Below are 57,671 nucleotides of genomic sequence, written 5' to 3'. Positions count from 1 at the left end.
TTCAAAAAGAGCGTATCACAGCACATGCCGGTAATGTACTTGCTGTTGTATCTCTTGTATTCGCAGCAGGCGTATTCACAGGCATTTTATCAGGTACAAAAATGGTAGATGCAATGGGTAATAGTTTAGTAGGATTAATTCCAGATGCGTTAGGGCCTTACATGTCTGTGATTACAGCCATCACAAGTATGCCATTTACGTTCTTTATGTCAAATGATGCTTACTACTATGGAATTTTACCAATTATTGCTCAAGCAGCTTCAGCATACGGTATTGATGCTGCAGAAATTGGCCGTGCTTCATTGATTGGTCAACCTGTTCACTTACTAAGTCCTTTAGTTGCTTCTACGTATCTATTGGTCGGTATGGCAAAAGTCGAGCTTGGTGAATTCCAGCGCTTTACTTTAAAGTGGACGATTGGAACAGCGATGGTGATGCTTTTAGTAGCTATTATTACAGGAGTTATTACGCTGTAAAGATCATGAACCTAAAAACTTATCAATTCCGCTTTTGGGATTGATAAGTTTTTTTGTCTAAAAAGCTTTTGGAATAAGGAGCGGATATACAAAAAATTTTGATAAAATAAAAGAGGAATAGAACTATAAGGTAAAGGCTAAAGGTGCGATGAAATGAAAAAATGGTTTCAAGTATCGCTGCAAACAAAAATCGTAGGTTTATCCGCAGCATTAATCATAACTGTTATTGTTCTTTTAGCGAGTATTTTCTCTTACATGCAGTTTGTAGAATCTAAAAGGCAAGCCGAGCAGCTGGCTCTTCAAGCAGCCAAATCAATATCATTTATGCCGGAAGTCAAAGCTGCTTTTCAAAAAAAACAGCCGAGTCGCTATATTCAGCCGCTTGCCGAGCAAGTGAGGGAACAAATCGGAGCAGCAAGTATTGTGGTTCAAAACCGTGAGCAACTCATCTATTCTCATTCTAATCAAAAATGGATAGGAAAGAAAAACAAAGAGGCGGTTAACGATAGAGCACTGCTGTTTGGCGGATATTATACGCTTGACGGAGAGGGAACCACAGGTCCTGCAATTATGGGGAAAGCGCCTATTGTTATCAGTCACGGAAAGTATACGGAGGTCGTGGGAGTAGTGACGGTTGAGTTTTTAAAGTCTCATGTTCATGCTCAGCTCATTACGCGCATTCAGCAAATTATCCTATTTTCACTAGCTGTTTTATTGCTTGGTATGATCGGGGGTATTTTTTTAGCTAAAAGTATCAAAAAAGATACTCTCGGTCTTGAGCCCCATGAAATCGCTTCTTTATACCGTGAACGAAATGCGATTTTACTGTCGATAAAAGAAGGAATTATTGCTATTGATCATCAGGGCTTTATTACGATGATGAATACATCAGCTAAAAATATGCTAGGACTACAGACGGAATATTTACATCATCATATCATTGAAGTATTTCCTTATACGAATATGATTGAAGTGCTAGATACGGGAATAGCCCGAAGCGACCAAGAGATTTTTTTGAATGAAAAAACGTTTATCTTAAACTTAACACCTATTATTGAACATCAGCGAATTGTAGGAGTGGTCGCTAGTTTTCGTGATAAGACAGAATTAAAAAGCTTAATCAATACGATTTCAGAAGTACGAAAGTATTCAGAGGATTTACGAGCTCAAACCCATGAGTTTACGAATAAGCTGTATGTTTTGTCGGGTTTGCTGCAGTTAGGGCAGTACAAAGATGCATTTGAGTTTATTCAAAAAGAATCAGCCGTACACCAAACACAAAATCGTATTCTATTTGATCAGATACTAGATTCTAAAGTCCAAGCAATATTGCTTGGGAAGATTGGAAAAGCATCTGAAAAGAAAATTCACTTTTCGGTTGATTCGGAGAGTACACTCGATACGCTCCCAGAACATATTGAAATTTCTCATCTCATTATCATTATTGGGAATTTAATTGATAATGCATTTGAAGCAGTGAGTCAGCAGTCTGAAAAAGAAGTGTCGTTTTTTATTACCGATATTGGTCATGATTTAATTATTGAAGTGATGGATAACGGACCTGGTATATCAGAAGAAGTACTAAATCAAATTTTCACAAAAGGTTTTTCAACCAAAGGTACAGACAGAGGATACGGACTGGCAAATATAAAGAAAATGGTAGATGAGCTTGGAGGATCTATTGAAGTATATAATCAGCCAGAAGGAGGAGCCATTTTTTCAGTTTACCTTCCAAAAAACTGAATCATGAGAAGTAAGGGGAGAGTCGAAATGTTAAGAGTCGCAATTGCAGAAGACGATTTTCGAATTGCTCAAGTTCAAGAGCGATTTTTATTAGAAGTAGATGGTGTGGAAGTTGTAGGTAAAGCGTTGAATGCAAAAGAGACGCTTGAAATGCTAAAGGAGAAGAAAGTTGATTTACTTCTTTTAGACATCTATATGCCAGATGAAATGGGAACAGATTTACTGCCAAAAATCAGAGCGCAGTTTCCACACGTTGACGTTATCGTGGTAACGGCTGCCACCGAAAAAAACATTGTAGAAATCTGTTTGAGAAACGGCGTCGTTAATTATTTGATTAAGCCGGTTATGATGGAATCCTTCATTAATGCTATTAAACAGTATCAAGAGAAAAAGGAACTGTTTAGTACGCGTGAAGAAGTTGATCAATCATTTATTGATGCGTACTTTGGACATGTCAGAACAAAGCCAAAAGCGGATAAATCTCTTCCTTCAGGTATTGATGGTATCACGTTACAAAAGTCAAAAGACATTTTAAAAAGCATCAAAGGAATTACGATCGAAGAGATGGGGCAACACATGGGAGTATCTAGAACGACAGCTAGACGATATTTAGAGTATCTAGTATCAACTGGTGAATGTCACGTTGAGTATGATTATGGGATTATTGGACGGCCGGAGCGCAAGTACTATTTAGCGTAGCATTAGCCTTGAAGGATGGTATATATGATCAAAAAGCTCATGATAGTGTTTATAAGTGTATTGCTTGTTAGCTGTTCTTCTCCCTCTAAAAAAGACCGTATTGATATGGGGGAAATTGAAATTGTGGCAGCCGGTGCAAAAGGCGGAGGAGCAGATGCAACAGTAAGAGCCATTCAACAAGTGCTAACGGAAAAGAAGATTGTGAAGGTACCCGTTTCTGTTAGTAATAAAATAGGCGGGCAAGGTGAAGAAGGATGGAAATATATTAAACAGAGAAAAGAAGGGAATATTGTTTCCGGAAATTCCAGTTTGCTGATTACAAATAATTTGCTAGGGCAAAGTCAATTAACCTATAAAGACTTTACTCCGCTCGCTATTTTAACATCTGAATGGGAGGTCATCGTAGTTCCTGCTAACTCTCCTATATATAATTTAAAACAGCTCATACGCACGTTAAATCAAAGTGAATCCAGCATGAAAGTAGGAATATCACCTCGCTTAGGAAACGACGATCATTTATCGTTCATGCAGCTGAATAAAAAAGCAGGCGTAGACTCTTCCAAGCTTGAGTTCTTCGTTTACAACAGCAGTCATAAAGTGATCGATGCGCTCGTTCATCATCAGCTAGATGTAGCACCTATGTCATTATCAGAAGTAAAAAAGCAGTATGAACAAGGGCAGGTAAGAATACTCGCCGTTTCTTCTCCCAGCAGGCTAGAAGAGTTAAAAGAGATCCCAACGTGGAAAGAAGCGGGAATTGACGTAACATTTAGCCATTGGAGAGGTCTAATGGGACCGCCTAATATGACCAAAGAGCAGGTAGCATATTGGAATAAGACAGTGTATGAAATGGTTCATACAAAAGAATGGGAACAGCTGCTTAAAGATAACGATTTAACCTCTTTTTATAAAAATAGCAGCGGTGCTAAAGTCTTTCTTGAACAGCAAAGCAAGCTGTATTCTGACTTAATGGGCGGAACAAATGACGAGTAGACATGATAAAGAAAAGGTTGAGGCATGACGAAATGAATCTAATCTAAAGATGAACAAATGGGATATATGAGCTGAACTGCTTTAGACACCGCAGTTGATTTCCGTGCAAGACTTCGCTTTCCGCGGGCGGGCGATGAGCCTCCTCGTCGCTTACGCTCCTGCGTGGTCTCACCTGTCCCGCTTTTCCCGCAGGAGTCTTCGTCTTGCCCTACAATCAACTGCTAGAAGGAACGAAACAGATGAAACCTATGTTTACTACAACAAAAAATGAACCACTAATCAAACATTTTGATTAATGGTTCATTTTTTCATTTCGGCTAAACTACGTTTGTTTCAACCTCTTTCTATCAGTGTACATCTTTTAAATCCAAGTTTTGAATGAACTCAATAAAAGCTTTTACGATGTTAATTTTTAATGAATCCTCATGATAAAACATCCATGTACTGCGCGTTAAAGGCTGCTGGTCTTTTGTTTTTAACGTGTATCTGTAAATCTCTGCTGCGTCATCAAGCAGCATACTCGGCAAAATCGCATAACCGAGTCCGTTTACAACCATCTTTTTGCATGTTTCTGCTTTATCCACTTCAATACTGACAAGGGGAGGCTGAGAGTAATTTTCAGCCCACCAGTTATCAACAGATGTTTTTAAAAAACGATCTTGGTGATAGTCAATTCGAGGTATATTGGGAAGGTTGTTTATGTCAACAGGCTGTGCAGACGCAATGCAAATCGTTTCTTTAAAAAGCAGCTCTTTCTGATCCTGCCAGTTATAATCACCTTTTACAAACGCAATATGAACATCGTGCTTATAAAGTAAGTGAGCCATGTCACTGCTCCATCCGGTGGTGACTTTGAATTCAACGTCAGGAAATCGCTCTTTAAATAACCGTAATAGTCCAGGTAGCTTGTAGTCAGTGAAAAAGTTAGACACTCCTAGACGTAAAGTACCGGTTAATTGATCATCCATGTTTAACACATTTTCTTTTATTTTTTGAAGCGTGAGCAGCATTTCTTCTGCGCACTTCACTAAATATTCCCCCTGCGGTGTAAATTGAACGCCGCGGCGTCCTCTGTTCACAATCTGAACATGAAATTCCTTCTCCATCTGCTGCAGTCTATGCGTAAGCGCAGGCTGAGAGATAAACAGCTCCTTGGCTGCTTTTGTAATGTTTTTTTCTCGATACAACACTTGTAGAATAAGCCAATCTCGATCGTCCATACTACCCCTCCAGGAATAAAAAAAATGAATGGTTTATAATAAAATTTCGATATTTTAATTATCTCTAAAATTATACTATAGTTAAGAAGAAGAATGTTCGGTGTAAGAAAGAAAAGCCTTGTAGAAGGAAGGAAGTAGATATGAACGCAAGAATTATTTTTTTACAATCTATATTTTTTATTTTATTAACAAGCGTCGGAGGATTTCTTTTATCGTTAACAGGTTTATCCATTGGCTGGATGCTTGGGACCCTCATTTTAGCTGCTATTCTAGCTTTCCGAAAGCCGCGTTTTTTATCTCAAACAAGCAAAAAAGGTATTCCAAAATATTGGCTGTACGCAGGACAGTGTATTTTAGGGATTGAATTAGGTCAAAAGATTAACTTGTCTGTATTAACTACGTTTCAATCTCACTGGTCCACCATTACGATCATGCTTTTGCTGTCCGTTGTTTTTTCTCTTTTATCCGGTTATTTGCTATGGAAGTTCAGTTCCACAGACTTATTAACAAGCTTTTTCGGCACGACTCCTGGAGGAATGAGCGCAATGCCAGGCATGGCTGAAGAGGTAGGGGCTAATACGGCAGTTGTAAGCATCATTCAAACAATGCGCGTGTTTTTAGTTGTGCTTGCTGTTCCTTTATTTGTGGTCTATTGGGGAAGTAATACAGGTCGGCATGCAGTGGCAGCTACTCTAAGTATTTTTGGGTGGGAATCACTGCTATGGACAGGCGTTTTAATCGTTACAGCAGTAGTAGGCTATTATATAGGAAAAAAACTAAAATTTCCTGCTCCTTGGTTAGTAGGGGGAATGCTTACTGTTGCGATTGTTCAAACAGCTGCTTCATCGTACGCGGGCTATAATCTTCAAGCATACTGGCCTCATTCTGTGATGATTTTATCGCAAATTTTTATCGCGTCAAGCATTGGTTCTCGCTTTCATAAAGAAATGTTTATCGGCGTAAAAAAAATTATAGTTGTTGCGCTTATTAATACAATCGGCTTAATTGCTGCTATGTTTGTTTGTGCACTACTCGTCTCCAAAATAACTGGAATCGGGCTTATTACGTCTATTTTAGCGTTTGCTCCTGGAGGCATTGCAGAAATGGCGACTACATCAATTGTACTGCAAGCTGATTCGACGTTGGTAGTAGCCGTCCAAGTACTTCGAATTTTAACCATTTGGCTGCTTCTTCCTCCGCTGTTTCGCATGTTTCATCAATGGGGAGAAAGAAAAAGAATACATTCACACGTTTCCTAATAAATATGTGAATGCACTAGGCAAAGTAACAGAGAGTTTTAAAGAGGAAAATGGGGGGAGAATAGATGAGTAATAAAGAAATGGTGGTCAGTCAGTTCGGGGGGAATGCTGGAAAGTACGTCAAAAGTAAAGGTCATGCGAAAGGCAAAGATTTAGCTGTTTTAGCGGAAATTGCTGAAGAAAATAGAGGAGGAAAGCTGCTTGATGTAGCAACAGGAGGAGGACACGTGGCAAATAAGCTAGCACCTGTTTTTCAAGAAGTAACGGCTTTTGACTTAACTCCTCAAATGCTGCAAAGTGCTGAAGGCTTTATTAAAGAAAATGGTCATGAAAATGTATCGTTTGTTCAAGGAGATGCTGAAGATATGCCATTTCAAGATGACGAGTTTGATACGGTAACGTGCAGAATTGCACCTCACCATTTTCCTAATATTAAACAGTTCATCAAAGAGGTATACCGAGTGTTAAAGCCAGGCGGACAGTTCTTGCTCATTGATAATGTAGCACCGGAAGTGAATGCTTATGACGAGTTTTATAATCGAGTTGAAAAGACAAGAGATCCAAGCCATTATCGTGCTTATAAAAAAACAGAGTGGCTTTCTATGCTTGAAATGCAAGGGTTCCGTACAGAAGTGCTGACAACTTTTCCAAAGCGCTTTTTATTTGATGACTGGTGCGGGATGATGAATGTTCCGGAAGAGACAAAGCATGAGCTTACTCAATATATGCTGAATATACCAAGGGGATTTAAGCAGTTTTTTGACATCAAAACGAATCAACAAAGAATTGAATCGTTTCAAGGGGAAGCAATCTTTGTAGCGTGTTACAAAAATAAATAAAAAGAAGCCAACTCACCGGAGTTGGCTTCTTTTTTTACTTATGCTCGTTGGTTTGAACGATTTCCAAAATATTGCGTAATACGATCTAAAATAATCGCTAAAATAACGATTGAAATTCCAGCTTCAAAGCCCGTGCCGACTTCAAGTCGAGAAACTGCACGGTATACTTCCGCACCAAGTCCCGGAGCACCTACAAGAGAGGCAATAACAACCATTGAAAGAGATAGCATGATGCTTTGGTTAATTCCGGCCATGATGGTTTTTGTAGCTAATGGAAGCTGTACTTTAAATAATTTTTGTTTTGTTGTTGAACCGTAGGCATTTGCTGCTTCTACTAAGTCAGCGGGTACTTCGCGAATACCTAGGTTCGTTAAGCGAATCGTCGGAGGCATTGCAAAGATAACAGATGAGATAACACCTGGCACTACACCGATTCCAAAAAAGAAAAGTGCTGGAATCAAATAAACAAATGCGGGCATTGTTTGCATAAAGTCTAAGATTGGCGTAATAATTCGAGCCGTCTTTTCGCTTTGAGATGCCCAGATGCCAAGCGGAATTCCTACTATAATCGAAATCAGTACGCTTGTTAAAACGAGGGCTAGTGTGTCCATGGTTTCTTGCCAGTAGCCAAGATTAAGAATAAATAACAGGCCAATCATTGATAAAATAGTAAATGACCATTTTTTACTTGAAAACCAAGCAATGATTCCGACAATTAAGATTAAAATTAATGCTGGTGGAAAAGTTAACACTAGTACAATAAAACTTACAATACCATCGACAATAGCTGAAATAACATCAAAAAAACCTTTGATATTATCATTTAAAAACGTGACAAAATGGTCAATCCAATTGCCAACGGGAATTTTAGGAATACTATTCATTTACGTTCACCTCATTACTATCAGTACCGGCGAGTGCTTCAATCACTCGTTCTTTTTTAATGATGCCGCGCAGACGATGGTTTTCATCTACAACCGGTAGCGGAAAGCGGCTGATAACCATTTTGTCGTACAAGTTTTCTAGTAGCGTATCTGTTGTAACAGTTGGAATATCCGTATCTAATACGTCTGCTGTCAGTTTATCTTGTTTAATGGCACGGCTAATATCATCTGCAGTTACAACTCCTAAAAGAGTTTTTTTCTTGTCTACGACGTAGATGCTTGAATAACCAGCTTCTTGCATGATTTTAAGAGCCACGCGCGGACCTCGGTCTACGGTAATAGATTCGGCACGGTTCATCACGCTTTCAGCTGTGTATACTTTAGCTACATTAACGTCTTCCACAAAGCGCTCAACATAATCATTGGCAGGGTTTGTCATAATTTCTTCAGGTGTTCCTACCTGAACAACACTGCCGTCTTTCATTAAAACGATGCGATCTCCGATTCGAAGAGCTTCATCAAGATCATGGGTAATAAAAATGATTGTACGTTCCATTTTTTCTTGAAGCTCCAGTAAGAAATCTTGCATGTCTTTACGAATAAGCGGATCTAGTGCACTGAATGCTTCATCCATTAATAAAATATCAGGGTCATTGGCAAGTGCTCGGGCCAGCCCGACGCGCTGCTGCATACCGCCGCTCAGTTCACCAGGGTATTGATTTTCGTACCCTTTCAAACCTACTAATTCAAGCGCTTCTTTTGCTTTCTTTTCACGTTCGGCTTTTGGTGTACCTTGAACTTCTAGTCCGTATTCTGTGTTATCAAGAACCGTACGGTGAGGGAATAGGGCAAAGTTTTGAAAAACCATGCTCATTTTTTTTCGGCGCATGTCGCGGAGTTCATCTTTGTTCATTTTTACTACATCGTCACCGTCCAAAATAAGGGATCCAGATGTTGGTTCAACAAGGCGATTAAACATACGAACTAAAGTGGATTTACCACTTCCAGACAGGCCCATAATAACGAAGATTTCACCGGATTTGATTTCGAAGTTTGCTTGATTAACCCCTATTGTCATTCCTGTTTCTTCTAGAATTTCTTTTTTTGTTTTTCCTTTTTGAAGTAAATCAATCGCTTTTGACGGATTCTTACCAAACACTTTGGTTATATTTTGTACTTTTAATTTTACGTGTTCCATATGTCCACCTCAATTGTTGTTTTCTTTTACGTCCATTAATCTTTTGTCCAACTGTCAACTAGCTTTTTATGCTTTTTTACCCATTCTTGCGCTGCTTCTTCAGGATTCGAAGATTTTTCAACTTGTGATAGAAGAGGACTGATTAATTTATCATTCATCTGTGCATTATTCATCCATTTTATGACTTGAGGATTTGTCTTTTTAAATTCCTTGCTTGTCATTGTGTAAATGTTGTCAGGGTCTCCAAACGAATTTTTAGGATCTTTTAAGTATTTGATATCAAAGTCTGCAAAAGCCCAGTGAGGATTCCACATAGTAACAACAATTGGTTTTTTGGCATCATAGGCTTTGCGCAGTTCACTGAGCATAGCTGCCTCAGACGATTTTACAAGCGTATAGCTTTTAAGGTTATAATCTTTTAACGCCTGTTCGGCTAATCCATTAATACTGGAGCCTGGGTCAATTCCAATTACTTTGTTATCGACATCAGAAGCAACCTTAGCAAGGTCTTCCGTTGTGTTCACATCTTTCATATAGGCGGGAACTGCGAATCCTAAGCGCGCGTTTTTAAGCCAAGGGTCTTCGATGTTTACTTGATCTTTATACTTTTTGTAAAAAGGCGCATCTGTTGTAGGCAGCCATGGTGCAAACGAAATATCAATGTCGTCATTGGCCGTTCCTACCCAAACACCGGCTTTCTCTAAGAAAACAGTTCTAACCTTATAACCTCGATCTTCTAAAATCTGTTTCCATACGTATGTGTAGGCGATGTTTTCAGTATAGTTATTCATGCCGATGGTAATGGTTTTTTTATCTTTAAATGCGCCATTACCGTTGCCGCAAGCCGAAGTAATAACTAGAAGAAAACAAATCATACTGATTAACAATAGTTTCTTCATGCAATGTAACTCCTTTATAAAGTTTTAAATCAATCTGACTGATATGTAGAACGGATGCTAAACACAACGAAGTGTATACCCGGTTTTTTTAGGTAGTAAACATAGAAAATATAAAATGTGAAATAGAGTGGGTGATTTTTCGGCGTTATAAAGTTATTTTTAACTAAAAATGTACATTGTAGTTAAGAGAAATTATGGGAAATAAATGGATAAAATAAGTGACTGTAGAATCAGTTTTACATGTTACCACTCTTTTTTTTACTCCGTCAACTTTAAGTGAAGAGTAATTAGGTCATAAAGCTTTATAAATAAACGCAGAAAAGTATCTTTCTAATAAAGATACTTTTTCAGAAGAATAGTTGCTTGAAGAGCGTTATATCAGCTTTTATTTTGGATTGTCAAAAGAAGAGAAATAACAGTGAGACATATAAAAAAAGCGAGGGTAAAATGATAAAATAAAAAAATATTTTTGAAGTCGGTATACGGCCGATTTTTAATTAAATTTAAAGATTCAGAAAATTTTATCTTGCGTAATTTTGGTTGCTTGTAGTAAAATGAATGAAAGTCATTCATTTTATAGGTGGAGGGAAAGAGTTGGTTACAAGCACAAGTGAAAAATACGATAAAATCTTACAGGCAGCGATTGAAGTTATATCTGAAAAGGGGCTTGATAAAACGTCAATTTCAGACATTGTAAAGCGTGCAGGCGTAGCTCAAGGAACTTTTTATCTTTATTTCAGATCCAAAAATGCCCTTGTTCCTGCTATTGCAGAAAACTTACTTTCTTTGTCGCTTGAAAAAATTAAAGAAAGAGCTAAAACAGCAACAAATTTTTTAAGTACATTAGAGGTAATGATTGACGAAACGTATAAAACAACAGATGAATATAGAGATGTTCTTGTTTTATGCTATTCAGGGCTCGCTTTTGACTATTCATTAGAAACATGGGAAGCTATTTACTTACCTTATTACAACTGGTTTGAAGAGGTATTAAACGAGGCTGTTAGAAAGGAAGAAGTCATTAAGCAGCTTAACGTTAAATGGACAGCTAAAACGATGATCAATTTGATTGAAAATGCTGCGGAACTTTTTTATATCGGGCGAGAGCAAGATGTCACACTTGAACAATCGAAGGAAGAACTTTTTCAATTCTTAAAGCGTTCTCTTGTGCCATCCGTGTAATATTAGCGCTGCTGATATTACACCTATCAAAATGACTGACATTCATTCAAAATATACAATTAATTATCAGAATTATAAGTTTTTTAAAGTTTAAAATGACTGACAATCAGTCGTTATTTAATAAGGAGGTATCTTATGGATCGTACAGCCGTTAAAACGTTAACTTTAAATATGTACATAAACGGAGAGTGGAAAAAAGCAGAGAAGCAGCGTCCTACTGTTAATCCAGCGACAGGTGAAGTAATTGGATATGCTGCAGAAGGCAGCGCAGAAGATATGAAAGCAGCAATTAAAGCTGCACGGGAAGCCTTTGACAGCGGAATTTGGTCTGAGACTTCTGCATCTGAAAGAGCAGCTATCTTATTTAAAATTGCCGATAAGCTTGAAGAAGCGAAAGAGGAATTAGCAGCGCTAGAAACAATGGATAACGGAAAGCCCTATCGCGAAGCTGAGGCTGATGTGGAAGATGCAGCTGCTTGTTTTAGATATTACGCTGGATTAATTACAAAGCCAGACGGTCAAACGTACAGTGTTCCTGCACCTATGCAAGCAATGGTTATAAAAGAACCAATTGGAGTGTGCGGATTGATTGTACCTTGGAATTATCCGCTGTTGATGAGCGTGTGGAAAATTGCACCTGCTTTAGCTGCAGGAAATACGATTGTATTTAAACCTTCTGAAGTGACACCGGTTACTCCTACAAAACTTTTTGAGATCTTAGAAAGCGTAGGATTGCCAAAAGGAGTAGCAAACCTTGTTATGGGAGCCGGAGATACTGTAGGAAATACGCTTATTCAAGATAAGCGTGTTGATAAGATTTCCTTTACAGGCGGAACGGTAACTGGAAAACACATTATGCGTCAAGCAGCAGAGAATGTAACGAAAGTCTCTTTAGAACTTGGAGGAAAGTCACCGAACATTATATTTGCTGACGCTGATTTTGAAACAGCTGTAGATTATGCCTTATTCGGAATTTTTGCAGGTAGCGGCCAAATTTGCGCTGCAGGTTCTCGTATTTTAGTAGAAGAAAGCATCGCTGAGAGATTTATCGAACGTTTTGCAGAGCGTGCTCAAAAAATTAAAGTAGGAAATGGAATGGAACAAGAGATTGAAATGGGCCCTCTTGTAAGTGAAGAACATATGGAAAAAGTATTAAAGTACGTCGAAATTGGAAAGCAAGAAGGCGCTCACCTTGTATGCGGAGGCAATCGAATCACCAGCAGTGGATTGGAAAAAGGATTCTTTGTAGAACCTACGGTTTTTAGTAACGTTACGTCAAATATGAAAATTGTGCAAGATGAAATCTTTGGTCCGGTTGTTGTTATTCAAACGTTCAAAGATGAAAAAGAAGCTATTAAGCTTGCAAATGATACGGAATACGGTTTAGCAGGCAGTGTGTTTACAACCGACGGCGCAAAAGCTCTTCGAGTGATTAAAAAGCTGCGTGCGGGCATCACTTGGGTAAACACGTATCATTTTACATTTAACGAAGCGCCTTGGGGCGGATATAAGCAGAGCGGAATTGGCCGAGGACTGGGCACGTTTGGATTGGAAGAATTTCAAGAAGTAAAACAAATTAATATTAATTTACAAGTAGAGCCAATCGGCTGGTTTAAAAATTAAAAAGTAGAGAAGGAGCGATATTAAAATGAATACAGTGACGAAAAATCAAGAAGTAAACAAAGCATATGGTGAAGTAAACGAATATATCAACAAAGTGCTGGGGCTTATTGAAAAAAGCGAAGTGTCAGCTGAAGAAGCACAGTGGATTACGAAAGAAACAGTAGACGGATTTCGTGAGCATGTCAACCCAGGCTTTTTAGAATATCGCAAAACAGTAACGGTGGATACGCAGTTCGCAGCTGTTGAATGGTCAGATGAAGGCTCTTGTTTTACGGATGTAAACGGTAAAAAATACATTGATTGTTTGGGCGGATTTGGAATTTATAACGTGGGGCACCGCCATCCTAAAGTAGTCAAAGCTGTTCAAGATCAGCTTCAGCGTCAAGCGCTCCATAGCCAAGACTTATTAGATCCACTTCGTGCGATGCTTGCGAAAATTTTAGCAGATATTACACCGGGGGATTTGAAGTATTCCTTTTTCACAAACAGCGGAACAGAAAGTGTAGAAGCCGCTTTAAAATTAGCGAAAATGTATAGTGATCGAACAACGTTTATTTCCACAACACGTTCTTTTCATGGAAAAAGTCTAGGTTCTTTATCAGGTACGGCAAAAGGAATGTTCCGTAAACCATTTCTGCCGTTAATTCCAGGTTTCCGTCACGTACCGTTTGGTGATATTGACATGATGCGCAAAACATTTGAAACGTGCGCGCTTGTAGGGGAAGATGTGGCAGCTGTTTTATTAGAACCAATTCAAGGAGAAGGCGGCATTATTCTTCCTCCTGAAAATTATTTAAAAGAAGTGCGTGCACTATGTGATGAGTACGATGCTATCTTAATTTTTGATGAAGTTCAAACAGGTATGGGACGTACCGGTGAAATGTTTGCATCAGAACTATACGATGTTGTACCCGATATTTTATGTCTTGCTAAAGCGTTTGGAGGAGGGGTTATGCCTGCTGGGGCAGTCGTAGCAAAAGAAAAAGTGTTCTCAAGCTTCTTTGATAATCCTTTTATGCACACAACAACGTTTGGAGGCAACCCGCTTGCCTGCGCAGCCGCTATTGCAACCATTAACGTGTTGATTGAAGAACAGCTGCCAAACCGTGCGAAAGAGCTCGGAGAATATTTCCTTGCTGGTTTAAAGAAAGCAGCTGAAAAACATGGAGATAAAGTACTTGAAATCAGAGGGCAAGGTTTAATGATTGGAATTGAGTTTCACCAAGATGAAATTGGCTACGCGCTTTCTAAAGGTATGTTTGATGAAGGGATTCTAGTAGCCGGCACGCTTGTAAACTCTAAAACAATTCGTATTGAGCCACCGTTGACTATTTCAGCGGAAGAAGTAGATCAAGTCATTTCTACATTTGAAAAAGTATTAAATGAGCTGAACCACCAATAAATGTAACAAGGAGCAATGAATATGAGTCGGCAAACGTTTCTTATTCCCGTATTGCTTTCAATGATTTTAGTAGTGGAAATGCCTAGCCACTAACTGAAATCATTGAAACGGAGGAATAAATTATGAAATATCCATTGTCCCCAGATGTCAAACCAGAATTTTGTACAACGGGCTCATTTATGAGGCTGCCAGCGGAAAGAGAAAATGCAAAAGTAGGGCTAGTAGGGATGCCGTTTGATACGGCAGCATCTTTCAGAGTAGGTGCGCGCTTTGCCCCTCAGGCAATTCGGCAATCTTCCATGACGCTGTTTCCTTATCACCCGGTACACGACGTATATCCATTCGATGATACAAATGCTATCGATATTGGTGATGTGCCCGTTATTCCACATAATATTCACAGAAGCTATGAATTAATGGAAGAAGCGGTAGGCACTCTTATGGATAGAGGAATTGTTCCAATTGGAATTGGAGGAGATCATTCGATTACCTTAGCAAGCCTTCGTGCTGCTGCTAAAAGATATGGTCCAGTGGCTATGATTCATTTTGATTCTCATACAGACACGTGGGATACGTATTACGAGGAAAAATATTGGCACGGATCTCCTTTTATACGCGCATATGAAGAAGGTCTAGTAGATCCAAAGAAGGTCTTTCAAATTGGTATCAGAGGAACATTAAACCACCCGGGAGATGTTCAAGAAAGCAAAGACCTCGGTTATCATGTAGTAACGGCAGGGGAGCTTGAACATCAAGGATTTTCAGTGGTTTTAGAGCAAATGAAGACAGCGATTGGAGATACGCCGTGCTTTTTAACGTTTGATATTGATTTTGTTGATCCTTCTTGTGCACCAGGAACAGGAACGCTTGAAGTAGGCGGATTCAGCAGCAGAGAAACGCTGCAAATGATTCGTTCTCTGACGGAATTTAACTATGTTGGATTTGACCTGGTGGAAGTGCTGCCTTCTTATGATCCAACTCAGATAACCTCGTTGCTTGCAGCTACAATCATTCATGATTTTGCTAGTTTAGTTGCAGTGAAAACGAAAAGAAAGTGATTGAATACTACGATTGAATAACGGCTTGTAAGCAGAAATCCCTCTTATTCAGAGGGTATTTCTGCGTTGGTATAGCAGGAGATTAGGAACATATAGCTATTTAAAATAAAGCGCTTTCATAATATGATAAAAGAAAAAGATAGTTTGTTAGCAACCCTTACCAACTTAAAGAAATAAATCATATATTTGCTATAGTAAATGTAACAACTCTTTATATAAAAATGAATGAAAGTCATTCATTTTTATATAAAGAAATTAAATACAGGCATTTATGGATTTAATTGTCAGAATGTTCTTAATAAATAGAAGGGGGAAGATAAATGAAACATGAAACAGTAACATTAAAAAGGTCGTTGAAATTATGGCAGATTGTATTAATGGGGATCGGATATATGACTCCGATGGTAGTGTTTGATACGTTTGGGATTGCGTCTGATATGACGAATGGACACGTTCCCACGTCTTATATCATAGCCCTTGTCGGGATGCTTCTCACGGCAGTAAGCTACAAAAAGATGATTCAAGTGTTTCCAAATGCAGGGTCAGCTTATACATATACGCAAAAGACAATCAATCCACATTTAGGGTTCTTAGTTGGCTGGTCTGCACTAATGGATTATCTCTTTTTACCGATGGTTAACGCACTTATTTTTCAAATTTATTTATCATCTATTTTTCCTTCGGTACCATCGTGGATTTGGGTGGTCAGCTTCGTCATTATCGTTACGCTGCTAAATCTACGAAGCGTTAATTTCACCGCCAATTTCAATACGTTTCTTGTTGTATTTCAAATGACGATTTTAGTATTGTTTGTTGCTGTTTCAATCAAAGCCTTGCTAGGCGGAATGGGGGAAGGTGCTCTTTTTTCTATGAAGCCTTTCTTTAATCAGAACATGACCTCATCAGGGCTAATAGCGGGAGCCACACTTATGTGTTTTTCCTATTTAGGATTTGATGCAGTGGCTATGTTATCAGAAGAAACGCCTAATCCTAAAAAAACGATTCCGCAAGCTATTTTTTTAGTTGCGTTAATCGGAGGAGTCATGTTTACCGTGACATCTTATTTTATTCAAGCGGTTTTTCCAACGTTAGAAGGATTCAAGCATCCAGACGCTGCGGCTCCTGAAATTGCTATGTATGTGAGCGGTACGCTGTTTCAAATTGTCTTTTTAGCTGGAGGAATTGCAGGAACATTATCATCAGGCATGTCATCGCATGCAAGCGTTTCACGTTTATTATACGTAATGGGACGCGATCGAATTTTACCTCAGTCATTTTTTGGTTATGTTCATCCTAAGCTGCGCACCCCTTCGCGAAATATTGTATTAGTCGGAGTTGTATCAGCAAGTGCTATTTTCTTCAGTCTAGCAACAGCTACGTCATTTATTAATTTTGGAGCACTCATTGCGTTTTCTTTTGTTAATATTTCGGTTATTGCGCACTATGCTGTTCATCAAAAGCAGCACCGGTCGGCTAAAGGATTTTGGTCATACATTGTTATGCCACTGTTAGGAGCAGCAGCGATTGGCGTTTTATGGCTTAACTTGGAGCGCAATTCCTTTTTACTTGGTATCGGCTGGGCGATTGCCGGTTTAGTTTATTTAGTGTATGCAACGAAAGGTTTTAGAAGGCAGCTGTCTTCCATTGAGTTTAAGGAAACAGAGGAAATGTCACCTTTGATGAAAGTCGGAGAAAAGTAAGGATAGAAACTACCTGTTTAAGCCTATCTTATTAAGGAAGCCACATTTATGGATTACGTATTTTGAACGTGTTACTATGTAAGAACGATAAGATAGAAAAAGGTAGGTAAATTATGATTAAAGCAGTTGTGTTTGATTTTGATGGATTAATTATTGATACAGAATCAGTGTGGTATGAGGTATACCGCGAAATGTTAGAGGACAGGGGAGTAGATCTACCGATTGCAACGTTTGCTTCTTATGTGGGAACGGATGCTACGGCACTTTACGATTACTTGCTTCAGCAGTTTAACAATGAGTTCACAAAAGAGGAACTAGCTCAAGAATCGTTAAGACGTCATCAAGAAAAAATGAAATCATTAGTAGCCCGAGAAGGTGTAGCGGAGTACTTGGCAGAAGCAAAAGAACTTGGATTAAAAATTGGTTTAGCAAGCAGCTCATATCGAGACTGGGTAACAGCATTTTTAAAAGAGCTAGATTTGCTGCACTATTTTGAAGTCATTCAAACGCGCGATGATGTAGAAAAAGTGAAGCCAGATCCGGCTCTTTACCGAAATGCAATTGAAAAGCTAGGAGTAGAGCCCTCTGAAGCTTTGGCATTTGAAGATTCTTCTAATGGAGCGAAAGCTGCTATGGCAGCAGGCTTGCGCTGTGTGATTGTACCAAATCCGTTAACTAAACATCTGTCATTCGAAAGATATCACTTACACATCGAATCGATGAAAGAGAAAAGTTTAAAAGAAGTGATTCAGTATCTTTGTATTGAAGACTAACGCTAAAAGCGCCACATTTTTCAAAAGAAAATGTGGCGCTTTTTTTATTGTTTTACTGCTTCCTCAGTCAAATAAAAAGGGTTATCTACAGGGGTATAGACGCTGTTGTAGTGTTTTTTTAGCTGTTGCAATAATAAGTCAATAACCTTTAAAGAAATCCTAATTCAGCATTAGTAATAGCTTCATTTATGTTTCATTATAAAGAGAGAAGTTTCGTTGACACCCTGGAAGAATATGTTTTAAGATTACTTCCAAACAGATTTAATTCTTAGTTAATTTATGTCTTTAATTAGTTTTGGAGGTTTCTATGGGGAAACATATTTATTTAAATGCGTTTGATATGAATTGTGTTGTACATCAGACACCTGGTTTGTGGACGTACCCAAGTGATCAGGCGGCCGAATATAAAACGTTAGATTACTGGGTGAAGTTAGCTAAGCTATTGGAAAAAGGAAAGTTTGACGGTTTGTTTTTAGCCGATGTGTTAGGTATTTATGACGTTTATAGGAAAAGTAATGAAGGAGCTCTTAAACAAGCTGCTCAGCTTCCAGTGAATGAACCAACTGCACTTATTTCCGCTATGGCATATGCAACAAAGCATTTAGGGTTTGGGGTAACGGTCTCTACTACTTATGAGAAGCCTTATGCGTTTGCGCGAAAATTTTCGACGTTGGATCATTTAACAAATGGACGTATTGCATGGAATATTGTGACTTCATATCTTGAAAGCGGGTCAATTAATCTAGGATTAGAAGAACATTTTACGCATGAAACCCGCTATGATATTGCCGACGAATTTTTAGAAGTTTGCTATAAATTATGGGAAGGAAGTTGGGAGGAAAGAGCTGTTGTAAGAGATAAAGAAAAAGGGATCTTTACACTTCCAGACCGGGTTCATCCGATTAATCATAAAGGGAAGTGGTTTAGTGTTCCGGGTGTACATTTATCAGAACCTTCCCCGCAGCGAACTCCAGTTTTATTTCAAGCAGGAGCTTCTGCCCCAGGAAGAGCATTTGCCGCCAAACATGCTGAGTGTATCTTTACAAGTTTTCCTACCAAAAAAGTAGCTGCAGATTATGTGAAAAAAATGCGCGCTCAAATCGCCGCAGAAGGCAGAGACCCACAGAGCGTATTAATTTTTAATTTATTTACACCAATTGTTGGACGAACTGAAAAAGAGGCTGAGAAGAAGCTTGCTCAGTTTGAGAGCTATGTCAATTTCGAAGGAGCAGCTACGCTGTTTAGCGGCTGGACGGGAATCGATGTTTCTGCCTATGAACCAGAACAGCCTATTGAATTTATTGCGACGAATTCAGTTCGTTCCGCTTTAGAGAAATTTACAATAAGTGATCCCGATAGAAAGTGGACGGTAGAAGAGGTAGTGAAATTTGTCAGTATCGGAGGAATGGGACCTGTTACTGTGGGAAGTCCGGAACAAGTAGCTGATTTTATGGAAGAGTGGATAGACGATACAGGCATGGATGGATTTAATATGGCTTATGTGACCACGCCGGGAACGTTTGCTGATTTTATTGATTTAGTGATTCCTGTTTTGCAGGAAAGAGATTTATTCAAAACAGATTACAGTGAAGGAACTTATAGAGAAAAGCTATTTAAAAAATCACATTTCTTGCCTGATGAACACTATGGCGCTCAGTATCGAAAGACGAGCCAAAAGGAGAGTTTAACATGACTGCAACAACTGTAAAGGGAGAAATTTATCTTGATCAAGCAAAAAAGCTGTCCGTTTCTTTTGCGAAGGATGCAGCACAAAGAGATAAAGAAGGCGGAACACCTAAACAGCAAAAAGATGCTATTCGCCAAAGCGGGCTGTTAAATTTATTAATTCCTCAAAAATATGGCGGAGAAGGCGGGAAATGGTCAACGGCTTTAGCTATTGTTCGAGAGTTGGCGAAAGGCGATGCAGCATTGGGTCACTTATATGGCTATCACTCCTTGTTTGTCTCAGATATTCGAATCAAAGGCACAGAAGAACAGCAGGCCTATTTTTATCCTTTATCTGTTCAGCAGCAAGCTTTTTGGGGAAATGCCTCTAATCCTTTAGTAGAAAGCCTAAAAGGTGACAAGCAATCACAAGGTTATCTATTAAATGGAACGAAAGCGTTCGGTTCTGGTTCACCGGATTCTCAGTACTTATGGTTATCATTTAATGACAGAGAAACGGGGCAATATTTAAACGGAGTCGTGCCTACTGACAGAACAGGCATTACCGTCAAAGATGATTGGAATGCGATGGGACAAAGACAGACGGGAAGTGGAAATGTAGATTTTAAAAATGTACGAATAGAAGAACATGAAGTGATTCAAGATTTTGTTGAAAACCCTACTTCTTTTTCAACTATTGGAGCCTCGCTGTCGCAAATTATTTTAACGAATGTCTTTATAGGAAGCGCCTTTGGAGCAATTGAAGAAGCACAAAACTATACGGCTTCTAAAACAAGGCCTTGGTTAACATCAGGAGTAGAAAAAGCTTCGGATGATCCAGGTATACTGCGGAAATACGGTGAACTCTGGATTCAAGCGAAAGCAGCCAGTGCACTTGCAGATGAAGCAGCTCTCATATTGGATGAAGCGTGGGAAAAAGGCAGAAAATTAACGGAAGAAGAACGTGGAAACCTAGCAGTTCACGTAGCGGCTGCCAATGTTTTTGCTGGTAATGCTGCACTGGATATCACAAGTAAGATATTTGAAGTTATGGGAGCGCGTTCGGTTCATGCTGAATACGGATACGATCGATTCTGGCGTAATGTAAGAACTCATACTCTTCATAATCCAGCTGAATACAAGCTTCGAACGGTTGGGAACTGGGTGTTAAATCAGCAGTACCCTACACCTAATCCGTATGCTTGATTTAAAAATAGTAAAAAATGAAGCTATCAGACAACTGAGGCTCCTTATTGCAGTTTATTTGTAATAACGGAGTTTTTTTATGTAGCTTTAAAAAGGGGCGAATACAAGTGGAGTTATTTTGGTTTATTCCAACGTATGGAGATGGACGTTATTTAGGAAGCCATGAAGGAGCCAGGGCTGCAAGCTATTCTTATTGCAAACAAGTTGCACAAGCTGCGGATGAGCTAGGATATAGCGGGGTTTTGCTTCCAACGGGAAAATCATGTGAAGACGCGTGGATTGCTGCATCTACTTTAGTGCCAGTCACTGAAAATCTGAAGTTTTTAGTAGCGGTACGCCCGGGTTTAATGTCGCCTACACAAGCCGCAAGAATGGCTGCAACATTTGACCGCTTTTCGAAAGGAAGGCTCCTTATTAATGTCGTAGCAGGAGGAGATCCCGTTGAGTTAGAAGGAGACGGAGTGTTTTTAAACCATCACGATCGCTATGAGCTGACAGATGAATTTTTAACGATATGGAGAAGGGTATTAAATGAATCCGATGTTCACTTTGACGGAGACTACTTGAGTGTTAAAGGTGGCAACGTACTTTATCCGCCAGTCCAAAAACCGTATCCTCCCCTTTATTTTGGAGGTTCTTCTCCTGTAGCGATGGACGTTGCCTCAAGGCATATAGACGTCTATTTGACTTGGGGAGAGCCTCCTGCACAAGTAAAAGAAAAAATTGAACGCATGAAAGAAAAAGCAAAGCAGACAGGAAGAGAAATTCGATTTGGCATCAGGCTTCATGTCATTGTTCGTGAAACTGAAGAAGAAGCCTGGAAAGCTGCAGATGAACTGATTCAACATGTAGATGGAGAAGCTGTTAAATCAGCCCAAAAAGTATTTTCTCGAATGGATTCAGAAGGTCAAAAACGTATGAACGCCTTGCATCAAGGTGACCGTTCAAACTTAGAAGTAAGCCCTAATCTATGGGCCGGTGTAGGGTTAGTCCGAGGGGGAGCAGGGACTGCTTTAGTAGGAGATGCTGATACGGTGGCACAACGAATCAAAGAATATGCAGAGTTAGGTATCGAAACATTTATTTTATCTGGATATCCCCATTTAGAAGAAGCATATCGAACAGCAGAGCTTTTGTTTCCAAGGCTTCCAGTTAAGCGTAAACACGATGAGAACGAGCGCACATTTATCAGTCCATTTGGTGAAGTGAAAGTGAATGATAAAACACCCGCTAAAAGGTGAGAAAGGAGGGTAATCATGAACAACACCCAAACGATTGCAGCGTCTCAAGAGAAGATCCTCGAATTGGCTAACCAGTTGGCTAAAGAGTTTTCCAAAACTGCTGCAAAAAGAGATAGAGAAGGTGGAACGCCTCTACATGAGCGTAATCTGCTTAGAAAAAGCGGTCTTTTAGCTCTCCCGATTCCTAAGGAATACGGGGGTTATGGAGCCAGCTGGCCGATTGTTTTTAAAGTCGTGAATATCATTGCGAAAGCAGATAGTTCACTTGCCCACTTGTTGGGGTATCATTATTTGACGGTTTGTTCGACGTTTCTATTTGGAAGTATTGAGCAGTACAAAACTTTTTACAAAGAAACAGCAGCTCACCAGCTATTTTGGGGCAATGCCTTTAACCCTAGAGATTCAGGACTAAAAGCAGTCCGAGAAAATGGGCGATTAATGCTTAGCGGAAGCAAGAGTTTTTGTTCCGGGGCAACCGATTCAGACCGTTTGTTAGTATCGGCTCAAGAAGAAGGAAGCGGTGAGGTATTGCTATGTGTACTTCCTACTTATAGAGCCGGAATCGTTACTGAAGATAATTGGGATGGATTTGGCCAGCGCCAAACGGATAGCGGAAGTGTAAAGTTTGAAGATGTTATCGTTTATGAAGAAGAAATATTGCGTAAAGCAGCTGAAGAGCAAAAGGTTTTTCCTACGGTACGAACGCATTTGGCTCAGCTTATGCTCACTCACTTATTGTACGGTATTGCTCAAGGCGCTTTGGAAGAATCAAAAGTTTACGTGAAGGCTCATACAAAGCCGTGGATAAGTTCAGACGTTGAAGCAGCAGAGCAAGATCCGTACATTATTCAGCAATACGGTGAAATGAGTTTAAACCTTCATGCTTGTTCAGCACTTATAGAAAAAGCTGTTGCAGAATTTGATCATGCATGGAAAAAAGAAGATGCGCTAACGAAACAGCAGCGGGGCGAGTCCGGAGTTGCGATTGCGTTGGCCAAAACATTTACTGTCAAAACGGTCTTACATATTACCTCTACTATATTTGATGGGATGGGAGCGAGAGCCACGTCTGATCAGTATAAATTTGATCGATACTGGCGCAACGCCCGGACAATTAGCTTACACGATCCTATTGCTTATAAGCTGCGTGACATAGGGAAATGGTGTCTTAGCAGTGAACTGCCGCCTATTACACCATATTCATAGAAAGTCTGCTAAAAAGAGGCTGGGAGAAAAATAATTTAGTTGAAGGAAGATCCGGACGATGAATCGTTCGGTTTTTTTATGGTGATGGTGAACGTAGGTTTCATATACTGAGTTTCTTCTAGCCGTGTCTTAAGCAGTTCAGCTCATATATCCCATTTGTTCGTCTTTAGATTGGAATGATGTAGCTATATCTCAATCTCTTTTTTGTAGAATAGATATAATTTTTTTAATTAAAAAATAACGAATCAGCTTGTTTAAATAGATAAAACTGATATAATGATAACGATTATCAGTTTCAAGAGTCGATTATCTACATAAAGATACAAGCAGGAGGAATGACATTTGAATAAGAAAAAAATAGGACTGCTGGCTTTTATTACAATGCTGGCAATCGGAATGCTTATCGGCTGCAGCAACACGAATAAGGAAAATTCAGCTGATGAAAAAAGTGAAAAAACAAGAGTGGTCAAGCATGAGCTTGGAGAGACAAAGGTAAAAGAGAATCCAAAGCGAGTAGTCGTATTAGAGTTAGGCTTTATTGATGCATTGTTAGATGCTGGTATCAAACCTGTAGGAGTAGCTGATGATGATAAAGCAGAACAGCTTATTGATAAAGATGTACTAAAAGAAATCAAAGGATACAAATCAGTTGGCACGCGAGCGCAGCCAAGCTTGGAATCGATTAAACTGCTGAAGCCCGATTTGATTATCGCCGATTCAGAACGTCATAAAAATGTATACAAAGAATTATCGAAAATTGCGCCAACGATTGAGTTAAAAAACTTAAATGCTAATTACGATGATTTACTAAATACAGAGTTAAAAGTAGGAGAAGCGGTTGGCAAGAAAGCAAAAGTTGAAAAAGTGGTAGAAGAGCATAAGCAAAAAATGAAGGATTTAAAAGCAAAAGCACCAAAAAATCCGGGCAATGTACTTGTTATCGCTGATGCAAATGGTAATATTAATTCTAGAACTTCAAATTTCTTTACAACGGGTGTTCTTGAGCAATTAGGCTTCAAAAATGCATTAACAGATCCTACAAAAGAGTACAGTGTAAAAATGACAATGGAACAGCTTGTAAAAGCAGATCCGGACAAACTCATTGTTATGCGAAATGAAAAAGGTCATACGCCTTTAGCAAAACAGCCATTATGGAAAGAGCTAAAAGCGGTTAAAAATAATCAAGTGTATGAAGTTGATGTATTTAAATGGTCTCTTCGCCGAAGTGTACAAGGTGCAAATGGTATTGCAGATGAAGCAGAAAAGTTATTATTTGAAGGCAAATAATAACGAAGAAAAGAACAATCCAGCGGGATTGTTTTTTTCTTTTTAATGAACTTTCAAATGAAAGGGGGCGCAGTCTACTATGAAAGCTGTTCACGGCTTATCCAAAAGAAACAAATCTCCGCTTCGTATAATAGCTATTTTTCTTGCGGTTATTATTCTTTTACTGATTTCAATGTTTTTATCTATTTCCATCGGTTCTATACATATTTCTTTTGGAACGATTAAGCAAGCTATACTAAATTTTGACGGATCAAAAGAACAGTCTATTATTCAAACTGTCCGCCTGCCTCGCTTACTGGTAACGGCATTTGTTGGCGCTAATTTGGCTGTCGCTGGAGCGTTGATGCAAGCATTAACTAGAAATCCATTAGCTTCTCCTGGTATTTTTGGTATTAATGCCGGCGCATCAGCGGCAATGGTATTTTTAACGGTTTTAGTGCCTGGTGTAAGCATGATTGGCGGGGTATTTGGTGCATTTTTAGGAGGCGCATTTGCTGCTGTTATTGTTTATGTCATGAGTTCGTTGATTAAAGGAGGCGACAGTGATGTAAAGCTTGCTTTAACAGGTGTTGCTATACAAGGTATGCTTATGTCTCTCACGCAAACGCTGCTGATTTTTAATGAAAGCAAAACAGAAGGCGTTATGTTCTGGCTCACCGGTTCAGTTATTGGGCGAGATTGGGGACATGTTCATGTATTGGTTCCTTTTAGCATCGTGGGCCTGCTTATTGCGTTTGGTCTGGGAAGAGCGTCTTCTTTATTGTCTTTAGGAGATGACGTAGCTAGAGGACTCGGGCAGCGAGTCTTTGCCATTAGAGCGTTCACTGCAGTTGTTGTGATTGTATTAGCAAGTGTTTCGGTGGCAATTGCGGGCCCCATTGGCTTTGTAGGGCTTGTTGTTCCTCATATGGTACGCTATTTAATAGGTGTAGATTACCGGGTCGTTTTGCCAATGAGCGCGCTGCTTGGTGCATCTTTATTGCTGTTAGCAGACGTATTATCACGATTTATTACATACCCGTATGAGACTCCTGTAGGTGCAGTAACAGCATTGCTCGGAACGCCGTACTTTATTTACTTAGCGAGACGCAAAAAAACAGAAAGGAAGGCATGAGTTATATGCAGACTGTCAATAAAACAAAAAAGCAGCCATCTCGATTCAAGTCTGTCGGCCTGTTTATCATTCTTTCTGTCTTAATTATAGCGCTGAGTGTGATAAGCCTTAGCTTAGGAGACATTAACATACCTCCTCTAGACATTATTACGTCTTTTATTGGTATTGGCGATCCTGACTTGACGTCCATTTTAGTAGAATTTCGTCTGCCTCGTATTTTGCTGGCTATTTTAACGGGAGTCGGCCTAGCTGTGTCCGGAGTCGTCGTACAGTCTATTATGAGAAATCCGCTCGCTAGTCCAGATACATTAGGTCTATCAAGCGGGTCAGGATTAGCAGCTGTTGCAGTCACTATTTTACTGCCTTTAGCAAGCCCATCTGTTTTATCCGTCGCTGCGTTTGCAGGAGGCTCGCTTGTCTTTGTCATCGTCTATTTGCTTGCTTATAAAAAAGGAGTAGAACCTATTCGATTTGCATTAATCGGTGTAGCAGTCAGCGCTTTTTGTTCATCCGGTATTCACTTGTTAATTTCAAAAGCAAATCCAAACGTAAATGCGGCACTGATTTGGCTGAGCGGCAGCTTATGGGGAAGAACATGGGATCAATTAATTGGTTTACTTCCCTGGATCGTTATATTAGTACCGCTGATTTGGCTGTTAGCTGCCCGGTTAGATTTAATTCATTTAGGTGATGAAGTGGCTCGAGGACTAGGGGCTAGAGTAGAGTTAATTCGTCTAGTATTGCTGGCAAGCGCAGTGGCAATGACGGCTGCGGTTGTATCGGTGGTTGGCACAATTGGCTTTGTAGGGCTTATTATTCCTCATGTGGCCAAACGGTTAGTGGGACCGAGACACAAAAAATTGATTCCTACAGCCGCTTTGCTTGGCGCTTTGTTTGTACTAGCAGCAGATTTAATTGGGAGAGGAATTGCTCCTCCGATTGAAATTCCGGCCGGATTAATCATTGGCATTATCGGCGCTCCGTATTTTCTTTATTTACTGTGGAGAGAATCTAAAAAATGAGGCTGTGACAAAAGTAGTGTAGTTAAAGTTAAACACGAACTATCCATCAAAAATGGATGAATAGTTCGTGTTTTTTTGTAATCATGGTGAACGTAGGTTTCATATATGCAGGTGCTTCTAGCTGTTGGTTGTAGAGCAAGGCGAAGACTCCTGCGGGAAAAGCGCAACAGGTGAGACCCCGCAGGAGCGCAAGCGACGAGGAGGCTCAGCAGGCGCCCGCGGAAAGCGAAGCCTTGCACGGAAATCAACAGCGGTGTCACAAGCAGTCCAACTCATTGCTCGTCTTTAGATTGGGTTCATTTCGTTATGCCCCAATCTCATTTTTATTCCAAATGAATTTTTGGGAATGGAATATGCGGAGGCTCTTCTAGCCATCCTTGCTCAATACTTATTCTTGATACTTCTTTGGCGTATTCCAAAATTTCATTCGTGAAGTTTGTATAGTTTAAAGCGAGATCTAAACGCGGGCTCGTTGACATCGCAAGCCCATATCCACGTACATTTTCAGTAATCATCGCAGCCAGGTGAAACATCATGAGTTTTTCTGAAAATGGAGGAACGGAAGACTTTTCTACTCCGTAATCCCACTTCATTGTGACCGGTATGTTTTCTACCATTAGCGGTTGTGACAGGGATTCAATGTGCTGCTGTACCTGCTCTCTACCCTTTAACAAAAAAGCTTGAATTTCCTGAGAAGGAGCTGTTTGAGCAAACCCTAAAATTAAATCCTTTGCAATTAAGTTCGTCTGTATGCTTGACACGATATGAGAAATTTCAATGACCGTTAACGGCCGCTTTTCATCAAAATAGCTCCCTAAGAAGAGCTCTTTGTCGTTCATATCAGATGCATCTGCAATAGGAATAGGAGGAAGCTCTATAAAAATTTGTTTTTCTAACAGCAAATCTGTAATCGTTTGGTTAAGCTTTTCCGCTTTTAGCAGTAAGCTGCGAAAAAAAGACCGTACATCATTCCTTGCGGCAACATCGACGCCCGTAGTTGCTGATAGCAGAAGGACATTTGAAATATGCTTTAAATAAAGCAAATAAAAAGAATCCGAAAATAATTTTGGAGCTTCAGTATCAAGGTCTTCTTCTCCGAAACCGAGCGGGATTGGCATATTTTCTTTTAAAAAGATAGCAGTGAGCGCATCACTGTTTCTTGTTGTGATGTGCAGTGTACCTTGAATCGCTTTTTGAATATCTAAATCGTCTACATGACACAGAAAATGGTTAAGCATACAAGAAATTGCTTTATCGTTCATATATTGCTTCCAAATAACAGCCATCTCGGCAGCTGATAGTGGAGAAAATGATTGATTGTTCATAATAAACTCCTCATATATAGATAATTAACAAGTTTCTAAAAGGTTATCAACTAGTATAAGTCAAAGGAAGTAAGATAAACACTATAGAAAGTAAAAAAAGGTATCAACATTTTACTATAAGAGTAACCGTCATGCATAATTTAAAGGTTCTTTTAGGAAAAGAAGAGTTCAACCGCTTCTTTCTTGCAAAGCAAAAATAAAACCGAAATAATAAATGAAGAAAGTCAGGAAAGAAAGGAGTTTCATTATATGCCAGAAGGTCCAGAAATTAGACGAGCAGCCGATGAAGTGGAAAAAGCGATTATCAGTCTTCCCGTTGGAGAGATATGGTTTGCTTTTCCATCTTTACAGCATTACGAAGAAGTATTAACGGGTGCTCGTATTAAAAGGGTAGATACAAAAGGGAAGGCTATGCTTATTCGTTTCGACAACGGCTATACCATTTATTCACATAATCAGCTTTATGGAAAATGGTATGTACGTTCATCTTACAATTATCCATCTACAAACAGACAGCTGCGTCTTGCTATTCATAATGAAAAGAAATCAGCGCTGCTCTATAGCGCTTCTGATATTGAAGTATTGCGTGATGAAGAAGTTTCTGCTCATCCTTTTGTATCAAGAGTAGGTCCGGATATTTTAAGTGAAGAAGTAATGGCAGATGAGCTTTTAGATCGCTTCTACTCTAAGCCATTTTACCGCAGAAAATGGGCGTCGCTGCTGCTAGACCAAAGCTTTATAGCGGGGATTGGAAATTATTTGCGCAGTGAAATCCTATTTGTAGCGGGAATTAATCCTGCAGCTCGTCCGGTAGACTGCACGGAAGAACAGCTTAAAAAGGCAGCTGAAGCAACCATTTCTCTTGTCAAACAGTCCTATGAAACAGGTGGCATTACAAATGATGTAAAGCTTGCTGAAACGTTAAAAAAGAAAGGCCAAAAGCGCTCTGAATACCGCCACTGGGTTTTTAACCGTGAAGGAGAAGCTTGCCGAATTGACGGCACCCCTATCTTAAAAGTGCAAGCTGCTTCTAGAAGGCTTTATTACTGTCCTACTTGTCAAAAATAGCAGGATATATTTATTCTGCTATTTTTTTGATGTGAAAATGAATGACTGTTCATTTTTGTGATATAGTTAAAAAGTAAAGTCATAATCTTAAGGGGATGGATAAGGTGGAATGTAAAGCAGGAGATACATTTACGTGGCAAAGAACGTTTCAAGAGGAAGAAATCATGCAGTTTGCGGAGATGACTGGAGACCGGGGCAAACATCATATAGAACGTGACGAAAAAGGGCGGCTAATGGTGCATGGACTTATGACTGCTAGTATTGGAACGAAAATAGGAGGAGACTTAAACTACATTGCAAGAGAAATGGTGAGTGAATTTCTTCGTCCAGTTTTTGCAGGAGATACAGTTACCTGTGAATGCATATTAACTGAAGTAGAAAAAGCAGATGGTTTTCAAAAAGTGAAAATCAAATCAGTGTATCGAAATCAACAAGGTAAAGAAGTACTGATAGGGACAAGTAATGGAATTATTAGAGATTAAAATAAAAACGTTAACAAATAAGCATGAATGCTGTTAGAAAAGTCACGGATTCGTGACTTTTTTATTGTGCAATTTCCTTCTTTTGTTGGTTACCATTTAAATGTAAATATGGTAATTTAGTAAAGTTGGGTTTTGTAAATGGTAAAATTGTGTATTTACTAAGTACATAGATTCTTATTTTTGGAAAAATATTTAAAAAGGAGTTTCTTATATGAAAAAAATAATGAATACCAGCTTAGCAATATCATTCGCTCTATTGCTTTCGGCATGTGGGATGCCGTCTTCAGAGGAATTAACGGGTGACGTGAAAGAAGCACAAGAAAAGGTGAAAAATGTTCAAGTGAAGGTCACTGGAAAAGAAGAAGGCTCCTCTGATTACCAAGTAAACGGAGTACAAGAATTTGATTTTAAAAGTAAAGCAGGTTACATTAACACAAAAATGAACGGCGAAGAATTGAAGATGTATCATGACGGTGATGAAACGTTAGCTGTGGCTGGAGAAGAAAGCACAAAAGTACAGGGAGAAGAAAAAAAGTACGTTACGGCTTTAATTAATAACGCTATGGAGCTTCAACAAAATCCAATACGCTACTATCAAAAATATGATAAAAATCTTCCAAATGAATTTGACGTCACCGAAAAAGACAAAGAGTATGTATTAACATTTAACGGAGACAAAGACAAAAAGCAAAAAATTGTAGCAGGTGATGCTAAAGCTTATTATAAAATAACAAATCAAGGCAGCGATACCGCTGTAGACCTTGACCAAATTAAAGGAAAAGATTTTTCGCTTGTTGTGACAATTGATAAAGAAACGAATCAAATAAAGAAAGTAGTAAAAAATCAGTCGTATTCAGTTAAAGTGGACGGAAAAACAGAAAACTCAAAGTCTAAGCAAACGTATACGTATACATATAACCAATTAGACAATGTAACAAAACCAAAAGTGGAAGCAAAAGCCGCTGCTGCTTCTAAAGATAGCAGCACTGAAACGCCAAGTAAAGAAAAGCAAGCTGCTTATGCCAAGGAAGCGGGACAATACGTGGACGCTTTAATTCAAGCAACTGTTTATCAAAATACAGATCAATTTGTTGCTAAACATCCGAATCAGCAAGATAAGAAACAGGTAGAAGAAAAAGGGGAGTTCCAAAAGAGTTCGTTTGTAGAGTTTTTTGAAACGAATTTTAAAGGTGCTTTATCATCATTGAGCTCAAACATAACCGATGAGCAGTTAAACGAAGTAAGCAGCGCTTTTCTACAAGCTCTTTCATCTACAAAATATAAAATTAAAGATACAGCGTATAGCGATGAAGATGATGCGTACGTCGTACAAGTCGAAATTCAAGGATTTAACGATGCAAGTGTATTAGCGGAAGTTATGACACCACTTGCAGAAAAATACCAGGCGGGTGAGCTGAGTAACGAGCAGTTAGTCAACGAACTTATTAACGGAGTAGCAAAACGCTATCGTGAGCCAGTTGAATTACTTCCAGCAAAAACAGTTCCTGTACACGTCGTAAGAAATGGTGAAAAAGATTACGAAGTTTTAATGCAAGATGAGTATCTGTTAACATTTGCTCAGCAATCGTAGATAAACAAAAAAAAGATTTCGGCTATATGCCTGAAATCTTTTTTTGTGTTTCTTTTAAAATATAATTTCAAATATAAAAATAAATTATTGAAATTATATTTCAGTGGAATTATAATAACCATAAAGTCACTACAAGATGAAAAAGGAGCCAAAAAAGATGAATGAACAGCTTACGTTATTAACAACGGAGTCTCAAAATGAGCAGACAACGAAGATCGATACAGCTAGTACAAAAGAAATTTTAAACATAATGAATAAAGAAGATCAAAAAGTGGCGCTGGCTGTACAAAAAGTACTTCCAGACGTAGGGGTGGCAGTTGAATTTGTAAGTGAATCGTTTCAAAAGGAAGGCCGGCTTATTTATGTCGGAGCGGGAACAAGCGGAAGGCTGGGAGTATTGGATGCTGTTGAATGCCCGCCTACTTTCAGTACCAATCCGGATCAAGTACAGGGATTGATGGCTGGAGGAGAAAAAGCATTTGTTAAAGCAGTTGAAGGTGCTGAAGATAAAGAAGAATTGGGAGCAGCAGATTTACAAAAAATTCATTTGAATGAACGAGACACAGTCATTGGAATTGCTGCAAGCGGACGCACTCCTTATGTGATTGGTGCATTAAGATATGCAAAATCTGTAAAAGCTAAAACGGTAGCGCTGTCTTGCAATGGTAATTCTCTTATTGGAAAAGAAGCGGACCATAGTATTGAGGTGGTAGTAGGTCCGGAAGTGCTAACAGGTTCCACAAGGTTAAAAGCAGCAAGCGCTCATAAAATGATTCTCAACATGATTTCTACAGCGGCTATGATCAAAGTAGGAAAAGCGTATGAAAACTTAATGATAGATGTTCATGTGAGTAATGAAAAGCTTAAAGAACGAGCGATAGGTATTATTTGTAAAATTACAGGCGTTTCTTATGAACAAGCAAGCCAAACGCTTGAAGAAGCAAATAATGAGGTAAAAACAGCAGTGGTTATGATCAAAACAAATGAAAATTACGACACCGCGAAGATGTTACTGAATAATGCGGGCGGTTATGTGAGAAAAGCGATTGAACATTACGTATAAAGGAGAGAAACGATGTCAACAGGCGGATTAACAATGATTAAAAACACGGTGGCTAAGCTTCCTGATTCGGAGAGGAAAATTGCTGAATATATTTTAAACAACCCGCATACTGTGGTAAACAGTACGGCTGGAGAATTAGGTAGACTAGCGAATGCTAGCAGTGCTGCTGTTATTCGTTTGTGTAAATCTATCGGGGTTAGCGGGTTTCAAGAATTAAAGGTAAGAGTAGCCGGTGATTTAGCTAGAGATACGGAGCAAGGATACCGCGATATTGAAACAAATGAAACGATTCAATCTATTGTCAAAAAAACGGCAAGCAACAGCATTCAAAGTCTAAGTGATACGGCCGAGCTTGTGAATTATAAAGAAGCCGAGCGGGCTGTTTTAGCGCTGATTGAAGCTAAAAACATTCATTTTTTTGGAATCGGTGCTTCACATATTATTGCTATGGATGCGCAGCAAAAATTTCTTCGAATTAATAAAAATGCCACGGCTTTTGCAGATAGCCATTTAGCAGCTACACTCATCGCAAATGCAAGTAAAGACGATGTAGTTGTGGGCATCTCTTTTTCAGGGGAGACTCCTGAAGTAAGCAACGTCTTATCTTTAGCTAAAAATCGCGGAGTAAAGACGATTAGCTTAACCAAATACGGACAGTCTACCGTTTCGTCTTTAGCTGATATCTGTTTGTATACGTCTTATTCTCAAGAAGCGCCGTTTCGAAGCGCAGCTACATCGTCTCGTTTAGCCCAGCTTTATGTGATTGATGTACTATTTTTAAGTATTGCAGCGCAGCAGTATGACCAGACGATTGAGTATATTGATAAAACAAGGGATGCCATTCAGTTTTTGAAAACTAAGAAATAAAAAAGAAAGCGATTACAAAAAGGGGATTTTGTGGTCTGTTTCCTCAGTACCGTATCCATCTAAGAGGAAAATACAAAGGGGGATTAACATGTCTTTAGATAATCATCAATTAGCAAAGGTTATTTTGGAGATGCTTGGGGGAGCATCAAATATTGAAGCGTATACGCATTGTATGACGCGGCTGCGCGTGACTGTAAAAGATGATTCAATTGTAAAAAAGGCAGATATACGAAAGCTTGAAGGCGTACTCGGATTAGTGGAAGAAGAAACGCTGCAAATCATTATTGGTCCTGGAAAAGTAAACAAAGTAACAGAGGAGTTTGGAAAGTTAATTGATGAATCTGGCGGTATTAATTTAGAAAATCGTGCGGCTCAGCGGAAATCGGAGCTGAAAGAAAAAAATGCAACTCCGTTTAAGCTCTTGCTTCGCCGAATTGCAAGTATTTTTATTCCGTTAATACCTGCTCTTGTAGCATCTGGACTTATCACCGGAGTGACAAAAGCAGCAGTTCAAGCGAAGTGGCTTCCTGCAGATTCACAGATTGCTATTCTTTTAACCGTTATCGGAAGCGGCTTATTTGCTTATCTGGGTATTTTAGTAGGTATTAATGCGGCAAAAGAATTTGGTGGTTCGCCGGCTTTAGGGGGCTTAGCAGGTATTTTAGTCATTAATCCTGCCGTAGCTGATATTAAACTTTTTGGTGAAGCACTTTTGCCGGGTCGGGGTGGCTTAATAGGAGTCTTGCTTGCAGCAATCTTTATGGCCGTAGTGGAAAAACGAGTGCGTAAATTTGTCCCTCAGTCACTGGATATTATTATTACACCAACCGTTACGGTGTTAATTACAGGCATTATTACGTATGTAGTATTCATGCCAATCGGCGGCTTGATTTCAGACGGAATCACAAAAGGCCTTTTAGGAGTTTTGGAGGTTGGAGGAGTTGTAGCAGGCTTTGTTTTAGGAGCAACATTTTTGCCGCTCGTCATTACAGGACTTCATCAAGGTCTTACTCCTGTTCATTTAGAGCTTATCAATTCAATTGGAGATGATCCGCTTCTTCCTATACTAGCAATGGGCGGAGCCGGTCAGGTCGGTGCAGCTTTTGCTATCTATATCAAAACAAAGAAAAAACGTTTAAAGCGAGCAATTGGAGGCGCTCTTCCTTCAGGGCTGCTTGGAATTGGAGAGCCGCTTATTTTTGGAGTCACACTTCCTTTAGGACGCCCCTTTTTAACCGCTTGTCTTGGAGCTGGAATCGGCGGAGCGTTTCAGGCGCACTTTCATATTGCGACTGTAGCAGTGGGAGTCTCAGGTTTGCCGCTTACGTTTTTAGTTCATGCGCATCAAATTCTTCTTTATTTACTCGGGTTAGTTGTTGCTTACGCAGCCGGCTTTGTTTGTACGTATTTCTTTGGATTCAACGATGAAATGGCGAGAGAGTTTGAATGATTGGCATTTCGTTTTATTTAAATGATAGTGATGCTAAAAAAAGATTAATAGAAGCAAGTGAGTGCGGTGTCACACGTGCATTCACTTCGCTTCATATTCCAGAGGAAAAAGGGGATTTGGCTGAACGGGCAAAAGAACTGCTTCATGTGGCTAGAGATTGTGGAATAAGCGTGTATGCAGACGTATCCAAGCATACGCCGATTCATTTAGGTACTGAAAGCCTTATGTCGCTATCTTCACTTGGCGTATCTGGTATTAGACTAGACGATGGGTTTAGCACAGCAGAAACTCTTTCGCTTGCGAATGAATTTTATATTGCTGTTAATGCAAGTACGTTATCCAAACAAGAAATTGAAGCACTCTTATGTGCAGGTCTTCATCATCATCAGCTGCTTGCATGGCATAATTTTTATCCTCGACCTGAAACAGGGCTTGAAGAAACGTTTTTTCAACAGCAGACAGATTTATTTAATGAACTTCGTATCCCAGTCTGCGCTTATATTCCCGGGGAAGGCGAAAAGAGAGGCCCTATTTATCAAGGTCTTCCTACTAGAGAAAAAGACCGTAATAGATGCCCTTTTACCTCTGCAGTAGATTTATACGGCTGCGGAGTAGCGGAGGTTTATATTGGAGATCCATGCGCCGGTTCAAGTTTATTAAAGCGTTTGGTTCAATATCAAGAAAGCAGCATTATTCCGCTGCGCATTCGTTCACCTCATATAGAGGGAACGTACAGCGTGCGTCCAGATGTATCAAGAGACGCTCTGCGTTTAGTTGATACACGATCTGTAAAACCAGTGCCGCCATTTCATACAGTCGAGCGCAGAATCGGAGCAATTACAATGGACAATGATGGCTACGGACGTTATAGAGGAGAGGTTCAAATAGCTAAAACGAATTTGCCTGCAAATGCGAATGTGAACGTGATTGGGTATGTGATAGAAGAAGATCATGAGCTGCTTTCGTTAGTGAAACCGGGGCAAAAACTTGAGCTTATTCCTGTCTGAATGGAAAAACGGTGTATTTTTAAAGAAGCCGATAGCTAACTAGTAAGCTTATAAAAGTAAAGAGCACACACTGCTTAAAAAAAGTGTGTGCTTTTTATTTTACTAAAAAGGAAACTATTTTCATTGCTGAATCATGAACCTTTCTATTGAATAAAACGCTTTACTATGATAAAACTATTACAGGTAAACATATGATAATCGTTTAATTTTATAGAGATACAACGCCACTAGGGGTGCTTTCTAAGCTGAGAGAGACGAGAAGTCTTAACCCTTATAACCTGAACTAGGTAATACTAGCGTAGGAAAGAGGTATTGTAATGGATGTTTTGTATGGTATTTCCTTACGAACTCGTTATAATAATTTTTTGTATATAAACAAAAACACTTCTTTCCTGCGAAAGAAGTGTTTTTTTATGCGTAAAGGAAGGTGTCATACATGGAAGAAACAATTGATTTGCTTGTCAAACAGGTAGAGGAGCGCAAAGGGGAGCTAATCCAGTTAGTAAAAACGCTTGTTGCATATAAAACGCCAGCGCCTCCTGCACGAAATTCTCATGAAGCGCAGCGCTACGTAGCGGATTTCCTTAAAAACTGCGGTTTTTCCATCGATATGTGGGATTTATATTGCAACGATCCTATTGTAGTGGGCACGTTAAAAGGGAAAAAATCAGCTGACTATCAAAGCTTAATTATTAACGGGCATATGGATGTAGCTGAGGTACAAGAAAATGAAAAGTGGGAGACAAATCCGTTTGAAGCTGTGGTAAAAGACAACATGATAATCGGACGCGGAGTTGCTGATATGAAAGGCGGCTTGGCAGGAGCATTATTTGCAGTCCAGCTTTTAACAGAAGCAGGAATCGAACTGCCGGGAGACTTGATTTTTGAATCCGTTGTAGGAGAAGAAGTGGGAGAGGCAGGTACGCTGCAATGCTGTCAGAAAGGATATACAGCTGACTTTGCGCTTGTTGCTGATACGAGTGATTTACATATTCAAGGTCAAGGCGGAGTGATCACGGGATGGATTACGATAAAAAGCAGTAAAACCTATCATGACGGTACACGCCGAAGTATGATTCATGCTGGAGGAGGTCTGTTAGCTGCGAGTGCTATTGAGAAGATGGCAAAAGTGATCGGAGGGCTGCAAGAATTGGAGCGCCACTGGGCTGTTACAAAAAGCTATCCAGGATTTTTGCCGGGAACAAATACGATTAATCCAGCAGTAATCGAAGGGGGAAGACATGCTGCTTTTATTGCAGATGAATGCAGGCTGTGGGTCACCGTTCACTATTATCCCAATGAATCATACGACCAAGTATCAAAAGAAGTGGAAGAATACATTTTAGCTATTGCAAAAGCAGATCCATGGTTAAAAGATAACCTGCCAACCTTTGAATGGGGAGGCACATCAATGATTGAAGACAGAGGAGAAATCTTCCCGTCATTAGAAATTGATGAAAATCATGCTGGAGTACAGCTGCTTGCACGTACTCATGAACAAATTGAAGGGAAAAAGCCCCCAATCGATGTGTCAACTAGCGTAACAGACGGGGGATGGCTAGCTGATGCGGGGATTCCGGCCGCTATTTATGGTCCGGGAAATTTAGCAAATGCACATGCTGTGAACGAACAATTAGATATAAATCAGCTTGTTCAATATACAAAAGTGATGTTGCAGTTCATTTATACGTGGCTGCATACGCATAAGGAGTGATCATCATGAAATTTAGTGAACGATTATACGAAAAGCTGCAGCCTATTTGGCGTCAAAATCATAATCATCCCTTTGTACAGGGAATGGGAGACGGAACGCTTGAAAAGGAGAAGTTTCGCTTTTACATGATTCAAGATTACCTTTACCTAATTGATTATGCAAAATTATTTGCGATTGGAGCCATGAAAGCTACCGATGTTCAAACGATGGGGAAATTTGCTGCACTTTTGGATTCTACATTAAACGAAGAAATGAGCCTGCACCGTGAGTATGCCAAGAAATTTGAAATCAGCGAAAAAGAATTAGAAAAAGCGCAGCCATCTCCTACAACGCTTGCATACACACACTATATGCTGCACGTTGGTCAAAGCGGCACATTAGCTGAATTAATGGCGGCTCTTTTGCCTTGTATGTGGAGCTATTGGGAAATAGGAAAAGAACTCAGTGAAAAGCCTGGAGCTAACAATGAATTTTATCGTGAGTGGATTGAAATGTACAGCTCAGAAGAATTTGGAGAACTAGCGACATGGTGTATTAATTTATTCGACTCACTTACTGAAGACAAATCAGAAGCGGAGTTAGAAAAGCTCGAAGAAATTTTCTTGAATACAACGCGTTTTGAGTATATGTTCTGGGATATGGCTTATAACGAAGCGATGTGGCCAATTCATGAATAAGTCTGTGTTATCTTTTCAAAACGTCAGTTTTACGTACAAAAACGGTGATCAACCGATTTTAACATCATTAAACTTAGACGTAAAAGAAGGCGAGTTTGTCAGTATCGTTGGAGCGAGCGGTTCTGGGAAAAGTACGTTGTTTCGTCTCATTACAGGTCTTGAACAGCAGAGTGAAGGCGATATCGTGATTAACGGACAGTCTTATGAAAAACGGCTTGGAAAAGTAGGCTACATGCCGCAGCAAGATTTGCTTCTTCCGTGGCGCACGATTTTAGACAATGCAGCTCTGCCGCTTGAGCTTCACAATGTGTCAAAAGCAAGTGCTCATAGGCAAGTATCTCAGCTGCTCGAAGAGTTTGGTTTAAAAGGGTATGAAAATCGTTTTCCAAGTGATTTATCCGGAGGGATGAAGCAGCGTGTTTCTTTTCTGCGAACGGTATTAAGCGGTTCTAACGTACTGCTTTTAGATGAGCCTTTTAGTGCGCTTGATGCCATTACGCGTTTATCAATGCAGGAATGGCTGCTTGAACAATGGCAAAAGCGTAAACATAGCATCTTATTTATCACTCATGACGTAAACGAAGCCCTGTTTTTATCAGATCGTATTTTTATCTTTTCAGACAAGCCGGTAAGTCATCTTGAAGAGATTAAAGTACCGCTTAGCAGGCCTCGAACGCAAAAAGATTTGAATCAACAGCGTGTGCTTGATGTGAAAGATTATTTAATTGAACAGCTAAGATCGAAGGTGAACACATGAAAAAATACGGGGCTTCAGTTATTTTAGTCGTCATTTTGCTGGCTGCTTGGGAAATTGGAGCACGCATTGTAAACTATCCGTTTATTTTACCAACGCCCACCGGTATTTTAACGAAGCTTTGGGAGCTGCGAATGGATTTATTGTTTAAGCATTTACCAGCTACGCTATCTATTGTTGTAATTGGGCTGGTTATATCAGTGGTCCTGGGAGTTATGCTGGCTGTATGGATGAATTGGAGTCCGCTTATTGAGCGTGCTTTCTATCCGCTTATTATTGCGTCGCAAATGATTCCCACCATTGCCATAGCTCCTGTATTTGTTCTGTGGTTTGGCTACTCCATTTGGAGCAAAGTGATTGTGACTGTATTAATTACTTTTTTTCCTATTACGGTTAGCACATTTGACGGGCTTCGTTCGACCAATAAAGAGTTAAAAGAACTCATGCTGACCATGGGAGCAACAAAAAAAGATATTTTCTTTAAGTTGAACATTCCTTCTGCACTGCCTCATTTTTATTCAGGGCTCAAAGTAGCGGTTACCTTTAGTATAATAGGTGCTGCCATTGGCGAATGGTTAGGTGCACAAGCAGGCTTAGGATATTTCAGTCGTCGTATGATGACACAGTTTGATGCAGCTGGTGTATTTGCACCAATTGTGATTTTATCCGCGCTTGGTATTTTATTCTTTATTATTGTAGTAGGTTTCGAAAAACGTTCATTAAAGTGGAGGAAAACAGAATGAAAAAATGGTTTGTAATTGGTTTAAGCCTGATGCTTGTTTTGATGCTCGCTGCTTGCGGCCAGGACAAGGAAAATAAAGCTGGTGACAGTAAAAAATTAAAAGACGTTACAATTATGCTTGATTGGTACCCAAATGCAGTGCACAGCTTCATTTATGCTGCACAAGAAAAAGGATATTTCAAAAAAGAAGGGCTGAATGTGAAAGTACAGTTTCCTGCTAATCCAACAGACTCGCTTAATTTAGCAGCTGCGGGGAAAGTTACACTCGGCCTTTATTATCAGCCTGATGTAGCAATGGCACGAGCAAATGAAGATGTGCCGGTAAAGTCGGTAGGAGCAATCGTAAGGTCTCCATTGAACCGAGTTGTGGCGCTGAAAGATAGCGGTATTAAGCGTCCTAAAGATTTAGAAGGAAAAGTAGTAGGATACAGCGGAACACCATTAAGTGAATCTGTTCTAAAGAAAATGGTGAAAAGCGATGGAGGAGATCCGAATAAAGTAAAACTAGTAGACGTAGGATTTGAGTTAAATTCATCGCTGATTAGCAAAAAAGTAGATGCCGTAATAGGTGCATATATTAACCACGAAGTACCATTACTTCATAAAAAAGGATATAAAACAGTTGACATTGATCCTTCAGATTACGGCGTGCCATCTTATTACGAGCTAGTGGCAGTTACTGGGGATCAAACGTGGGCAAAAGATTCTGATACGATTAAAGCGTTTTGGCGTGCCGCTACAAAAGGGTATGAGTACACAGAGAAACATCCAAAAGAATCACTTCAAATTCTATTAGATAACCAAGATAAATCAAACTTCCCCCTTGAAAAAGACGTGGAAACAAAAAGTTTAAATATTTTACTTCCGAAAATGAAGTCTGAACAAGGATTTGGCAGTCAAACGAAAGAATCATGGCAGTCAAATGTAGACTGGTTAAAAGAGTCAGGATTAATTAAGAAAAAGCCAAATGTAGATGAAATGTTTGAGAATATCGGAGAATCCAAGTAAATAATTTAAGACAAATTTAAAAAAACCTTCTTATACTGAACGTAACTTTCTGAACGAGAAAGTGAAAAGGTAAAGGAGGTTTTTTTATGGCTTTTACAATAGTAGATAAGGAAACATGTATTGCTTGCGGAGCATGTGGAGGGAGCGCACCAGGTCTTTATGATTATGATTCAGAAGGTCTTGCTTATGCGGTGTTAGATAACAACGAAGGAACAAAAGAGGTTCCTGAAGATCAGCAAGATGAGATGATGGAAGCGTATGAAGGATGCCCAACAGAATCCATTAAAATCGCAGAGCAGCCGTTTTATGGAGAAGCAACAAAATTCGAATAAGGTTTTTAAAAAAGTTAACGATAAAGTACATTTAGTTATGACATAAGTGAATATTTGGTGAAATAGAAAGTTTCAAAATAAAAAAGGTCTTGCCTAGAGCAAGACCTTTTTTTATTCTAAATTTGCATGCTTTCCGTACATTGTATGGGTATCAAGTTCTTTCTTCTCCATGAAGCGAAGAATCAGCGCATCGTAAAAGAGAAGAAGCGTTTGCTCAAACAGCGACGCCATAGGCTGTACTGTTTGATAACTGCTTTGTTCTTGATCCTTCGGAGCACCAGGCAGCTTCACGACAAAGTCAGCCAGCTTGCCAAGCGTGGAGTCGGGAGAAATTGTGACTACTCCAACTTTTCCTCCAAGTTCTTTTGCTTTTTGAGCGATAGGAGTCAAGCTCTTCGTCTCGCCAGAACCTGATCCGATGATTAATAAATCATCCTTTGTGAAAGTAGAAGTCACGGTTTCTCCAATGACATAAGCATCAATGCCCATATGCATCATACGCATAGCAAACGACTTACCCATAAGACCTGAACGGCCTGCTCCAGTGACAAACACTTTTTTAGATGAGATGATGCCATTTACAAGCTGCTCAGCTTCATCATCAGCGATTAGAGCTGTTGTTTGTAAAAGCTCATTCATAACTGTTTTTAAATGTTCGCTTGTCTGCATAGAAAGCTCCTTAATTTGTAATAAGCTCTTTCATTTGAGAAGCAACTGATTTTTTATCATCTTGGCTCGTGATTCCTCCACCAACAATAACAAGATCAGGCTGTGCTTTTACTACTTCAGGTAAAGATTCTAATTTAATGCCGCCAGCAACGGCTGTTTTTGCATTTTTTACAACGCTTTTGATTGTTACTAAATCTTCAAAAGAGTTTTGACCAACTGCTTGAAGATCGTATCCTGTGTGTACACAGATATAGTCAACGCCAAATTCGTCTAGCTCTTTTGCGCGTCCTTTAATATCTTTTACACCAATCATATCGACAAGAATTTTTTTACCTTGTTTTTTTGCTTCTTCTACAGCACCTTTGATTGACATATCTTCAGCAACACCTAAGATGGTAATGATGTCTGCTCCGGCTTGAGAAGCTTGCTGTACTTCATAGCCAGCCGCATCCATAATTTTTAGGTCAGCTAATACTTTTAAGTTAGGAAATGCTTCTTTAATTTCTTTAACGGCGCGAAGCCCTTCATTGATTACAACTGGCGTACCGATTTCTACGATATCAATATGTTCTTCAACTTCTTTTACTACCTCTTTTGCTTGAGCGATATTAACAAGATCTAATGCTAATTGTAATTCCATTCTACTCCACTCCTTAGAAAAATCTATAGATACCTTTTGTGCTTTTTTACGTAAAAAGCAGCTGGTTTAGTTATTGTACCCGCAGTTTGAGGTTCTTAAAAGTACGCACTTTTCCCGCAAATAGTGTGGGAAATGATAGTATACAGAAGTATACTAATGGACATATCAGTCTTGTAACCGCTTAATTTTCATTAAAAATGCGGATGATGTTGAGTAACATCATCCGCATAAAAAAATAAAAACTATGGAATAGAAGGAGTAGTTTCCATCATTTAATTAACGTTTCCGCCTTTTGTTCTTGATTAGCGAGCACTGTATCACGGTAATTTTTACCCCAATCGTACATAGCTGTCAAAATCGGCATTAAACTTTCTCCTTCTTTCGTAAGTGAGTATTCGACTTTAGGTGGTACGACAGGATAGACTTTACGATTAACAATCAGATCTTCTTCCAGTTCCCGCAGCTGATTAACCAGCATGCGCGGCGTAATATCAGGAATAAGCGATTTTAATTCCCCGAACCGTTTTGTTCCTTCACGTCCTAAGTGCCATAGTATCAGCATCTTCCATTTTCCACCGATAATAGCAAGCGTCAATTCTTTTTCACAGTTAAATTCCTTATTAAGCTGGCTCAATTGCTTCACCCCTATGACCAATAGTATAAAATTTATTTTAAAGTACTTCTTATTATACCGGTGCTGACAATCCTTTTACAAAAATCCGGCTTGCGCTTTTCCGTTAAAAAAGGGGAGCTTTTTTATTACATAGTTATTCTTGACTAGTGGGAGCAAAAAGGTGGCCTTTAGTCATGTTTTTTGTGTTCAATTGTTTAAATATAAAAAAAGATGGGAAATCACTCAATAACAATGCTAAAGGAGGCAGTAAAAATGGAAAGAAGTCGATCTGAATTACAAAACCCTGCTGTAAGCAACAGCGCAGGCATTAACAACGATATAGGAATCAATAACAATCCACAGACAGCTAATAGCCCTACTGCTGTTAGCAACGGAAAAAGCTGCAGCAGCAAGCTCGTAAAAGGTGTTGTTGTCGGAGCAGTTGTGGGTGGATGTATAACACTACTCGATAGCAAAACTCGTTCGTCTGTTAAAAGAAGAGCTGTTACGTTAAAGGACTCTTCTACAAACATGATTAATCAAGTAAAAGAAAATCCTCAAGAAACAAAAGAAAAAATGGTGCAGCAAATGAAAAACGCATCGAATCTTTTAAAAGATGCAATTAATGATGCTAAACATTTGTACGAGCGTGTAAATGAAGATTTCTTTAAGCAAGCAGAAGATGTGAAAAGCGTTACGCATGATGCAAAATCGACGGTAGAAGATGCTAAAAGTGATTTACAGCAAATTGGTGAAAAAGTGAAAGATGCAACTTCTGAAATAAGTAAGGAAAAGATGACGCCAGACGAAAAACCAGAAGCTGAGCGTGAAAGAACATACCAGTCTATTCACTAAAAGGGAGATGTTAACTGTGAGTCAAATGAATGAAGGAACTACAAAAGACATGAATAAAATTGAAGAAACGGCAGATAATTTAGGGACGGAGAAAAAAGAAGCAATTTTGCAGAACTTTGATACGTTTACCGATTATTTAAGTCAAAAAGTTCATGTCGGTAAAAAGCTCGGGTTAAGTGAGGAACAATTAACGGCCGCTACAAAAAAAGTGGCTAGCTATTTAGCCAAAAATGAGGAGCCTCGAAACCGAGAAGAAAAAGTCCTTCATGAGTTATGGAAAGTCAGCAGTGAAGAGGAAAAGGAAGTCCTTTCTCATCTCATTTTAAAACTAGTTGCGTAACATTAAAAAAGCATCCCATCTATCAGGATGCTTTTTTAATGTATTAAGATGATTGATTTTGAGCCTCTTGAATCGTTTTATCCCAGTCAATACCGCAATCATCCGTTGCACAAGAAGATTGCTGTGCGCAGCTTGCACATTTTCCCTGAGTACTCTTGCGGAAGAATTTTGTCATATGATAAAGAGCATATCCAAATATCAAAACCCCAATTAAAATGTTAATAATCAATGTTATTCACTCCTTTTAAGAAAAACCAAGTACTTTTCCAATAGTGTGTACAAGCAAAGCTACGAGATAAGCGACAACCAAAGGGTAGGCCACAGCAAATGCTGTCCATTTCAATGAGCCGGTTTCTCGTCGAATAACAGCGACGGTTGCTAGACACGGAACATAAAGAAGAACAAACACCATAAACGTATAGGCTGTTAGCGGTGTAAAGAATGTCTTCATTGTGTCGCCAAGCTGTCCTTCTTGTACTTTATAGATGATGCTCATAGTCGAAACAACCACTTCTTTTGCTAGGAAGCCTGTAATCAGTGATGCTACAGCTTGCCATGTGGCAAAACCTAAAGGGATAAATAGCGGAGCGATAGCACCTCCAATAATAGCCATAAAGCTATTTTCCATATCTACTCCAAAACCGCCGGGGCCAGCGTAAGATGATAGCCAGATAAATACAGAGCCAGCTAAAATAACCGTACCTGCTTTTCGGACGAAATTTCGGCCTTTTTCCCACGTGCTTCTCCAAAGAGTCTTGGCTTGCGGTACGCGGTAAGGAGGAAGTTCAACAATAAAAGTTGATTGTTCGTCTTTAAGAAGCGTTACTGATAAAATTTTCGTTACAACAAGTGCTAAAATAATGCCAAGCAAGTACATAGAAAACACCACAGCTGCTCCGTTTTGTACAAAAAACGCACCTACAAACAAAGCGTATACAGGAAGGCGTGCTGAGCAGCTCATAAATGGATTTACTAAAATGGTCATAAGGCGCTCTTTTCGCTGTTCAATTGTACGCGCGGCCATGATCCCTGGTACGTTACATCCAAAGCTAATAATCATCGGAATAAATGCTTTTCCGTTCAAACCGAAAAATTCCATGATACGATCCATTACTACAGCAATTCGAGCCATGTATCCTGAATCTTCAAGCAGTGAAATGAAAAAGAACAGGACAAAAATTTGTGGTACAAATACTAGTACGCCGCCTACGCCTGCGATGATGCCGTCCACAATTAAATCATGAATAAATGGAGCGGCACCAGCTGCATTTAGAAGAGAATCAGCGCCTTTACTAAGCGTTCCGCCAAAAAAACCGTCCAGTTTATCAGAAAGAGGAACGCCAATCCAAGTAAACGTAATATTAAAAATCAAATACATTAAGCCAAGAAAAATAGGGAGACCAAGCCACTTATGCGTCACAATTCGATCGATTCGATCTGTGAAGGTTAGAGGTGTTTCGCTGCCCTTTATGATACACTCGCTGGAAATGCGCTCAATAAATGCTGTACGCACGTCGAAGAAATGCTCGCTAAGCGGCTTGGTTAATTTTTGTGCAGCCGCTTTTCGAAGTTCAAGCAGCTCTGAGTAACTCGTTTTTTCTTTTAATGTTGATTCGATTACGCTATTTTCCGCTAAAAATTGAATGGCAATCCATCTGCTGACATCCGCTTTTGTTTGAATCATACGAATTGCTTGTTCAGTGGTTTCCCCGTAATTTAATTGAAATGAAGGGGCTTTTAAATCTTGCTTCAAAGTGGAGAGAAGCTCATTAATTCCTTTTCCATTGCGGGCAATAATTGCAGAAACCGGAATATGTAATGATTTGCTAAGCTTCTCCAAATGAAAAGTCAATCCGCGTTTTTCTGCTACATCAATCATATTTAAGCCGATTACTAATGGTTTTCCATATTCCAATGCTTGAATAGTGAGATGCATGCTTCTTTCAAACTGAGAAGCGTCTACGATATTCAGCATACTGTTAAATTCTCCGGTTAACAAAAAGTTAGTTACCACTGCTTCATCTGAAGAAAGAGGAGTAAAATCATACACACCCGGCAAATCAACCAGCTGGCTGTTTTGCTTTTTAATAGACCCAACTTTCTTTTCAACGGTTACACCGCTCCAGTTTCCTACGTATTCATAGGAATCTGTTAATATATTGAATAAAGAAGTTTTTCCTGTGTTTGGATTTCCTAAAAGTGCAATTGTACTCATGCTGTCTCAACCTCAATTTTAGCCGCATCCCTTTTTCGGATGCTAATCATTTGACCTTGACATTCAATAATACAAGGTCCTCCTAAGATGGTTTTTTGCTTCATGCATAGTTCACAGCCTTTTTTTACTCCAAAAGAAAGAAGGCGGCGTTCTAGTGATCTATCTAAAAATTCAATGTTTTTAACTTTTACTTTGTCGCCAATACTCACGGTAGTTAAATTCATCATTCAGCACTCCTGTTAATGATAATCATTTTCAATTTGTATCTATCTCGATTATACATAAGGTTCTAAAATCAATCAATGCTTCTAGAGCGTTACAATTAAAAATATATATTTATAACTATATTTTTCAGATGAAATTATGTACGATTTTAGCAGCAAATTGTCAGGAGGGATGTGAGTGGAGGTAATCATTCGCAAAATGAGAAAAGAAGATATTACGTCTGTTCAATACGTCGCAAAGATGAGCTGGTATGATACATATGAAGGAATTATTCCTAGAAGCGTTCAGAATCGGTTTCTTTCAGAAGCATACTCCAATAAAAGGATGCTGTGGCGCTTGCGTAATTCGTTCATTTATGTAGCAACTATTGATGAGAAAATCGTAGGATACGCTAACTTTTTCCGACTACAAAACAGAGGGGAAATAGAACTAGGATCTATCTATATACTGCCTGCTTATCAAGGAAAAGGAATCGGTTCGCAATTGTTAGAAAAAGGAATGAAGCGCTCGAAGGAACTAAAAATCGTTTACATTAATGTAGAAAGGGAAAACGGAATAGGCCGTGCTTTTTATCAATCAAAAGGTTTCCAGCTCGTGGATGAATTTGATGATGAATTTGAAGGGCACTTGTTAAAAACGATGCGGATGAAGTTAATGATTTAAGCCTATAGCATGAATGTTATCTTAAGAAAGCTGATTTTAAACTTTCTGTTAAAATCAGCTTTTAATTACAGAATAACGATTGACCTTATTCTTGTGAATATGGTAACATTAATCAGAACTTAATGACCGAAAATGTTTTTCGGTCAAACAGTCAGGCGGAAGTAAGGATTATTGGAGGCTAAAAAACATGAATATGATTAAAGGAGAATGGAAAAAAATCTTTTCCAAACCAATGACTATTGTGGTGATTTGCGGATTGTTATTTGTTCCATTACTTTATAATGTCATCTTTTTATCTGCTTACTGGGATCCATATGGAAAAACAGATCAAATTCCAGTTGCAGTGGTAAATGAAGATAAAGGTGCTACCTTAGATGGAAAGAAATTGAATGTCGGTCGTGATTTTGTTGATGATTTAAAGGAAAATGACAAATTTGACTGGAAATTTACGAACAAGGAAAAAGCGTTAGAAGGCTTAAAAAATGAGGACTACTATTTAGTGTTAGAAATTCCAAAGAATTTCTCCAAAAATGCAACAACATTAATGGATAAAGATCCTAAAAAAATGAAATTTATCTATCATACAAATGCCGGAAAGAACTATTCAGGCGCTCAAATTAGCTCAAATGCAGTGGCTAAAATCAATGATCAGATTAAAGAAGCAGTCACAAAGCAGTATGCTGAAACGGTATTTGACAGCTTTAAGCAAGTAGCGGATGGTCTTCAAAAAGCAAGTGACGGTGCAGGAGAGCTCGAAAACGGCTCGAAAACGCTGCGAGATAACATGAAGAAATTAGCAGACAGCACGGTTACATTCGAAGACGGTACAGCTAAATTGGCAAACGGATTAACGGATGCACGAAAAGGAGCAACAGATTTAAATGCAGGTGCAGCTAAGCTCCTAAACGGTGCGGACACAATTAATGAAAACTTGGGCAGCCTAAACAGCGGTTTAGGGAAGCTAGAAAGTGGGAGCGGGCAGCTTTATGCGGCTTCTAAAGAACTTGAAACAGGTGCAGGAAAGCTTAGCAATGGATTAGGACAACTACAAGACGGAACTGCAAAACTGCAAGGTGCAACACAGCAGCTCAATGAAGGAACAAAGACACTTCAAGGGAAATTACCGCAGTTTACAAGCGGCTTAAACCAAGTGGACGCTGAAGTGAGCAGCGTTACGCAGCAAATTAATCAAGCAGAACAGGAAATTACGCAGATTAAACAGCAGGTCGATTCAAAAAAAGCAGAGTTTGAACAGCAGCAGCAAGCTCTCATTGACAGCATTAACAGCAACGAGTCCATTCCTGATGAGCAAAAACAAACGCTGATTGCAGGAATTAAAAAACTTACGTCTCAGCAGTTTATGGATGAACAGCAGCAAAAAGCAGAGCAGCTAAAAGCAAAAGTAGATAAAGTGAAAGAGCTATCTGCGGCTCTTCAAAAGCTGTCTAAAGGCGGAGAAGATATTCAAAGCGCTATTAATAAAATTGCTGATGGACAAAGTCAGCTGTACAATGGCCAAACAAAATTATACAATGCCCAAACTCAACTATACAACGGTGCTGTTAAACTAGCAGACGGAGAAAAGCAGTTCAACAGCAAATTTGCAGAGCTAAACAGCGGTATTGCTGACGCTCATACAGGAGCTGGAAAGCTTGCTGACGGGCAGCAGCAAATTGTGGATGGACTTAAGAAGTCTGAACAAGGAAGCGCAGCGCTAGCAAATGGTTTAACACAGCTAGAAAACGGGGCAACCAAATTAGCAAATGGTTCTAAAGAGTTAACAAATGGTTCGTCCAAACTATATGATGGTTCATCTAAATTATCAGATGGAACAAGCGAGCTTCATTCATCTTTAGCAGATGGTGCAAAAGATGCAAAAGATGTTAAAGCGGATGATAAAACATATAGCATGTTTTCAAATCCAACGGATTTAAAATCAGATAAACAAAACAACGTAGATAAGTACGGTGTCGGATTAGCTCCATACATCTTATGTATTGGCTTGTTTGCGGGAACGTTAATGTTCTCAGCGGTATATCCAATGAAAGAGCCATCAATTCGACCGACATCAGGCATTTCGTGGTTCTTAAGTAAGTTTAGTGTCATCACTATTGTAGGTATGCTGCAGGCAGCGATTGCTGTTACAGCTCTTCTATGGGGCTTGCATTTAAACGTAACAAGCATTTGGCACTTCTATATCTTTACCATGATTACAGGTGTGACGTTCTTTACACTTATCTTGTTCTTAACAACAGGGTTAGGAAAAGTAGGGCAATATTTAGCCTTCATTATTCTGCTGCTTCAAATTGGCGGCAGTGCAGGTACATTCCCTAAAGCACTTGTACCGGAATTTTTCCAGGCAATTAATCCGTACTTGCCTATGACCTATGCAATTCGCGGTTTCCGTGAAATCATTTCCATTGGTGATGATTTCGGCTACGTATGGCATCAGGCTGGCGTACTTGGAATCTTTGCAGCAATCTTCATCACTCTTTCATTGATAATGTTTTATATCAATGCCAGAAAAGAGAAGCATCACACAGAGGAACAGGCAGCAGCATAATTTAACTAATAGAAAAAGAGAGTTCCAGTTTAAAAAGGAACTCTCTTTTTCTTTATGATAGTATAGGTTTACGTATAAAAGAGGGGAACGTGAATACATGCAGCTTACAAAAATTTCGGTATATGAAAGTGATCGTGTGAAAAAGTGGCAGGAAGGGCTGAAAGAATGGGACGGTTCAATATCGGAACGGATGATAAATGACCGAGCTGAAGATGAGTTTTGGCAGCGGTATGTAGAAAAAATGTCTTTTAATTCAGCAAATGACCCTGTAGTAAAACAGCTTCAACAAGAACTTCTTGCTTTTTTGAATCCAACTGACTCTGTTATGGAAATTGGCCCTGGCTGGGGAAATTATACGTTTTCGATTGCTGATTATGTAAAAGAACTTACGTGTATGGATTGTTCGCCAAGCATTATTCGCTACTTACAAACGCAATCAGATGCCCGCTCTAATCTAAAGTTCATAGAAGGTAAATGGGAGTATGAGCGTCTAACAGATAACTACGATGCCGTAGTAGGAATAAACTGTTTTTACCGTATGCATAATATTGTCGATGGTCTCTTAAATATGAACGATTCGGCTAATCGTTTGGCGGTTATAGGCATGTCAACGGGTCCAGAAAAGCCTCACTACGTAGAGTTACATAGAAAGCTTGGGTACGAGATTAAATGGCGCCGTAAGGAATATATTGACTTACTAAATATTTTATATGAACTGGGTATTTACGCAGATTGTAAGCTGGTTCCTATAACCAAAACGGTAACTTATGAGACGTACGAAGATCTCATCAAGAAGAACTCGACAAAGGTGCTTTCTAAAGATATTGACAAGTTAGAAACTGAGAAGATTATTTTACAGCATGTAAAGAAAATAAATGGCACATATGAATATACGTATCAATATCATATGGCTTTTATTTATTGGAAACCGATAAAAAGAACCCGTTGAGTAAAATCAACGGGTTCTTTTTAGTAGGGATAAAGCTGTAATTTAGAATAAGCAATATTAAAATCGTCGCCGCTTAGAAGAACTTTCAATTCCTGCTTCTTCACGGTATTTAGCTACTGTTCTTCTTGAAATCTGAATTCCTTCGCTGGAAAGAAGAGACATGAGCTTTTGATCTGAAAGAGGTTTTAATTTATTTTCTTCGGCAATTAATGTTTTGATTTTTTCTTTTATAAAGGCAGTAGAATTGCTTTGTTCGCCATCAGTTCGCTCTAAAGAATTGGTGAAAAAGTATTTTAACTCAAACAGCCCGCGTGGCGTTTGAATATACTTTCCGTTAGTCGCACGACTTACCGTTGATTCGTGACAGTCTATTTTTTGAGCAATATCTTTTAAGTTAAGCGGCTTTAGCCCCGAAATACCCATTTCAAAAAAATCTTGCTGATGTTCCACAATGGCTTTGGACACGTTGTAAATCGTCGCATTACGCTGCTCAATACTATTGATTAGCCAAGTAGCTTCATGAATTTTTTCCTGTACGTATCGATCGGTTGTTACGCATGCAGAGCGATGAACCAGCTTTTGATAGGTGCCGTTAATTTCGATGGGCGGAAGCAGCTCGCTATGAAGAATAACATGATAGCGGCCGTCAACTTTTTGTACCGTTACATCAGGCGAGATGTACTTTGTAAGCGGGACGTGGAAATCTCCTGCTGGACGAGGATTTAATGTCCGCAAGCAGTCAACAATTTCTTGTACTTCACGCATCGAAATAGAGTATTTTTTTGAAATGTTCCGATATTTTTTGTTAGCAATATCTTCAATATCGTGTTTTACCACGTCGTATAAAAGAGGAGGCTTTGACTTTTTGGCCTTAATTTGAATAAGCAGTGAATCGACAAAATTTTGAGCGCCCACGCCAATCGGATCAAAGCTTTGTAAAACGTGAATCATATCGTTGACTTCGTTAATTGAAACATTCAGCAGTTCGGCTGCCAATTTTGGCTCAATTGCTAAAAAGCCGTTTTTATTTAAGTTTCCAATTAGAAATTGAACGATGTGTTTTTGGTGTGAGTGTAAATGATTTAGCATAGACAGCTGCTCTAATAAATGACTCTCTAATGTCACAGTTTGATCAGATATATAATTAAACGGATTATAATCGTCATCGGTATAACCTTTTGAATATGAACGCTGTTCTCGAGTATCAAATGAATCTTTTTGCTGAGAGTCGCCAGCAGACAGTTTAATCACAGGATTTTCATTGACTTGCTGATGAAGATAATGAACTAAATCGGCCGTAGAATAATTTAAAATGTTGATAGACTGACGTAATTCAGGTGTCATGGCCAATTTTAATAGTTGTTTTTGGGATAAATCTAAACCTAATTGCATCATTGAATCACCTATCATTCTTGAGTTTTATTTCGACAATTCTGGCTGCATCGTTCGACATCATCATAGCTGAAAATGCGAAAGAATTCTATAGTGTTGTCAGATGTTCTTACACAGGGGCTAATTGCAAGAAAGAGTAGGAGAATAGATAAAACAAAAACGAATAGCTCCTGGCAATAGCTATTCGTTTGTTTTAACAGAGCCGCTAGGAGAACTTAGCTGCAATTTGGGGTGTTTCCCATTCTTCTATCTCCCCATGCGCACATCATATTTAAAATTTCTCGTAAGGTTTCGCCTTCTTCACTGAGTGAGTACTCTACTTTAGGAGGAACTTCATTGTATACTTTTCTATTAACCACACCGTCTTTTTCTAATTCTTTTAGCTGTTGAGACAGCATTTTTTTGGTAATAGCAGGCATAGCTCGCTGAAGTTCACTAAAACGTTTTTCACCTTCTTTTAATAAGCATAAAATAACGACTTTCCATTTCCCGCCGATTACTTCAAGCGTTGCTTCAACAGGTACATTATAGTGGGGTGCTTTCACCGTTAATCCTCCATTCATAAACAGATATGAAATATGGATATAATAATTTAATATCCATAGACCTAGGTTACCGGGAAGGTACCTGGTTACATGAAAGTGCCGTCTTTTGTAAACAACATGTATTTATTATACTGAAAAAGAACTTTTAATTGAAGGAAGAAATGTAAAAGGGGAGATCTTGATGAAAGCTTTACTGCTAGAAGGCAAAGGGAAAGTAAGTGAGATGAAAGTCGGAAATATCCAAAAGCCACATCCAGCTAAAGGTGAAATTTTAGTTAAAATTAAAGCTACTGCTTTGAACCCTGTAGATTATAAAACAGGAAACAGCGGTAATCCTAGTTGGACATATCCTCACGTATTAGGACTTGATTCAGCGGGCGTTGTCGAGGAAGTGGGAGAAGAAGTCACAGCTGTCAAAGTCGGAGACCGCGTTGTATATCATAGCGATTTATCAAAAAAAGGCGGGTTTGCACAATACGGGGTGACAACAGCCCACACAGTTTCTCTTATTCCGCAAGGGGTTTCATTCGAAGACGCTGCGGCTATTCCATGTGCGGGATATACAGCATATCAAGCATTGTTTCACAAAATGAACGCTTCAAAAGGACAAACAATTTTAATTCACGCAGGTGCTGGAGGGGTTGGAGGATTTACCATTCAGCTTGCCAAAAATGCAGGCCTTACAGTGCTCACAACCGCATCTTCTGCCAATCATGAGTTTGTAAAAAGTTTAGGTGCTGATTATGTAATCGACTACCGTAAAGAAGACTTTGTGAAAAAAGTGCTGGAGCTTACCGATGGAATCGGTGTAGATTTAGTCTTGGATACCGTTGGACGAGACAATGCAGACGAGTCGGTAAAGGCTCTTGCTTTTAATGGTCAAATTGCATTCATCGCAGGACCGCCTAATGTAAACGATGCGATTTCGTTTGCGCACCCACTATCGTTTCATCAAGTTGCATTAGGAAGTGTACATCAGTCTAATAACGTAAAAGAACAGCGAAAGCTTGCTGAGATGGGAAATAGAATGCTTTTGCTTTTACAAGAAAATAAGCTAAATGCACTCGTGGAAAAAGTCATTTCACTAGACGAAGTGCCGGCAGCATTAGATGAACTGGCGACTCGTCGAGTAAAAGGGAAAATTGTAGCTGTAATAGATAAGTGATAGAACAAAAAAGAGATTGAGACATAACTACATCAATTCAATCTAAAGCCAAACAAATGTAAGAAAGGAGCTCATATCGATCATTTATTACACCACTGTTGATTTCCGTGCAAGGCTTCGCTTTCCGCGGACGATGAGCCTCCTCGTTGCTTGCGCTCCTGCGGGGTCTGATCCCTTCCGCTGTTCCCGCAGGAGTCTTCGCCTTGCTTTCTAATCAACAGCTAGAAGCAACTAACTGGATGAACCCTACGTTTACCAACACAATGAAAAGGTCCGAACGAGTACTCATTCGGACCTTCCTTAAACTAACATACTTTTTATTTTACCTCTTTTAAATCGTAAACTGCTGCGTATAGAGCTTGTGATAAAACCCTTGTTTTTCTAGCAGCTCGCCATGATTTCCTTCTTCAATAATTTGTCCGTCTTTTAAGACAAGGATTTGATCTGCATTTTCAATCGTTTTAAGGCGGTGGGCAATCACAAAGCTTGTTTTTCCTTTTAATAGATTACTCATTCCTCGTTGAATATCAATTTCTGTTTTTGTATCAATATTGGAAGTAGCTTCGTCTAAAATTAAAATGTCACAGTCAGAAAGCATGGCTCGAGCAATCGATAAAAGCTGCTTTTGACCTTCACTTAAATTTCCTCCACCAGCTGAAATCACGGTATCGTATTGCTGCGGCAAATGTTTGATAAACGAATGAGCATTGGCCATCTTTGCGGCGCTTTTCACTTCTTCATCGCTGGCATCTAACCGGCCAAATCGAATGTTATCCGCAATCGTACCGGAAAATAAATAGGTATCTTGAAGAACAATGCCGATTCGGTTTCGTAAATCATGGATGTTATAGTCACTGATGGAACGTCCGTCAATTTTAATGTCTCCGTTTGAGATGTCATAAAATCGTGTGAGCAAGTTAATGATGGTTGTTTTACCAGAACCTGTTGGACCGACCAAAGCAACCATTTCACCTTTTTTTGCTGTCAGTGTAACATTTTTTAAAATCATTTTTTCATCGTTATAGCCAAATGCTACGTTTTCAAAAGCAACGTCTCCTGCAAATTTTGTAACAGAAAGAGCGTTTGGCTTGTTTGTGATGTCCGGCTGCTCATCCATAATCGCAAACACGCGCTCTGCGCCGGCAATAGCTGAAAGAATGGTGTTTACTAAGTTTGCCATTTGACTGATTGGGCGAGAGAACTGACGTGAGTAGTTAACAAATGAAGCGATCATCCCAACTGTAACGCTACCTTGAACAGCCATAAATGCGCCCGCTCCGATCACTAGTGCTAAGCCTAAGTTGTTAATAAAGTTTGTGACAGGACCTAAAAAGCCTGAAAATGTTTCCGCTTTTGTTGCTGAACTTCTCAGCTGTTCATTTCGTTCATTAAAAACAGTTAAAAAGTCTTTTTCCTTACTAAAAAGCGTAACAACTTCTCCTCCAGAGATTGCTTCTTCTACAAAGCCGTTTAGCTCACCTAAGTCTTTTTGACGTTTGACAAAATTTTCACTGCTGCGTTTTAATATTTGTCGAACGATTATAACCATCAAGGGAATAACAATCAGCGTGATAATGGCAAGAATCCAGTTGAGCGAGAACATCGCAATGGTAATGCCGACTAAAGACAAAATAGAGGACAGAGCCTGAATAACGCTTTGACTCAGAGCGCTGTTTAGATTATCAATATCATTTGTGACTCTGCTCATTAACTCTCCGTGAGCTCGTTTGTCAAAAAAGCGAAGGGAGAGAGTCTGAAGCTTTGCAAATAAATCTTGGCGGAGCATTCCAATAGTTGTAAACGAAACGTTCACCATTAAATAGGTTTGCAGCCATGTTAATAAAGATGTCGTGATATAAATTCCTGCAAGAATAAGGGACATTCGTATCGTCCCGCTGATATCTTTAGGAATAATATGCTCATCAATAATAACCCCAATTAAATAAGGGCCTAATAAATTAAGCAGGGAAGTCACAATAACTAAGATTATCGCAGCCGCAAGCGGAGGTTTTCGTTTCCCCATATATGACCAGATTCTGTACAGTGTTTTTTTCGCATTCTTTGGCTTAACTACAGGGCCTTTCATCATTCCTCTAGGGCCGCGAATAGAGCTCATTTGATTTTTACCTTGATTATTCACTAGGCAACACCTCTTTTCCGCCTTGTGCAAGGTAAATGTCGTAATAAAGAGAGCGATAACGAAGCAACTCTTCATGAGTCCCTTGTTCAGCAATTTTGCCTTCATCCATGACGATAATATGATCAGCGTGGAGAAGAGACGAAATTTTAGAAGCAATAATGATAACGGTCGCATCAGCAAACTCTTCTTTTAAATGTTTTAGTACCTGCGCTTCTGAGACAGCGTCCAATGCCGAAGTTGCATCATCGATGACCAGGATAGCGGGCTTTCTAACAAATGCACGCGCGATTGAAAGACGCTGCTTTTGCCCTCCTGATAAATTGGTTGCTCCTCGCGTTAAAGGATACTCATATCTTTCTGGAAGTTTTTCAATAAACTCCGTTGCGCATGCAAAATCCGCAGCATCTTCAATTTCTGAGGAAGAAGCCTGATCTTTTCCCATTCGAATATTCATATCAATCGTGCCGGTAAACAGCGTAGCTTTTTGAGGAATAAACCCAATGGATGAGCGAAGCACTTTTACGTCATAGTCCGTAAGGTTTTTTCCATCTACGAAGATTTCGCCGTCATCAGGATCATATAAGCGGGAAATAAGTTTTGCAAGCGTCGACTTCCCGCTTCCAGTAGAGCCGATAATGCCAATGGTTTCCCCGTGTCTAGCAGTGAACGAAATATCTTTTAATACGTTTTCGCCATTTTTACTATAGCTGTATGTAACGTTTTGAAACGAGAGATCACCTTTAAGTCTGTTGATTTGAGCAGCAGAGTTTGCTGGAGGGATGTCTATTTTTGTTTTTAAAACAGAATCGATTCGTTCAGCTGAAGGGAATGCGCGTGTAATTTGCATCAGCACCATGCTGCTTGACATAAGTCCGTTTAAAATAATCGTTAAGTAATTAATAAAAGCTAAAATCACACCTGCTTCAATTTTTCCTGCTTCGACTTGAAGTCCTCCCAGCCATAGAGTAGCTACCATTCCGATATTTACGACAAATAAAATAACGGGCATTAAAAGCGAAATAAGCTGAACAGCACTCATATTAGCTCGCGTCAAGGAGCTGTTTGCTTCTTTAAACTGATTGATTTCATACGATTCTCTTACATACGCTTTTACTACACGCATCCCTGATAAATTTTCTTGGACTTTTGTATTTACACGATCAACGCTTTGCTGAACTTTTTTAAAAAGTTTTCCAGCTTTCGTGATCACAAACCAAATGCATAAAAATAAAATAGGGACGACCACAACGATAATAGGAAACAAAGAACGAGCGGTTAATAACACGATCACAATACTTCCTGCAAAAAGTAAAGGACCTCTAACTAATACTTTTAGCGTCATATTCAATGCGTTTTGAACACTCGTTACATCATTTGTCATGACGGTAATTAAGTGACCAGTCCCTAGTTTGTCTCTGTTGCTGTTTGAGAGGTTTTCAATTTTTTCAAAAAGCGATTTCCGAATATCGGTAGAAAAATTTACTGCCGTTTTTGTGCTAAGGATGGCGCAGACGATACCGGCAGCTAAGCCAATGACTGCTAACATGAGCATAAGGATACTTCGCGTGATAACATATGTTTGATCGTTGTTTGCAATGCCATAATCAATGATATGCTGCATAATAGTAGGCTGAAGAAGGTCAGCTAACACTTCAATTACCATCAATAGCGGGGCAAACAGCGCGAGCCATTTGTAAGGTTTTAAGTAAGGGTACAAAGATTTAATTGTATTCACACATTGTGGCACTCCTTTCTGTAAAAAATATGGTAACATAGAATAAGTTTAGAAGTTTGTTTCAAGCACCATTTATTATACGCCAATGCAAGCAGAAATCCACTTTTTGAGAGGGTCAGGTATGCAATGAATCAAACATTACGAGTACATCATCCGCTTTTTGGATCTTTGTTATATGACTCGGCCTGGGTTG

57 protein-coding genes and 1 riboswitch (2 of these 58 cut by a window edge) are annotated in these 57,671 nt (G+C 39.3%); of the genes, 40 read left to right on the top strand and 17 right to left on the bottom strand.

Features of this window, described 5'->3' with window-relative positions:
* From ACFX40_RS04795 to ACFX40_RS04780, 4 genes are all read left to right on the top strand, one after another.
* Positions 1-476, top strand: the final stretch of a protein-coding gene (locus tag ACFX40_RS04795) for a CitMHS family transporter (protein WP_028407583.1). The gene continues 829 nt to the left of window position 1, outside the view; the window shows 476 of its 1,305 coding nt (coding positions 830-1,305); its start codon lies off the left edge, out of view; the stop codon is at positions 474-476.
* A gap of 153 nt (positions 477-629) precedes the next feature.
* On the top strand, positions 630-2,219 hold the full coding sequence (locus tag ACFX40_RS04790) for an ATP-binding protein (protein WP_028407584.1): 1,590 nt from the start codon (positions 630-632) through the stop codon (positions 2,217-2,219).
* 27 nt (positions 2,220-2,246) lie between these two features.
* Positions 2,247-2,918 (top strand): response regulator, encoded by a 672-nt coding sequence (locus tag ACFX40_RS04785; RefSeq protein WP_028407585.1) that lies wholly within the window; start codon positions 2,247-2,249, stop codon positions 2,916-2,918.
* Positions 2,919-2,942: 24 nt separating this feature from the next.
* Complete coding sequence (locus ACFX40_RS04780) at positions 2,943-3,911, top strand: tripartite tricarboxylate transporter substrate binding protein (RefSeq protein WP_025749762.1); 969 nt, start codon at positions 2,943-2,945, stop codon at positions 3,909-3,911.
* Between the two features lie 38 nt (positions 3,912-3,949).
* On the opposite strand, the gene ACFX40_RS04775 is transcribed toward ACFX40_RS04780, so the two are convergent.
* Both ACFX40_RS04775 and ACFX40_RS04770 read right to left on the bottom strand, forming a co-directional pair.
* A complete protein-coding gene (locus tag ACFX40_RS04775) occupies positions 3,950-4,129 on the bottom strand; it encodes a hypothetical protein (protein WP_081731996.1) in 180 nt (59 codons plus the stop codon).
* A gap of 129 nt (positions 4,130-4,258) precedes the next feature.
* Positions 4,259-5,131, bottom strand: a complete 873-nt coding sequence (locus ACFX40_RS04770; RefSeq protein WP_013055563.1) for a LysR family transcriptional regulator — start codon at positions 5,129-5,131, stop codon at positions 4,259-4,261.
* Between the two features lie 140 nt (positions 5,132-5,271).
* Between ACFX40_RS04770 and ACFX40_RS04765 the strand changes: the two genes are divergently transcribed.
* Positions 5,272-6,390 carry an AbrB family transcriptional regulator gene (locus ACFX40_RS04765; RefSeq protein ID WP_377237352.1) on the top strand — a complete coding sequence of 373 codons (1,119 nt, stop codon included), beginning with the start codon at positions 5,272-5,274 and terminating at the stop codon, positions 6,388-6,390.
* A gap of 65 nt (positions 6,391-6,455) precedes the next feature.
* Positions 6,456-7,229 carry a class I SAM-dependent methyltransferase gene (locus ACFX40_RS04760; RefSeq protein WP_028407588.1) on the top strand — a complete coding sequence of 258 codons (774 nt, stop codon included), beginning with the start codon at positions 6,456-6,458 and terminating at the stop codon, positions 7,227-7,229.
* Between the two features lie 38 nt (positions 7,230-7,267).
* On the opposite strand, the gene ACFX40_RS04755 is transcribed toward ACFX40_RS04760, so the two are convergent.
* The 3 genes from ACFX40_RS04755 to ACFX40_RS04745 are packed head-to-tail and all read right to left on the bottom strand — an operon-like array spanning position 7,268 to position 10,210.
* Complete coding sequence (locus tag ACFX40_RS04755; protein WP_013081885.1) at positions 7,268-8,113, bottom strand: ABC transporter permease; 846 nt, start codon at positions 8,111-8,113, stop codon at positions 7,268-7,270.
* Positions 8,106-9,311 carry a quaternary amine ABC transporter ATP-binding protein gene (locus tag ACFX40_RS04750; protein WP_028407589.1) on the bottom strand — a complete coding sequence of 402 codons (1,206 nt, stop codon included), beginning with the start codon at positions 9,309-9,311 and terminating at the stop codon, positions 8,106-8,108. The genes ACFX40_RS04755 and ACFX40_RS04750 overlap by 8 nt, the downstream gene beginning before the upstream one ends.
* A 35-nt stretch (positions 9,312-9,346) precedes the next feature.
* A complete protein-coding gene (locus ACFX40_RS04745; protein ID WP_028407590.1) occupies positions 9,347-10,210 on the bottom strand; it encodes a glycine betaine ABC transporter substrate-binding protein in 864 nt (287 codons plus the stop codon).
* A 594-nt stretch (positions 10,211-10,804) separates the two neighbouring features.
* Here ACFX40_RS04745 and ACFX40_RS04740 point away from each other — a divergent pair.
* The 14 genes from ACFX40_RS04740 (at position 10,805) to ACFX40_RS04675 (ending at position 26,978) form a co-directional block, all read left to right on the top strand.
* Positions 10,805-11,392, top strand: a complete 588-nt coding sequence (locus tag ACFX40_RS04740) for a TetR/AcrR family transcriptional regulator (RefSeq protein ID WP_080781636.1) — start codon at positions 10,805-10,807, stop codon at positions 11,390-11,392.
* Between the two features lie 135 nt (positions 11,393-11,527).
* Positions 11,528-13,015, top strand: coding sequence for an aldehyde dehydrogenase family protein (locus tag ACFX40_RS04735; protein WP_098333797.1), 1,488 nt, complete (start codon positions 11,528-11,530; stop codon positions 13,013-13,015).
* Positions 13,016-13,040: 25 nt separating this feature from the next.
* Positions 13,041-14,417: a putrescine aminotransferase gene (locus tag ACFX40_RS04730; protein WP_028407593.1), complete on the top strand. Its 1,377-nt coding sequence runs from the start codon at positions 13,041-13,043 to the stop codon at positions 14,415-14,417.
* A gap of 122 nt (positions 14,418-14,539) precedes the next feature.
* Entirely contained in the window at positions 14,540-15,475 is a 936-nt protein-coding gene (gene speB, locus ACFX40_RS04725) for an agmatinase (RefSeq protein ID WP_028407594.1), read from the top strand.
* Positions 15,476-15,795: 320 nt separating this feature from the next.
* A complete protein-coding gene (locus ACFX40_RS04720; RefSeq protein WP_060744885.1) occupies positions 15,796-17,175 on the top strand; it encodes an APC family permease in 1,380 nt (459 codons plus the stop codon).
* Between the two features lie 113 nt (positions 17,176-17,288).
* Positions 17,289-17,948 carry an HAD family hydrolase gene (locus ACFX40_RS04715; protein ID WP_014461428.1) on the top strand — a complete coding sequence of 220 codons (660 nt, stop codon included), beginning with the start codon at positions 17,289-17,291 and terminating at the stop codon, positions 17,946-17,948.
* 307 nt (positions 17,949-18,255) lie between these two features.
* Entirely contained in the window at positions 18,256-19,641 is a 1,386-nt protein-coding gene (locus ACFX40_RS04710) for an LLM class flavin-dependent oxidoreductase (RefSeq protein ID WP_377254323.1), read from the top strand.
* On the top strand, positions 19,638-20,819 hold the full coding sequence (locus tag ACFX40_RS04705; RefSeq protein WP_217598945.1) for an acyl-CoA dehydrogenase family protein: 1,182 nt from the start codon (positions 19,638-19,640) through the stop codon (positions 20,817-20,819). The genes ACFX40_RS04710 and ACFX40_RS04705 overlap by 4 nt, the downstream gene beginning before the upstream one ends.
* Positions 20,820-20,926: 107 nt before the next feature.
* The gene (gene ssuD / locus ACFX40_RS04700) at positions 20,927-22,060 is read left to right on the top strand and encodes an FMNH2-dependent alkanesulfonate monooxygenase (RefSeq protein WP_136790205.1); all 1,134 of its coding nucleotides are present in this window, start codon (positions 20,927-20,929) and stop codon (positions 22,058-22,060) included.
* A 15-nt stretch (positions 22,061-22,075) separates the two neighbouring features.
* Entirely contained in the window at positions 22,076-23,266 is a 1,191-nt protein-coding gene (locus ACFX40_RS04695; RefSeq protein ID WP_377254320.1) for an acyl-CoA dehydrogenase family protein, read from the top strand.
* Positions 23,267-23,608: 342 nt separating this feature from the next.
* Positions 23,609-24,553: an ABC transporter substrate-binding protein gene (locus ACFX40_RS04690; RefSeq protein WP_377254317.1), complete on the top strand. Its 945-nt coding sequence runs from the start codon at positions 23,609-23,611 to the stop codon at positions 24,551-24,553.
* A 79-nt stretch (positions 24,554-24,632) separates the two neighbouring features.
* Positions 24,633-25,667 (top strand): FecCD family ABC transporter permease, encoded by a 1,035-nt coding sequence (locus ACFX40_RS04685; RefSeq protein WP_377254314.1) that lies wholly within the window; start codon positions 24,633-24,635, stop codon positions 25,665-25,667.
* Positions 25,668-25,672: 5 nt separating this feature from the next.
* Positions 25,673-26,689: a FecCD family ABC transporter permease gene (locus ACFX40_RS04680; protein ID WP_098248628.1), complete on the top strand. Its 1,017-nt coding sequence runs from the start codon at positions 25,673-25,675 to the stop codon at positions 26,687-26,689.
* A gap of 124 nt (positions 26,690-26,813) precedes the next feature.
* Positions 26,814-26,978: a hypothetical protein gene (locus ACFX40_RS04675; protein ID WP_165918632.1), complete on the top strand. Its 165-nt coding sequence runs from the start codon at positions 26,814-26,816 to the stop codon at positions 26,976-26,978.
* A gap of 34 nt (positions 26,979-27,012) precedes the next feature.
* On the opposite strand, the gene ACFX40_RS04670 is transcribed toward ACFX40_RS04675, so the two are convergent.
* Positions 27,013-28,014 (bottom strand): DUF3231 family protein, encoded by a 1,002-nt coding sequence (locus ACFX40_RS04670; RefSeq protein WP_025749746.1) that lies wholly within the window; start codon positions 28,012-28,014, stop codon positions 27,013-27,015.
* Between the two features lie 249 nt (positions 28,015-28,263).
* On the opposite strand from ACFX40_RS04670, the gene nei reads away from it, so the two are divergent.
* From nei to ACFX40_RS04605, 13 genes are all read left to right on the top strand, one after another.
* Complete coding sequence (gene nei, locus ACFX40_RS04665; RefSeq protein WP_098525493.1) at positions 28,264-29,082, top strand: endonuclease VIII; 819 nt, start codon at positions 28,264-28,266, stop codon at positions 29,080-29,082.
* Between the two features lie 104 nt (positions 29,083-29,186).
* The gene (locus ACFX40_RS04660) at positions 29,187-29,564 is read left to right on the top strand and encodes an FAS1-like dehydratase domain-containing protein (protein WP_013055587.1); all 378 of its coding nucleotides are present in this window, start codon (positions 29,187-29,189) and stop codon (positions 29,562-29,564) included.
* Between the two features lie 211 nt (positions 29,565-29,775).
* Positions 29,776-31,155, top strand: a complete 1,380-nt coding sequence (locus ACFX40_RS04655) for a DUF6612 family protein (RefSeq protein WP_098525492.1) — start codon at positions 29,776-29,778, stop codon at positions 31,153-31,155.
* 157 nt (positions 31,156-31,312) lie between these two features.
* Positions 31,313-32,218 carry an N-acetylmuramic acid 6-phosphate etherase gene (murQ, locus tag ACFX40_RS04650; RefSeq protein ID WP_060744895.1) on the top strand — a complete coding sequence of 302 codons (906 nt, stop codon included), beginning with the start codon at positions 31,313-31,315 and terminating at the stop codon, positions 32,216-32,218.
* A 12-nt stretch (positions 32,219-32,230) separates the two neighbouring features.
* Positions 32,231-33,085 (top strand): MurR/RpiR family transcriptional regulator, encoded by an 855-nt coding sequence (locus ACFX40_RS04645; RefSeq protein WP_013081906.1) that lies wholly within the window; start codon positions 32,231-32,233, stop codon positions 33,083-33,085.
* Positions 33,086-33,173: 88 nt separating this feature from the next.
* Positions 33,174-34,535 (top strand): PTS transporter subunit EIIC, encoded by a 1,362-nt coding sequence (locus tag ACFX40_RS04640; RefSeq protein WP_028407608.1) that lies wholly within the window; start codon positions 33,174-33,176, stop codon positions 34,533-34,535.
* Positions 34,532-35,542, top strand: coding sequence for a MupG family TIM beta-alpha barrel fold protein (locus ACFX40_RS04635; RefSeq protein WP_377254310.1), 1,011 nt, complete (start codon positions 34,532-34,534; stop codon positions 35,540-35,542). Before ACFX40_RS04640 ends, ACFX40_RS04635 begins: the two co-directional genes overlap by 4 nt.
* A gap of 219 nt (positions 35,543-35,761) precedes the next feature.
* Positions 35,762-35,864: riboswitch (TPP riboswitch) on the top strand.
* Positions 35,865-35,978: 114 nt separating this feature from the next.
* Positions 35,979-37,256, top strand: coding sequence for an acetylornithine deacetylase (locus tag ACFX40_RS04630; protein ID WP_377254307.1), 1,278 nt, complete (start codon positions 35,979-35,981; stop codon positions 37,254-37,256).
* Between the two features lie 5 nt (positions 37,257-37,261).
* Positions 37,262-37,933 (top strand): thiaminase II, encoded by a 672-nt coding sequence (tenA, locus tag ACFX40_RS04625; RefSeq protein ID WP_377254304.1) that lies wholly within the window; start codon positions 37,262-37,264, stop codon positions 37,931-37,933.
* The gene (locus ACFX40_RS04620) at positions 37,926-38,690 is read left to right on the top strand and encodes an ABC transporter ATP-binding protein (protein WP_028407612.1); all 765 of its coding nucleotides are present in this window, start codon (positions 37,926-37,928) and stop codon (positions 38,688-38,690) included. Before tenA ends, ACFX40_RS04620 begins: the two co-directional genes overlap by 8 nt.
* Entirely contained in the window at positions 38,687-39,430 is a 744-nt protein-coding gene (locus tag ACFX40_RS04615) for an ABC transporter permease (protein ID WP_028407613.1), read from the top strand. Before ACFX40_RS04620 ends, ACFX40_RS04615 begins: the two co-directional genes overlap by 4 nt.
* On the top strand, positions 39,427-40,437 hold the full coding sequence (locus tag ACFX40_RS04610; protein ID WP_060744901.1) for an ABC transporter substrate-binding protein: 1,011 nt from the start codon (positions 39,427-39,429) through the stop codon (positions 40,435-40,437). The genes ACFX40_RS04615 and ACFX40_RS04610 overlap by 4 nt, the downstream gene beginning before the upstream one ends.
* 86 nt (positions 40,438-40,523) lie before the next feature.
* Complete coding sequence (locus ACFX40_RS04605) at positions 40,524-40,769, top strand: ferredoxin (RefSeq protein WP_377254301.1); 246 nt, start codon at positions 40,524-40,526, stop codon at positions 40,767-40,769.
* A gap of 111 nt (positions 40,770-40,880) precedes the next feature.
* On the opposite strand, the gene hxlB is transcribed toward ACFX40_RS04605, so the two are convergent.
* From hxlB to hxlR, 3 genes are all read right to left on the bottom strand, one after another.
* Positions 40,881-41,438, bottom strand: coding sequence for a 6-phospho-3-hexuloisomerase (gene hxlB, locus ACFX40_RS04600; protein WP_377254298.1), 558 nt, complete (start codon positions 41,436-41,438; stop codon positions 40,881-40,883).
* Positions 41,439-41,448: 10 nt separating this feature from the next.
* Entirely contained in the window at positions 41,449-42,078 is a 630-nt protein-coding gene (gene hxlA, locus ACFX40_RS04595; RefSeq protein WP_028407617.1) for a 3-hexulose-6-phosphate synthase, read from the bottom strand.
* A 268-nt stretch (positions 42,079-42,346) separates the two neighbouring features.
* A complete protein-coding gene (gene hxlR / locus ACFX40_RS04590; RefSeq protein WP_028407618.1) occupies positions 42,347-42,712 on the bottom strand; it encodes a transcriptional activator HxlR in 366 nt (121 codons plus the stop codon).
* A gap of 252 nt (positions 42,713-42,964) precedes the next feature.
* Between hxlR and ACFX40_RS04585 the strand changes: the two genes are divergently transcribed.
* A complete protein-coding gene (locus tag ACFX40_RS04585) occupies positions 42,965-43,546 on the top strand; it encodes a hypothetical protein (protein ID WP_028407619.1) in 582 nt (193 codons plus the stop codon).
* A gap of 16 nt (positions 43,547-43,562) precedes the next feature.
* On the top strand, positions 43,563-43,886 hold the full coding sequence (locus ACFX40_RS04580) for a DUF3243 domain-containing protein (RefSeq protein ID WP_013055602.1): 324 nt from the start codon (positions 43,563-43,565) through the stop codon (positions 43,884-43,886).
* A 43-nt stretch (positions 43,887-43,929) separates the two neighbouring features.
* Here ACFX40_RS04580 and ACFX40_RS04575 read toward each other — a convergent pair whose 3' ends face one another.
* Genes ACFX40_RS04575 through ACFX40_RS04565 form a run of 3 tightly spaced genes read right to left on the bottom strand, consistent with a single transcriptional unit; the run spans position 43,930 to position 46,328 of the window.
* Entirely contained in the window at positions 43,930-44,115 is a 186-nt protein-coding gene (locus ACFX40_RS04575) for a FeoB-associated Cys-rich membrane protein (RefSeq protein ID WP_013081918.1), read from the bottom strand.
* Between the two features lie 15 nt (positions 44,116-44,130).
* On the bottom strand, positions 44,131-46,101 hold the full coding sequence (feoB, locus tag ACFX40_RS04570; protein ID WP_377254295.1) for a ferrous iron transport protein B: 1,971 nt from the start codon (positions 46,099-46,101) through the stop codon (positions 44,131-44,133).
* Positions 46,098-46,328, bottom strand: a complete 231-nt coding sequence (locus tag ACFX40_RS04565; RefSeq protein WP_013055605.1) for a FeoA family protein — start codon at positions 46,326-46,328, stop codon at positions 46,098-46,100. The genes feoB and ACFX40_RS04565 overlap by 4 nt, the downstream gene beginning before the upstream one ends.
* Positions 46,329-46,503: 175 nt before the next feature.
* Between ACFX40_RS04565 and ACFX40_RS04560 the strand changes: the two genes are divergently transcribed.
* From ACFX40_RS04560 to ACFX40_RS04550, 3 genes are all read left to right on the top strand, one after another.
* On the top strand, positions 46,504-46,989 hold the full coding sequence (locus ACFX40_RS04560) for a GNAT family N-acetyltransferase (protein WP_028407621.1): 486 nt from the start codon (positions 46,504-46,506) through the stop codon (positions 46,987-46,989).
* A gap of 187 nt (positions 46,990-47,176) precedes the next feature.
* Positions 47,177-49,552, top strand: coding sequence for a YhgE/Pip family protein (locus ACFX40_RS04555; RefSeq protein WP_377254292.1), 2,376 nt, complete (start codon positions 47,177-47,179; stop codon positions 49,550-49,552).
* A 97-nt stretch (positions 49,553-49,649) separates the two neighbouring features.
* Positions 49,650-50,501 (top strand): class I SAM-dependent methyltransferase, encoded by an 852-nt coding sequence (locus ACFX40_RS04550; RefSeq protein WP_377254289.1) that lies wholly within the window; start codon positions 49,650-49,652, stop codon positions 50,499-50,501.
* A 57-nt stretch (positions 50,502-50,558) separates the two neighbouring features.
* On the opposite strand, the gene rpoN is transcribed toward ACFX40_RS04550, so the two are convergent.
* The gene (gene rpoN / locus ACFX40_RS04545; protein ID WP_241771363.1) at positions 50,559-51,896 is read right to left on the bottom strand and encodes an RNA polymerase factor sigma-54; all 1,338 of its coding nucleotides are present in this window, start codon (positions 51,894-51,896) and stop codon (positions 50,559-50,561) included.
* 212 nt (positions 51,897-52,108) lie between these two features.
* A complete protein-coding gene (locus ACFX40_RS04540) occupies positions 52,109-52,456 on the bottom strand; it encodes a winged helix-turn-helix transcriptional regulator (protein WP_034668472.1) in 348 nt (115 codons plus the stop codon).
* A 163-nt stretch (positions 52,457-52,619) separates the two neighbouring features.
* Between ACFX40_RS04540 and ACFX40_RS04535 the strand changes: the two genes are divergently transcribed.
* On the top strand, positions 52,620-53,603 hold the full coding sequence (locus ACFX40_RS04535; protein ID WP_377254286.1) for a zinc-binding dehydrogenase: 984 nt from the start codon (positions 52,620-52,622) through the stop codon (positions 53,601-53,603).
* Between the two features lie 80 nt (positions 53,604-53,683).
* Here the strand turns inward: ACFX40_RS04535 and ACFX40_RS04530 are convergent, their stop codons facing one another.
* The 3 genes from ACFX40_RS04530 to ACFX40_RS04520 form a co-directional block, all read right to left on the bottom strand.
* The gene (locus ACFX40_RS04530) at positions 53,684-53,821 is read right to left on the bottom strand and encodes a hypothetical protein (RefSeq protein WP_165802481.1); all 138 of its coding nucleotides are present in this window, start codon (positions 53,819-53,821) and stop codon (positions 53,684-53,686) included.
* Positions 53,822-53,934: 113 nt separating this feature from the next.
* Positions 53,935-55,719 carry an ABC transporter ATP-binding protein gene (locus ACFX40_RS04525; RefSeq protein ID WP_377254457.1) on the bottom strand — a complete coding sequence of 595 codons (1,785 nt, stop codon included), beginning with the start codon at positions 55,717-55,719 and terminating at the stop codon, positions 53,935-53,937.
* A gap of 16 nt (positions 55,720-55,735) precedes the next feature.
* Entirely contained in the window at positions 55,736-57,478 is a 1,743-nt protein-coding gene (locus tag ACFX40_RS04520) for an ABC transporter ATP-binding protein (protein WP_377254283.1), read from the bottom strand.
* A 126-nt stretch (positions 57,479-57,604) separates the two neighbouring features.
* Between ACFX40_RS04520 and ACFX40_RS04515 the strand changes: the two genes are divergently transcribed.
* Positions 57,605-57,671: the 5' portion of a DUF6985 domain-containing protein gene (locus tag ACFX40_RS04515; protein ID WP_013055615.1), read on the top strand. The gene runs 419 nt beyond the window's last position; 67 of the gene's 486 nt are visible here — the first part of the coding sequence; its start codon is at positions 57,605-57,607; its stop codon lies beyond the right edge, outside the window.

Origin of the sequence: Priestia sp. YIM B13552, from assembly GCF_042787775.1 — a bacterium.
Lineage (GTDB): Bacteria > Bacillota > Bacilli > Bacillales > Bacillaceae_H > Priestia > Priestia megaterium_E.
Note: the sequence above shows the minus strand (reverse complement) of the source record. Positions and strands in the feature narration are given on the sequence as shown.

What these genes read in the sequence shown, in the direction of transcription:
- ACFX40_RS04770 (WP_013055563.1), bottom strand. Translation starts at nt 5,131, where the DNA reads ATGGACGATCGAGATTGGCTTATTCTACAAGTGTTGTATCGAGAAAAA.
- ACFX40_RS04735 (WP_098333797.1), top strand. Translation starts at nt 11,528, where the DNA reads ATGGATCGTACAGCCGTTAAAACGTTAACTTTAAATATGTACATAAAC.
- ACFX40_RS04630 (WP_377254307.1), top strand. Translation starts at nt 35,979, where the DNA reads ATGGAAGAAACAATTGATTTGCTTGTCAAACAGGTAGAGGAGCGCAAA.
- feoB (WP_377254295.1), bottom strand. Translation starts at nt 46,101, where the DNA reads ATGAGTACAATTGCACTTTTAGGAAATCCAAACACAGGAAAAACTTCT.
- ACFX40_RS04790 (WP_028407584.1), top strand. Translation starts at nt 630, where the DNA reads ATGAAAAAATGGTTTCAAGTATCGCTGCAAACAAAAATCGTAGGTTTA.
- ACFX40_RS04645 (WP_013081906.1), top strand. Translation starts at nt 32,231, where the DNA reads ATGTCAACAGGCGGATTAACAATGATTAAAAACACGGTGGCTAAGCTT.
- ACFX40_RS04685 (WP_377254314.1), top strand. Translation starts at nt 24,633, where the DNA reads ATGAAAGCTGTTCACGGCTTATCCAAAAGAAACAAATCTCCGCTTCGT.
- ACFX40_RS04750 (WP_028407589.1), bottom strand. Translation starts at nt 9,311, where the DNA reads ATGGAACACGTAAAATTAAAAGTACAAAATATAACCAAAGTGTTTGGT.
- ACFX40_RS04640 (WP_028407608.1), top strand. Translation starts at nt 33,174, where the DNA reads ATGTCTTTAGATAATCATCAATTAGCAAAGGTTATTTTGGAGATGCTT.
- ACFX40_RS04720 (WP_060744885.1), top strand. Translation starts at nt 15,796, where the DNA reads ATGAAACATGAAACAGTAACATTAAAAAGGTCGTTGAAATTATGGCAG.
- ACFX40_RS04620 (WP_028407612.1), top strand. Translation starts at nt 37,926, where the DNA reads ATGAATAAGTCTGTGTTATCTTTTCAAAACGTCAGTTTTACGTACAAA.
- murQ (WP_060744895.1), top strand. Translation starts at nt 31,313, where the DNA reads ATGAATGAACAGCTTACGTTATTAACAACGGAGTCTCAAAATGAGCAG.
- ACFX40_RS04765 (WP_377237352.1), top strand. Translation starts at nt 5,272, where the DNA reads ATGAACGCAAGAATTATTTTTTTACAATCTATATTTTTTATTTTATTA.
- ACFX40_RS04605 (WP_377254301.1), top strand. Translation starts at nt 40,524, where the DNA reads ATGGCTTTTACAATAGTAGATAAGGAAACATGTATTGCTTGCGGAGCA.
- hxlA (WP_028407617.1), bottom strand. Translation starts at nt 42,078, where the DNA reads ATGGAATTACAATTAGCATTAGATCTTGTTAATATCGCTCAAGCAAAA.
- ACFX40_RS04710 (WP_377254323.1), top strand. Translation starts at nt 18,256, where the DNA reads ATGGGGAAACATATTTATTTAAATGCGTTTGATATGAATTGTGTTGTA.
- ACFX40_RS04695 (WP_377254320.1), top strand. Translation starts at nt 22,076, where the DNA reads ATGAACAACACCCAAACGATTGCAGCGTCTCAAGAGAAGATCCTCGAA.
- ACFX40_RS04755 (WP_013081885.1), bottom strand. Translation starts at nt 8,113, where the DNA reads ATGAATAGTATTCCTAAAATTCCCGTTGGCAATTGGATTGACCATTTT.
- rpoN (WP_241771363.1), bottom strand. Translation starts at nt 51,896, where the DNA reads ATGATGCAATTAGGTTTAGATTTATCCCAAAAACAACTATTAAAATTG.
- ACFX40_RS04555 (WP_377254292.1), top strand. Translation starts at nt 47,177, where the DNA reads ATGAATATGATTAAAGGAGAATGGAAAAAAATCTTTTCCAAACCAATG.
- ACFX40_RS04655 (WP_098525492.1), top strand. Translation starts at nt 29,776, where the DNA reads ATGAAAAAAATAATGAATACCAGCTTAGCAATATCATTCGCTCTATTG.
- ACFX40_RS04760 (WP_028407588.1), top strand. Translation starts at nt 6,456, where the DNA reads ATGAGTAATAAAGAAATGGTGGTCAGTCAGTTCGGGGGGAATGCTGGA.
- hxlB (WP_377254298.1), bottom strand. Translation starts at nt 41,438, where the DNA reads ATGCAGACAAGCGAACATTTAAAAACAGTTATGAATGAGCTTTTACAA.
- ACFX40_RS04635 (WP_377254310.1), top strand. Translation starts at nt 34,532, where the DNA reads ATGATTGGCATTTCGTTTTATTTAAATGATAGTGATGCTAAAAAAAGA.
- ACFX40_RS04715 (WP_014461428.1), top strand. Translation starts at nt 17,289, where the DNA reads ATGATTAAAGCAGTTGTGTTTGATTTTGATGGATTAATTATTGATACA.
- ACFX40_RS04585 (WP_028407619.1), top strand. Translation starts at nt 42,965, where the DNA reads ATGGAAAGAAGTCGATCTGAATTACAAAACCCTGCTGTAAGCAACAGC.
- ACFX40_RS04670 (WP_025749746.1), bottom strand. Translation starts at nt 28,014, where the DNA reads ATGAACAATCAATCATTTTCTCCACTATCAGCTGCCGAGATGGCTGTT.
- ACFX40_RS04540 (WP_034668472.1), bottom strand. Translation starts at nt 52,456, where the DNA reads ATGAATGGAGGATTAACGGTGAAAGCACCCCACTATAATGTACCTGTT.
- nei (WP_098525493.1), top strand. Translation starts at nt 28,264, where the DNA reads ATGCCAGAAGGTCCAGAAATTAGACGAGCAGCCGATGAAGTGGAAAAA.
- ACFX40_RS04565 (WP_013055605.1), bottom strand. Translation starts at nt 46,328, where the DNA reads ATGATGAATTTAACTACCGTGAGTATTGGCGACAAAGTAAAAGTTAAA.
- ACFX40_RS04785 (WP_028407585.1), top strand. Translation starts at nt 2,247, where the DNA reads ATGTTAAGAGTCGCAATTGCAGAAGACGATTTTCGAATTGCTCAAGTT.
- ACFX40_RS04525 (WP_377254457.1), bottom strand. Translation starts at nt 55,719, where the DNA reads ATGAGCTCTATTCGCGGCCCTAGAGGAATGATGAAAGGCCCTGTAGTT.
- ACFX40_RS04615 (WP_028407613.1), top strand. Translation starts at nt 38,687, where the DNA reads ATGAAAAAATACGGGGCTTCAGTTATTTTAGTCGTCATTTTGCTGGCT.
- ACFX40_RS04680 (WP_098248628.1), top strand. Translation starts at nt 25,673, where the DNA reads ATGCAGACTGTCAATAAAACAAAAAAGCAGCCATCTCGATTCAAGTCT.
- ACFX40_RS04780 (WP_025749762.1), top strand. Translation starts at nt 2,943, where the DNA reads ATGATCAAAAAGCTCATGATAGTGTTTATAAGTGTATTGCTTGTTAGC.
- ACFX40_RS04730 (WP_028407593.1), top strand. Translation starts at nt 13,041, where the DNA reads ATGAATACAGTGACGAAAAATCAAGAAGTAAACAAAGCATATGGTGAA.
- ACFX40_RS04705 (WP_217598945.1), top strand. Translation starts at nt 19,638, where the DNA reads ATGACTGCAACAACTGTAAAGGGAGAAATTTATCTTGATCAAGCAAAA.
- ACFX40_RS04535 (WP_377254286.1), top strand. Translation starts at nt 52,620, where the DNA reads ATGAAAGCTTTACTGCTAGAAGGCAAAGGGAAAGTAAGTGAGATGAAA.
- tenA (WP_377254304.1), top strand. Translation starts at nt 37,262, where the DNA reads ATGAAATTTAGTGAACGATTATACGAAAAGCTGCAGCCTATTTGGCGT.
- ACFX40_RS04610 (WP_060744901.1), top strand. Translation starts at nt 39,427, where the DNA reads ATGAAAAAATGGTTTGTAATTGGTTTAAGCCTGATGCTTGTTTTGATG.
- ACFX40_RS04745 (WP_028407590.1), bottom strand. Translation starts at nt 10,210, where the DNA reads ATGAAGAAACTATTGTTAATCAGTATGATTTGTTTTCTTCTAGTTATT.
- speB (WP_028407594.1), top strand. Translation starts at nt 14,540, where the DNA reads ATGAAATATCCATTGTCCCCAGATGTCAAACCAGAATTTTGTACAACG.
- ACFX40_RS04550 (WP_377254289.1), top strand. Translation starts at nt 49,650, where the DNA reads ATGCAGCTTACAAAAATTTCGGTATATGAAAGTGATCGTGTGAAAAAG.